This window comes from Aquisalibacillus elongatus, assembly GCF_003843875.1.
In the GTDB taxonomy this organism is placed as follows: domain Bacteria; phylum Bacillota; class Bacilli; order Bacillales; family Alkalibacillaceae; genus Aquisalibacillus; species Aquisalibacillus elongatus.
Genome location: NZ_RKRF01000015.1, coordinates 1 through 57,033, shown reverse-complemented (window position 1 = coordinate 57,033; position 57,033 = coordinate 1). Strand labels below are relative to the sequence as shown.

Here is a 57,033-nt window from a genome sequence, read left to right as displayed (position 1 = left end):
TTTGGTGATCCGTTGCCTCATCTTCATTCAAATAGAATTCCATGTACTTACCGACCCTCATGTCACGCACACCTTGAAAATTTTTCGCTTGTAATGCCTGCTCAATTGCCTTTCCTTGTGGGTCTAGCACCCCTTCTTTTAACGTGACGTACACTTTGACCTTAATCATGAGCCCCAACTCCCTTTAAGCGATTTAATATCGTGCGATACGCCTCATCCACCTGACCTAAATCCTGCCTAAAAACATCTTTATCTAGCTTTTCATTAGTGTGTCGATCCCACAGCCGGCAAGTATCTGGCGAAATCTCATCTGCTAACAACAAATTGCCGTTGCTATCTTCACCGAACTCTAGCTTGAAATCTATTATTTTTATGTCACAACGACCGAACTCTTCTAACAAAATATCATTCACTTTAAGCGCTAGATCTTTCAACTGTTGTATCTCTTCTTCTGTCACTAGATTTAACAGTTTAATATGATCTTCATTAATCAGCGGGTCGCCAAGGTCATCATCTTTGTAGTAAAACTCAACGATTGGAAACATTAATGCCTTGCCTTCCTCAAACCCTAACCGCTTAGATAAGCTTCCAGCTGCCACATTACGAACGACAACTTCAATCGGTATAATGTCAGTATGTTTTACGAGTTGCTCTGTCTCACCAAGTTGCTTTACCCAATGGTTGCAAACGCCCGCTTCATTCAAGCGTTCAAATAATAAAGAAGTAATTTGATTATTTAAAGTCCCTTTGCCGTGTTGATCTGATTTTTTCTCTCCGTTAAAGGCGGTTAAATCATCTTTATACTCGACAATCAACTCATCTGGGGTGTTTGATTCATACAAACGTTTCGCTTTTCCTTCGTAACGTAATGGACCTTTTTGCAACTTCAGAAGCCTCCTTAATTTAAACCGACCTTCTCAAAAATAGCGTCGACATTTTTCAAATGATAAGTAGGGTCAAAACAATCATCTAATTCGCTTTCTGATAGCTGTTCTTGAATCTCTGGGTGTTGTCTGACTAATTCAGGGAACGACGTTTGTTCCTCCCATGCTTGCATCGCTAGTGGCTGCACGAGATCGTATGCTTTCTCACGCGATAGTCCTTTATCAATTAAAGACAATAAAACGCGTTGCGAGAAAATCAAGCCGAATGTCCGGTCCATATTGCGTTTCATATTGTCTTCATAAACCGTCAGTTTCTCGATAATCGTTGAAAAACGATTGAGCATATAATTTACCGCAATGGTCGCATCTGGTAAAATGACGCGTTCAGCTGAAGAATGCGAAATATCACGTTCGTGCCATAGCGGAACATTTTCGTATGCCGTCGTCATGTAACCTCGTACGACACGCGCCATCCCAGCCATATTTTCTGATCCAATCGGGTTTCGTTTGTGCGGCATAGCGGAAGAACCTTTTTGGCCTTTAGCGAAAAACTCTTCTACTTCACGCGTTTCACTCTTTTGCAGTCCACGAACTTCAACCGCCATTTTTTCAATTGACGTTGCGATCAAGGCTAATGTCGATACATAATGCGCATGTCGATCACGTTGTAAGGTTTGAGTTGAGATCGGTGCCGGTTTTAAGCCAAGGTTTTCACAGACATATTGCTCGATGAACGGATCGATATTCGCATACGTCCCGACTGCTCCCGACATTTTTCCATACCCAATCGTCTCTGCTGCTGCATCAAAACGTTCTAAGTTTCGATTCATTTCTTCATAAAATAAGGCCATTTTGAGCCCAAACGTGGTCGGCTCAGCGTGAACACCATGCGTACGCCCCATCATGACCGTATATTTATGTTCTTTCGCCTTCTCTTTTAAAACATCAATGAAACGCAATAAGTCTTTGCGAATTAGATCATTTGCCTGTTTAATTAAATAGCCAAGTGCCGTATCGACCACATCGGTTGACGTGAGCCCGTAATGCACCCACTTCTTCTCATCACCAAGCGTCTCAGACACGGCGCGTGTGAATGCTACGACATCGTGACGCGTTTCAGCTTCAATTTCTTTAATTCGATTCACATCAAACGATGCGTTTTTACGAATGGCTTGAGCATCTTCCTTTGGGATCACCCCTAACTCAGCCCACGCTTCACAAGCTAGTATCTCAACTTCTAACCAGGCCTGATATTTATTTTCTTCTGTCCAAATTTGACCCATTTCTTCTCGTGTATAACGTTCAATCATTATGACTGCCTCCATATCTCTAAATCTCTAGTTTGTTGTAATAAGCCTTTTGTATGGTATCCTAGGAAATTGACATGACCCATTTTACGTTTTGGTTTCACTTCTGATTTGCCATATAAGTGTAGTTTAGCATTTGAAACATCTGGAATACGCAACACTACTTCCTGCAAATGTTCACCTAATACATTCATCATGACGACCGATGTGTTTAGCTTCGGCTTTCCTAATGGTGTACCAATTAACGCCCTTATATGTTGTTCAAATTGATTAGTTTCACAAGCATCAATCGTATAATGGCCGGAATTATGTGGTCTAGGTGCTACTTCATTAATGTAAATGTCTCCTTCTTGCGTCAAAAACATTTCGACCCCAAGCGTCCCTACCATATCCATCGACTCTGCCAATTGTTCAGCCGCTTTTTTCGCCTTATCTTGAATGGTAGGTACCACTCTTGCTGGAACAATTGATTGTAATAATATATGGTTAACATGTATATTCTCCGCAACTGGAAAGGATCTCACCTCACCAAGGGTGTTCCTATTAACGATGACGGATAGTTCTTTTTCAAACGGTAAAAATTGTTCTAAAATACAAGGACCTTTTTCTAAAACTTCAATCGCTTGAGCTAAATCTAATTCTTCGTATAATATTTGCTGACCTTTACCGTCATAGCCGCCGCGTCTAGTTTTTAACACGCAAGGATACCCTATCGATTGCGTTGCGCGTTTTAACTCATCGATGTTTTCAACAAGCTCATATGTAACCACTTTAGCTCCGCTTTCTTCAATCGCCTTTTTCTCAAAAGCACGGTCTTGAGAAATTCGGATTAACTCACTTCCTTGTGGTACATAACCATGCTCAACTAAATACTCACACACACCGACATCAATGCTTTCAAATTCATAAGTGACGACGTCGGATTCTTGTAATAACTTTTTGGCTGCTTCTAAATCATTGTAAGCTGCAGTAATCTCAACATCAGCCACTTGCCCTGTTGGTGAGTTTGGCGTTGGGTCTAAAACAGCTATTCGATACCCCATCTGTTTCGCAGAAATCGCCATCATGCGCCCTAATTGGCCACCGCCTATAATTCCAATTGTTTGACCTGGATCAATACGTTTTACCATGTTTGTAACTCCTCATTTGATTGATGGACCTTTTCTTCCATTTGATGCTGTTTATCGAGTAAACGTAGGTGAAGATCTTCATCAAATACCGCTAATTGTCTGGCTGCTAAGAGACCTGCATTGGTAGCACCTGAACTCCCAATCGCAACAGTTGCTACCGGGACGCCGCCTGGCATTTGAACGATGGATAACAACGAGTCTAGACCTTTTAACGCTTTGGATTGTACTGGAACACCAATCACAGGCAGTGATGTTTTCGATGCTACCATCCCTGGTAGATGGGCAGCCCCACCAGCTCCCGCAATGATGACCTTTAACCCTCTTTCTTTTGCGTTTTCAGCGTAATGAAACATTTTATCCGGGGTTCTGTGTGCAGAGACTACTTCTTTTTCATACGGAATGTCTAGCTCATCTAGTACATGACATGCATGCTTCATTGTCTCCCAATCTGATGTACTTCCCATAATGATACCTATTTGTGGTTTCATCCAATCCCTCCTCAAAACAAAACAGACTGCTTCCCCATGAGGAAAGCAGTCTGGACATACGTATCCCTAATAAACGTCATAAGTTCAGAATACTTCCCTCATAGTCCAGTTGTTTACGGCAACCGGGTAGAGACTTTTGGGCCATATTCCCAATATTATATGAGGGTTTATTATTTGACTGTTCGTTTTTACAATTACATTATAACACCTTAAAATGATTCATCAACCACTTTTTAATAAATTCCGAAATTAAATTAAAATATCAACCTGAATGTTCGGATTTTACTCATAATCGACTTGTTTCAAATACAAACCATAACCAGGTGCTGTTAAACCAAGCACTCGACGATCTAAGGTGCCAAAGGCTTCCTGTATACAGGCTTTATCCTTTTTCCCTAATCCAATATGAATTAATGTCCCGACAATGATCCGAACCATATGCGTTAGGAAACCATCTCCTGTGACATCAAAATAAATTCGATTGTCCTGCTTCTGCACTTCAATTCGTTCAATCGTCCGGATTTTATCCCCTTTGACATTCGTTTTAGACGCAGCAAATGCTGTAAAATCATGTGTACCCTTAATTAGTTCAGCCGCTTCTTTCATTCTTTCCACATCAACGGAATGTGGGATATGCCACTCATAATTCCGTCTAAATGGATCATGCTCTTTTTGATTCAACACGATATAACGATACGTTTTTCGCGTTGAGTCTTTTCTTGCATGAAACTGAGCGGTAACCTTTTGTGCAGATTTTACACGAATATCTTTCGGTAGTAAAGTCGTTAAAGCATGTTTCCAAGTAGGTTCATCTAATTGTAGCGCTGTATCGAAATGAATGACTTGATCCAATGCATGTACGCCAGAATCTGTTCGACCGGATGAATGAATGCGTACATCCGATTGGTGCATTTTTTTAAGTGCTTTTTCAATTTCGAGTTGTACCGTGCGCTGATTCACCTGGACCTGAAAACCCGCGAAATATGTCCCATCATATTCAATTCGAAGCATGATTCTTTCCATGTAAATCCCCTCATGTTCCTGTCATAAAAAAGACAGCAAAAACTGTTATAACAAATAAACCAATTATATAATCTAGCCCTGTAAATTTTAATTCACGAAATTTCGTTCTGTTATATGCCCCTTGGTAACCTCTTGCATCCATCGCAACCGCTAAATCTTCAGCACGTCTAAAAGCATTTATAAATAGCGGAATAAATAGAGGCAGAACAGCCTTGGCGCGATCCTTCAATGTTCCCGTTTTAAAATCTAACCCCCGTGAAGCTTGGGCCTTTGTAATTTTGTCCATTTCCTGCATCAAGGTTGGTATAAAACGTAGTGAGATTGACATCATCATTGCAAGTTCATGTACAGGTAACTTTAACTTTTTAAACGGACCCAATAAAGTCTCAACAGCATCCGTAATCGCAATTGGTGTTGTCGTTAACGTTAACACCGTTGTCATTAAAATTAATAAAAAGAAACGCAATGATATTTCTATTGCTTTTATAATCGCTCCATCGTATAAACCGAATCCTAGAACAGATATAAACATATCACCTTGTCTGGTGAAAATTAGGTGCAAAATAAACGTGAACACCATAATCCACCATACAGGTTTCAAGCCTTTAGCAATAAACTTAAACGGAATTTGGATTAAATAAGTACTCAGAAATGCTAAAGCTAGCAAAATCCCGTATCCTAACGCAGAGTCAGCGGCAAAGATAACAATCACATAACTAAAGACAATGATTAATTTTGTTCTCGGGTCTAGTTGGTGTATCCATGATATTTTAGGAACGTATTGACCAATGATGAATGAATTCACGACTTCTCACCTACTTTGATGATCTCATCGGCTAATTCTATTGCACTTTGGTCGTTATAGTTAATGCTTACACCTATTTGGTCTTTGAGTTCATCTAGAAATTTAAGCACACTCGGCTTGTTTAAACTCGTTTGAGCTAGAAGTTCTTTGTTCCTAAATAACGCTTTAGGTGCCGCTGGACCCATTAACTTACCCTCATGAAATACAATAACGTTGTCTGCGTAAGTTAACACTTCTGTCATATCATGTGTGATCCAAACAACCGTCATTTGTTTTTCTACTTGCAAGGACTTAAATAAGTTCATAATTTGTTGCTTTCCAGCTGGATCAAGACCTGCTGTAGGTTCATCTAATATTAAGACCTTGGGCTCTAACACTAACACACTCGCGATGGCCACTCGACGTTTTTGGCCGCCACTGAGTTCAAATGGCGATTTTTCTAGCACTTCATTTGGAAGCCCTACCATATTGAAGATTTCATTTAATCGACTGTCTGATACTTCTAGACCAAAATTACGAGGCCCAAATAACAACTCTTGCCTCACGTTTTCCTCAAATAATTGATGCTCTGGATATTGAAACACCATTCCAACCTGTTGGCGCAACTTTTTAATTGACTTTAAGCCGTCTTGAGTTATCGTGAAGTCTCCAACCTCAACACTGCCCTCGGTTGGATAATAGAGTCCATTCACATGTTGGATAAACGTCGATTTACCTGAACCTGTTTGTCCAATAACTGCCGTCATCGTGCCTGAAGAGATAGAGGTGCTAACGTTATGTAAGGCATGATGTTCAAAGGGTGTTCCTTTTTGATATGTAAAACTTACTTGGTTGAATGATATGTCCATATTTGATTCACCAATTCTTCTTCATTTTTCGGCAAGTATTTGATTGGGTAGCCTCTCTCTTTTAAGGCAACCGTTAACTCTAATAAAAACGGCAACTCTAACCCGAATTCTTTGATTCTTTCACTTTGACTAAGCGAACCGTTAAACCCTATTTCTCCATCATTTAATATTATCACTCGATCTGCCCAAGCCGCTTCTTGCACATCATGTGTGATCATCACTGTTGTTATATGTTGTTGCTTGCGAATTTGTTGTATCGTCTCAAGTAACTGTAGTTTACCTGTTGGATCTAACATTGTCGTCGCTTCATCTAACACAATCACATTCGGTCTCATCGCTAAAATGCCAGCGATAGCTAAGCGCTGTTTCTGCCCACCAGACAAATGAAATGGCTCGGTCAGATGCATATCCGGTAACCCCAACAAACGCAGGGATTCATCAGCTCTTTCCTTCATCTGTTCACGTGGTAGACCGATATTTTCTAACCCAAATACGACATCATCTATAACCGATGTTCCGACAAACTGATTCTCTGGATTTTGAAAAACCATCCCAACGTGTCGTCGAATATCCCAAACAGACTCTTCGTTCAATTCAAGGCCATTAATTCGAATATCCCCATAAGTTGGTGTAAGTAAGCCATTCATATGTTTCGCTAAAGTAGACTTTCCTGATCCATTCCGTCCCAAGATCGCCACCCATTCACCTTCATGAATTGAGAAATTGATATGTTTTAAGGCATAATCTGACTGGTTCGGATAATGATATGAAACATCGTTAAATTCAATCACGAATTTTGTCCCCTTTTGTATTTCCACGGAAATAGAATCAAGGTTTATTTTATCATATATAGCTACCGATTGTTAAACCACCAATAATTAAAGTTGACAATTAGTTGAGAGAAAGTTTTTAAGGTTTTCTATCGGATTTACGTCTCCAACTACCGGAATGTGCTCATTAACTACCGGATTCAGAGGCTCTACTAGCGGATTAGAAAATTAAATCATAAAAAAAGGGAACAGTCCCATCGCGTGGAATCTGAACCCCCTTCCTTTGAATGAATCATTCAATTAGTCAACTAATTCAATAATCACCGTTTTTGCTCCGTCACCTTTACGTTCACCAAGCTTTAAGATGCGAGTGTAACCGCCTTGGCGTTCTTCGAAACGAGGAGCAATATCAGAGAATAATTTTTGTAAAGCATTCTGTGAACCTTCTTCATCAACTTCCACATCGCGTAAGTAAGAAGCTGCTTGACGGCGAGCATGAAGGTCACCGCGCTTACCTAACGTAATCAGCTTTTCTACAACTGGGCGAAGCGTTTTAGCTTTAGCTTCAGTTGTTTCAAGACGTTCATGAACGATTAAGTCTGTTGCAAGATTACGTAGAAGCGCCTGACGTTGTTCAGTTGTACGGCCTAACTTCGTTTTTGCCATTCTCAAAACCTCCTTTGTCGGAAAATCTAGCGTTGCAGATGATTAGTCGTCTTTACGCAGTCCTAGGTTTAAGTCATTCAATTTATGCTTAACCTCATCTAGTGATTTACGTCCAAGGTTACGAACTTTCATCATGTCTTCTTCGGATTTTTGTGTTAGTTCATGTACCGTATTAATGCCGGCACGTTTTAGACAGTTGTAAGAGCGAACAGATAGATCTAACTCTTCAATTGTCATTTCTAACACTTTTTCCTTTTGGTCTTCTTCTTTTTCAACCATAATCTCCGCTTGTTGTGCTTCATCCGTCAGACTAACAAACACATTTAAGTGTTCTGTGAAAATCTTCGCACCTAAAGAAATAGCATCTTCAGGACGAATGCTTCCATCAGTCGTGACGTCGAGAGTCAATTTATCAAAATTTGTAACTTGCCCGATGCGTGTGTTTTCAACTTGATACGTTACACGTTGAACTGGTGTGAAGATTGAATCTATAGGGATAACACCTATTGGCTGTTCATCATGTTTGTTGGCTTCAGCTGGGCGGTAACCGCGTCCGCGCTCAGCAAAAATCTTCATGTTTAATTTACCGTTTCCTGAAATCGTTGCAATTTTCAAGTCGGGGTTTAATATTTCAACATCGCTATCGTGTTGAATGTCACGAGCAAATACTTCCCCTTCTCCTTGAGCATTTAATTCTAATGTCTTTTGATCATCAGAGTAAATTTTTAATGCAAGCTGCTTTAAGTTCATGACTACAGTAGTTACGTCTTCAACGACATAATCCAATGTAGAGAACTCGTGTAAAGCACCTTCAATTTGTACTGATGTGACTGCTGCTCCTGGAAGCGAGGATAGTAAGATACGACGCAAGGAGTTACCTACTGTTGTACCATAACCGCGCTCTAACGGTTCGATGACAAACTTTCCGAACGTAGTATCTTCATTAATTTCAATTGTTTCCACTTTCGGTTTTTCAATTTCAATCATTCACAAAACCCTCCTTCAAAACGTCGAAACTCGACGATACGAGCCGTATCCCCGAAAATTCCTCAAGCAGGAAACCCATGTGTATCATGGGAGGAACCTGCACTACCGTGTAAACCTTATTATACTATCATATCCCATTATAGACAGGGTGACAAATTATATACCTAATTAAACACGACGACGTTTTGGTGGGCGGCAACCATTGTGTGGTACAGGTGTCACATCAATAATTGACGTGATTTCTAGACCTGCAGCCTGTAACGAACGAATCGCTGCTTCACGGCCAGCTCCTGGACCTTTAACAGCTACTTCGATGGATTGCATGCCGCTCTCTTGTGCTGTTTTCGCCGCAACTTCTGATGCCATCTGTGCTGCGAAAGGTGTTGACTTACGAGAACCTCTGAAGCCTAAAGCTCCAGCACTGCTCCAAGCTAGTGCATTACCATTAGTGTCTGTGATCGTTACGATTGTGTTGTTAAAAGTAGAGCGAATGTGCGCAACGCCAGACTCTATATTCTTTTTCACACGACGCTTTCTGCGCGCCTGTTGTTGTTTACCCTTACGAGCCATGATTTAGCTTACCTCCTTTAAATCTTTATTTTCTCTTGTTCGCAACTGTACGACGTGGGCCTTTACGTGTACGAGAGTTGTTCTTTGTCTTCTGTCCACGTGTTGGTAGGCCACGACGGTGACGAATACCTCTGTAACTACCGATTTCGATTAAACGCTTAATGTTTAAAGATGTTTCACGACGAAGGTCACCCTCAACCGTGTATTTATCTATCTCTTTACGGATGCTTGATAGTTCATCTTCTGTAAGATCACGTACACGTGTCTCAACAGATACACCAGCATCTTCAACAATTTGTTTTGCTCTTGATTTTCCGATACCGTAAATATACGTTAACGCAATAGAAATACGTTTTTCACGTGGAATATCAATACCTGCAATACGTGCCATCTGTTAAACGCACCTCCTTTAATTATCCTTGTTTTTGCTTGTGTTTAGGGTTTTCGCAAATTACCATTACTCGGCCATTACGACGAATTACCTTACATTTTTCACACATCTTTTTGACTGAAGGTCTTACTTTCATTGTTCTTACCTCCTTTTAGATCGGAGTTGTATTACTTATAACGATACGTGATTCGACCTCTTGATAGGTCATACGGTGACATCTCAACGGTCACTTTATCACCAGGTAGAATACGGATGAAATGCATACGTATTTTACCAGAAACATGAGCTAAAATCTCATGTCCGTTTTCTAATTTTACTTTAAACATTGCGTTCGGTAATGTTTCGAGGACTGTGCCTTCCATTTCAATTACATCATCTTTCGCCATAGAGAGAATCTCCCTTCTTCCAATCTGCTAACTGCTCGTTAACAAACTTTGATATTGCGAAGCGAAGTTTACCATTGGTTACGCGACCAGTTTCTAAAATGCTATTTTCAACTTCCGGAGAAATATAGTCTAATAAATCGACATGATGAATGTTTTTGCGTTTTGGTCGATCAAATTTACGTTTATCGCCATCAGCCAATAAAACAAATGATTCATCAACCACATCGACGATCACCGCATATTGATCGGCCTCGCGCCCACGATTGATTCTTACTAATTGACCTATCCTGGGACTACTCGACTCACTATCCAATCATCATCACCTTCACTTAAACTTTCGTTAAAATTTCGTAACCATCATCAGTTACAGCGATTGTATGCTCAAAGTGTGCACAGTTGCTTCCGTCTTCAGTCACAACTGTCCAGTTATCACTTAATGTCCGAACATAACGTTCCCCTAAATTAACCATAGGTTCAATGGCTAATACCATACCTTTTTTCATTCTTGGACCTTTGTTTGCTGGTCCAAAATTGGAGATATGAGGATCTTCATGAAGGTCTTGCCCTATTCCATGTCCTCCGTACTCTCTTACGATTGTATAGCCAAATGGTTCTACATATTGTTGTATAGCGTGAGAAATATCAGACAAACGGTTTCCAGGTATAACCTGATTTAATCCTTCAAAAAGCGATTGCTCTGTTACATCAAGAAGTTTCTGTGTATCTTCGTCGATGTCTCCAACCGGATAAGTCCAGGCTGAATCTCCATGATAGCCTTGATAATTAGCACCAATATCGATGCTTATAATATCTCCATCATTTAACGCTCGATCACTTGGAATTCCATGTACTAATTCCTCGTTAACTGAAACACAAATGCTACCGCTAAAGCCATTATAGCCTTTAAACGAAGGTGTAGCATCCATGCTACGGATAAATTGATCAGCAACTTGGTCAAGCTCTTTCGTGGTTACACCTGGTTTAATGTGCTTTTGAAGCTCTTGATGTGTGAGTGCAACAATTTTACCTGCCTGTCGCATTAATTCAATTTCTCTTGGCGTTTTATTAATTATCATTAAACAAGGCCTCCGATTTTATCATCGATCTCTTGGAAAACAACATCGATATCTTGATCGCCATCCACCTCAACTAAGTAACCTTTATCATCATAGAAGTCTAGTAGAGGCTTCATCTGTTCAGAGTTAACGCTCAAACGGTTTTTGACTGTTTCAGGCTGATCATCTTCGCGTTGGATTAACTGTGCCCCATCATTGTCACAGACCCCATCTTGTTTTGGAGGATTGAATTCAACGTGGTAGGTCGCACCGCACTCAGGGCAAATACGACGTCCTGTTAAACGATCCACTAACTTTTCTTCGGGTACGTTGACATGAAGGACATAATCCAATTTTGTATTTAAATCTCCTAATAAGGACTCTAATGCTTCTGCTTGTGCTACCGTACGAGGGAAGCCATCTAATAAGAAGCCTTTTTCACAATCAGGTTTGCTTAGGCGTTCCTTTACAATCCCAATTGTGACCTCATCCGGTACAAGTGCGCCGTCATCCATATAGGACTTTGCTTTTTTTCCAAGTTCTGTTCCTTCTTTAATCGCAGAACGGAACATATCTCCAGTTGAGATATGAGGGATTTCATACTTTTCTACGATTTTCTCTGCTTGGGTTCCCTTACCAGCACCTGGTAAGCCCATTAAAATCAGATTCATAACTTTCCCCTCGCTCTCATCATAACATCTAGGGTGTTATTTAATGAAACCTCTGTAATGACGTTTCACTAATTGACTTTCAAGCTGCTTCATCGTATTTAACGCAACACCTACTACGATTAGTAAGCTGGTACCACCGATTTGAACGGCCGTTGGTAGGCTTGCGATACTTCCTAAAATAATTGGGAAGATCGAAACAACAGCTAAGAATAATGCCCCAACAAACGTTAGGCGATAAATGACACGAGTTAAATAAGTTTCTGTATTTTTACCTGGACGAATTCCAGGGACATATCCGCCTTGCTTCTGCAGATTTTCAGCCATTTGTTCAGGGTTAACTTGAACAAATGTATAGAAGTAAGTGAATGCAATAATTAACGCTACGTATAATGTCATACCAACTGGTTGGGTATAATCAAAAATATACGCAATCGTTGATGCCACTTGACCTTCAAAGAAATTAGAGATTGTCTGAGGTGCAATAATAAATGAAATTGCAAAGATAATTGGAATAACCCCTGCTGCATTTACCTTAAGTGGTAAATGAGTGGATTGACCTCCAACTGGTGAACGGTTAACCGTTCGTTTAGCATACTGAATCGGAATTTTACGTAATGCCTGTTGGATGAAGATAACACCAACAATAACTGCAATTACGACTAAGCCGATGATGCCTATTATAGCTAGATTGATGAATAACTGATCACCAGCACCATCAATATACGTAGAATACAATTGGTTTACCGCAGTTGGAATTCCAGCTACGATACCAGCGAAGATTAGAATGGAGATACCATTTCCAACTCCGTATTCTGTAATTTGTTCACCAAGCCACATTAAGAATGTCGTACCACCTGTTAAAACAATAGCAATGACTAAGAACTTAAACCAGCTTGGATCCTGAATTAAAGCACCATCTGTCATAAAGTTAAAACCGATGGACATACCAATTGCTTGGATGAATGCTAAGACCACTGTTCCGTAACGTGTGAATTGAGCTAACTTACGACGCCCTACTTCCCCTTGTTTTCTCCACTCAGTAAATTTAGGCACAACATCCATTTGCAATAATTGCATGATAATGGCTGCTGTAATGTATGGGAAAATTCCCATAGCGAAGACGGAATATTGACTTAATGCGCCTCCGCCAAAAGTATCAATGAAGCCAAACGCGTTCATTTCGTTCATGACTTCAATGGCCTGACCGTCCGTAAATGGAACGGGAATAAAAGAACCAATTCGAAAAACTACAAGAATTGCAAGGGTAAATAGAATTTTGCGTCTAATGTCAGCAACACGGAACATGTTTGCAAAAGTACTAAACATTAGATCACCTCAGTTTGACCGCCCGCCGCTTCAATTGCTTCTTTAGCAGAAGCAGAGAACTTTTGAGCTTTTACTGTTAATTTCTTTTCTAGATTACCGTTACCTAGCACTTTAACACCAGCTTTCACTTTGCTGATCGCACCAGATTCTAGTAAAAGTTCTGGGGTTACTTCTGTACCATCTTCAAAACGGTTTAAAGTTTCTAGATTAACAATAGTATACTCTTTACGGTTGATGTTTGTAAATCCACGTTTCGGTAAACGTTGGAATAATGGCATTTGACCACCCTCGAATCCTGGACGGTTATTACCGCCAGAACGAGCTTTTTGACCTTTATGACCGCGGCCTGAAGTTTTCCCGTTACCAGATGCCATTCCACGTCCTACGCGGTTACGATCTTTACCAGACCCTTTTAGTTCGTGAAGTTTCATGTTGAGCACCTCCTCTTTAACGATCTATTTAAATTACGCGTCTTTTACTGAAACGAGGTGTGACACTTTGTCAACCATTCCTCGGATAGCAGGTGTATCTTCAACGATCACCGATTGACGAATTTTTTTAAGTCCTAATGCGTTAACTGTATCTCGTTGATCTTGGCTTCTGCCAATCACACTACGAGTGAGGGTAACCTCTAATTTATTAGCCATGTGTTTTCCCTCCTTATCCTAACAATTCCTCAACAGACTTACCGCGAAGTTTTGCAACTTGCTCTGCTGTTTTTAGATTAGCTAATCCTGAAATTGTCGCACGAACCATGTTAATTGGAGTATTTGAGCCTAGTGATTTTGATAGAATGTCACCAACACCAGCTAGTTCTAATACTGCACGAACTGGTCCACCTGCGATGATTCCTGTACCTTCTGAAGCTGGTTTTAATAAGATGTTTCCAGCTCCGAATTCACCATGAATTTGGTGTGGGATTGTTGTACCTACGATTGGTACACGGACTAGGTTTTTCTTACCGTCCTCAACTGCTTTACGAATCGCTTCCGGTACCTCTTGTGCTTTACCAGTACCAAAGCCAACGTGTCCGTTTCTGTCACCTACTACGACTAAAGCTGTAAAACGGAAACGACGGCCACCTTTTACAACCTTAGCTACGCGGTTAACTGTAACTACGCGTTCTTCAATGTCTAATTTACTCGCATCAATTTGTGTACGCATTCTTTTCCCTCCTTTATCAGTCAATTAAAATTCTAAGCCAGTTTCACGTGCAGCTTCAGCTAAAGCCTTCACTCGACCGTGATAGAGGTAACCTCCGCGGTCAAAAATTACTGAACTGTAGCCTTGATCTACTGCTCGCTTAGCTAATAATTCGCCTACTTGTGTAGCAGCCTCAACGTTACCAGTGTTTTCACCTTTGAATTCAGAGTCAACTGTAGATGCGCTAGCTACTGTTTGGCCATTTATATCATCGATTAACTGAGCGTAAATGTGTTTGTTCGAACGATAAACATTTAAGCGTGGGCGTTCAGCTGTACCTTTTAGAGTACGACGAACGCGTCTATGACGCTTTTTACGAACGGCATTTTTATCTGCTTTCGTAATCATTCAGGTCACTCCTTTCTGTCTTTTAACGGATATTATTTAGCAGTCTTACCTTCTTTACGACGTACATGCTCGCCTTCGTAACGAATACCTTTACCTTTGTAAGGTTCAGGTGTACGAATCGCGCGAATGTTCGCAGCAACTGCTCCTACTTTTTCTTTGTCAATTCCTTTAACAACGATCTTAGTGTTAGAAGGAGTTTCAATATCGATACCTTCAACTGGTTCGATTTCAACTGGGTGAGAGTAACCAGCGTTAACAACTAATTTGTTACCCTGCATTTGCGCACGGTAACCAACACCTTGAATTTCAAGGGACTTTTCAAAGCCTTTTGTAACACCTTCAACCATGTTAGCGATTAGGCTTCTAGTTGTACCGTGTAATTCGCGGTATTCTTTATTATCATTTGGGCGCTCAACTGAAAGCACTTGATCTTCAACGTTAATCTTCATGTCTTCATGAAGCGTACGAGTTAATTCGCCCTTTGGACCTTTAACTGTCAAAGTATTTCCGTCAAAGTTTAATTCAACATCATTTGGAATTTCTAACGTTTTTAATCCTACACGTGACATACCTTACACCTCCTGACTTTCGAGTATTACCAAACGTAAGCTACAACTTCGCCGCCTACTGCTTGTTGACGTGCTTCTTTATCCGTTAAAACACCTTTAGAAGTGGATACAACAGCGATTCCTAAGCCGTTTAGAACTTTAGGGACCTCTTCTGCTTTTGCATACACACGACGTCCAGGTTTACTAATACGTTTAATGCCTGAGATAACACGCTCGTTATCTGCACCATATTTTAAGAATAGACGTAAAACGCCTTGTTTATTGTCTTCGATAAATTCATAATCGCGGATATAACCTTCACGTTTAAGAATATCAACGATATCTCTTTTTAGTTTAGAAGCTGGAACTTCTAACTGATCATGACGAACCATGTTCGCATTGCGAATTCTTGTTAGCATATCTGCAATTGGATCTGACATCATTTGTACTTTACCTCCTTCCCAATTAACGGGTTTACCAGCTTGCTTTTTTAACGCCTGGAATTTGTCCTTCGTACGCTAGTTCACGGAAACAAATTCGGCATAATTTAAACTTGCGAATTACGGAATGCGGACGACCGCAACGTTCACAACGTGTATATTCACGCACTTTAAACTTTTGTTTGCGTTTTTGTTTTGCGATCATTGACTTTTTAGCCACAATTTTCCCTCCTTAATCAGTAAGTTACTGTCTGAAAGGCATACCAAACTGACCTAATAGTTCACGAGCCTCTTCATCAGTATCTGCAGTCGTTACAACTACGATATCCATACCACGTACTTTACTTACTTTATCGTAATTAATTTCCGGGAAAATCAATTGTTCTTTGATACCTAAAGTATAGTTACCACGACCATCAAAAGCTTTAGGTGAAATACCACGGAAGTCACGTACACGAGGTAGTGAAACAGCGATTAATTTCTGTAAGAAATCGTACATGCGCTCACCACGAAGTGTAACTTTCGCACCGATTGGCATTCCTTCACGTAAACGGAAACCAGCGATTGATTTCTTAGCTTTTGTGACGGTTGGTTTTTGACCGGAAATTAACGTTAATTCTTCAACAGCATTTTCTAGCGCCTTCGCGTTTTGAACAGCGTCACCAACACCCATGTTGATAACGATCTTTTCAACTTCTGGCGCTTGCATTACTGAACTGTAGTTAAACTTTTCAACTAAACTTGGAACAACTTCTTCATTGTACTTTTTCTTTAGTTCGTTCATCTTGTAGACCTCCTTTCAACGCAACACTATTTATCTAAAGGTTCACCTGATTTTTTAGCGATACGGACTTTCTTTCCGTCACGCTCTTCGTAACCGACACGAGTAGGTTCACCTGTTTTCGGATCGATAGGCAATACATTAGAAACATGAATTGGCGCTTCTTGGTTCAAGATTCCACCCTGTGGATTTTCTTGTGAAGGCTTTGCGTGTTTTTTCATATAGTTAACACCTTCAACCAAAACGCGTTCACTTTTCGGATCAGTCTCTAAGATCGTGCCTTCTTTACCTTTATCTTTACCAGTGACTACTTTAACTTTATCGCCTTTCTTTACATGCATGAATCGTGCACCTCCTTGCAAGGCATTGTTTTGTTTATACTTTAAAACGCCTGACATCATCGAAGGTTTAAAGTATAAGTGCGAGTTGAACCTCTAAGATTCCCTTCGAGGTTAACACTTAAGGGCGTTTATTATAAAACTTCTGGAGCTAGAGATACGATCTTCATAAATTGTCTTTCACGTAATTCACGCGCTACTGGACCAAAGATACGTGTTCCTCTCGGGCTTTTATCATCTCGAACGATTACTGCTGCGTTTTCATCGAAACGAATATATGAACCGTCTTTACGGCGTGCGCCACTTTTAGAACGTACAATAACAGCTTTAACAATTTCGCCTTTTTTGACAACGCCGCCTGGTGTTGCTTGTTTAACTGAAGCAACAACAACGTCACCAATGTTTGCTGTTTTACGTCCTGAACCGCCTAAGACTTTGATTGTTGAAACTTCACGAGCACCTGAGTTATCAGCAATTTTTAGACGAGATTCTTGTTGGATCATAGGATTTGTTACCTCCCTTCGGATTCATTCCGAGCGATTATATAATGACAGCTTCTTCTACAACTTCTACTAGACGGAAACGTTTCGTAGCTGATAATGGACGAGTTTCCATAATGCTAACGAGATCGCCTTTCTTAGCTTGGTTGTTTTCATCATGAGTTTTAAATTTCTTTGAATACTTAACACGCTTACCATAAAGCGGGTGGAATTTGTAAGTTTCTACTAGAACGGTAATGGTTTTATCCATCTTGTCAGAAATCACACGTCCTGTATAAACCTTACGATTATTACGTTCACTCATTCGAGGTTGACCTCCTCTCATTTATCGATTATTGATGCCGACTTCTCTTTCACGAATAACTGTTTTCATGCGAGCAATTGATTTTCTAACTTCACGGATACGTACCGTGTTTTCAAGTTGACCAGTTGCTAGCTGAAAGCGTAAGTTAAACAACTCTTCTTTTAAAGACTTGATTTTTTGTTCGATTTCGGCAGTGGTTAGTTCTCTGATTTCATTAGCTTTCATTGCTATCACCACCAATTTCTTCGCGTTTTACGAACTTCGTTTTCACTGGAAGTTTGTGAGAAGCTAAACGTAATGCTTCACGAGCCACCTCTTCGTTAACTCCAGCTACTTCGAATAAGATTTTTCCTTGCTTAGTAACTGCTACCCAGCCTTCTGGAGAACCTTTACCGGAACCCATACGAACTTCTAGAGGCTTTGCAGTTTTAGGTTTATCTGGAAAGATTTTAATCCAAACTTTACCGCCACGTTTCATGTAACGAGTCATTGCAATACGAGCTGCCTCGATTTGGCGGCTTGTAATCCATGCGCCTTCAAGTGCTTGAAGACCGAACTCACCATGAGATACTTGCGTTCCACCTTTGGCACGACCTTTTAGGCTACCACGGTGCTGTCTACGAAATTTTACACGTTTAGGCATTAACATACTGCGAATCCCCCTTCCTTATTGGTTATCATTTTTGGTTGGAAGGACTTCACCACGATAGATCCACACTTTAATTCCTAGCTTACCGTACGTTGTATCAGCTTCAGCTGTACCGTAATCGATATCTGCACGTAGTGTGTGAAGTGGTACTGTTCCTTCGTTATATTGTTCCGCACGAGCAATATCTGCACCGCCTAGACGTCCAGATACTTGCGTTTTAACACCTTTTGCGCCTGAGCGCATTGCACGTTGAATCGCTTGTTTCTGCACACGACGGAAAGAAACACGATTCTCTAATTGACGAGCGATATTATCTGCAACTAGTGTTGCGTCTAATTCAGGCTTTTTCACTTCAACGATGTTGATGTGAACTCGTTTGCCAGTTAATTGACTTAATCTAGTACGTAGAGCTTCTACTTCTGATCCACCTTTACCAATGACCATTCCTGGCTTAGCTGTGTGGATTGAAATATTTATACGGTTTGCAGCACGTTCAATTTCGATTGAAGAGACTGCAGAATCCTTTAAGCGTTCTTCAATATAGTTACGAACTTCAATATCTTCGTGTAGAAGGTCAGCGTATTCTTTCTCAGCATACCATTTAGATTCCCAGTCACGAATGACGCCAATACGAAGACCTTTAGGATTGATTTTTTGACCCACTGATTATCCCTCCTTCTTTTCTGATACCACAACTGTAATGTGGCTAGTACGTTTGTTGATCGCTGTTGCACGACCTTGTGCACGTGGGCGGAAACGTTTAAGTGTTACGCCTTCATTCACAAATGCTTCTGAAATATATAAGTTTTCTGCGTCTAGTTCATAATTGTGCTCAGCATTCGCAACTGCTGACTTTAAAACCTTTTCAACCAGCGGTGATGCTGCACGGTTTGTATGAGCAAGAATTGCGTATGCCTCGCCAACTTCTTTTCCTCGAATTAAATCAACGACTAAACGAGCTTTACGAGGAGCAATACGAACTGTTTTAGCTACTGCTTTAGCTTGTTGCATCATGCTAACCTCCTCTCAATTAGCGATTTGTTTTCTTATCGTCACCGGAATGACCTTTAAACGTACGAGTTGGCGCAAACTCACCTAGTTTGTGTCCAACCATGTCTTCCGTAATATAAACGGGAACGTGTTTGCGGCCGTCGTAAACTGCTATAGTATTTCCTACAAAGTTAGGGAAAATAGTAGAACGACGTGACCATGTTTTAATGACGGACTTTTTATTTCCTTCGTTATTTTGTTCGACTTTCTTCATCAAATGATCATCCACGAAAGGTCCCTTTTTTAAACTACGACCCATGAATAAACCTCCTTCCGTCTTTAAGCCGTTCGACTGAGCGACTGTGGTTTTTCAGACTTATTTTTTCTTCTTCTTACGACGACGAACGATATATTTGTCTGATTGTTTATTACGCTTACGAGTTTTAAGTCCAAGCGTAGGTTTACCCCATGGTGACATAGGAGATGGCATACCGATTGGTGCACGACCTTCACCACCACCGTGTGGGTGATCGCTTGGGTTCATAACAGAACCACGTACTGTTGGACGGATACCTTTCCAACGAGAGCGTCCTGCTTTACCTACTCTTACTAGTTCGTGTTCGATGTTACCAACTTGGCCGATTGTTGCACGGCAAGTTCCTAAAATCATACGAGTTTCGCCTGAAGATAGACGTACTAAAACGTACTTTTCTTCTTTACCTAAGATTTGTGCTTGAGAACCTGCTGAACGTACTAACTGACCTCCACGGCCTGGTTTAAGCTCAATGTTGTGGACAGTAGTACCAACTGGCATTTTGTTCAACGGTAACGCGTTACCAGTTTTAATGTCAGCACCTTCACCTGAAATAATCTCTTGACCTACTTTTAGGCCTTTAGGTGCTAGGATATAACGCTTTTCACCGTCTGAATAGTTGATTAACGCGATGTTTGCTGAGCGGTTTGGATCGTATTCGATCGTAGCAACGCGACCAGGTATTCCATCTTTATCACGTTTAAAGTCAATAACACGGTATTGGCGTTTGTGTCCTCCACCTTGATGACGAACAGTTAATTTCCCTTGGTTATTACGACCAGCACGTTTTTTAACTGGTTCAAGTAGGGATTTTTCTGGCGTTGTAGTCGTAATTTCATCATAAGTTAATGTTGACATGTTACGACGGCCATTACTGGTTGGTTTATACTTTTTGATCGCCATCTTTTTTCCCTCCTTTTAAATTATATTTTTTATCCGACTTACACACCTTCAAAGAAATCTAGTTCTTTACTGTCAGGTGTTAACGTAACGATAGCTTTTTTACGATCTGGGCGGCGTCCTTCGTAACGTCCCATTCTTCTTGTTTTGCCTTGAAGATTGATCGTATTTACTTTATCTACTTTAACTCCAAAAATAGTTTCAACGGCATGCTTAATTTCCGTTTTGTTCGCTTTTTTCGCGACTTCAAACGTATATTTATTCTCAGCCATTAAATCTGCAGAGTTTTCTGTAATGACCGGGCGCTTAATGATATCTCTTGGTTCTGTCATTATGCAAGCACCTCCCCTGCTTTTTCAGCTGCTTCCTTCGTGATAAACAGCTTGTCATACTTCAGTAATTCTAATACGTTAATTTGTTCTACAGTTTGAACATGCACGCCTTGTAGATTGTTAGCAGAACGTTCGATTACTTCGTCTTTTTCTGCTGTAACAATTAAAGCTTTTTCGTTCACATCAAAACTGTTTAGTAATTGAACAACTTCTTTCGTTTTAGGAGCTTCAATGCTTAAGTCTTCTAGTACTACGATTTCTTCGTTTTGTACTTTAGAAGATAAAGCTGAGCGAAGCGCTAAACGACGTACCTTCTTAGGTAACTTGTAGCTGTAGCTACGAGGTGTTGGACCAAATACTGTTCCACCACCTACCCATTGAGGTGAACGGATTGACCCTTGACGAGCACGACCCGTACCTTTTTGGCGCCATGGTTTACGGCCACCACCTGCTACCTCAGAGCGATTTTTCGCTTTGTGAGTACCTTGGCGTAGTGACGCTTGCTGCATAACAACAGCATCTTTTAATACTGTTTCGTTTGGTTCAATACCAAAAACTCCATCAGTAAGCTCTACATCGCCTACCTGAGAGCCACCTTGATTGTATAGTGCTACTTTAGGCATGACATATCCTCCCTTCGTTTAATATTTAGTTAGCCTTAACCGCACTTGTAATTTCAACAAATGATTTCTTCGCACCAGGTACATTACCTTTAACGAGAATCACGTTGTTTTCTGTATCTACTTTTACAACTTCTAGGTTCTGAATCGTAACTGTCTTACCACCCATTTGACCTGGTAGTTTCATACCTTTGAATACGCGCATTGGATCAATTACACCAATCGCACCAGGTTCACGTTTTGAGTGAGAACCGTGAGTTTTTGGACCACTTGATTGATTATGACGTTTGATATTACCTTGGAAACCTTTACCTTTTGAAGTTCCTGTAACATCAATTGCTTCTCCAGCTTCAAATACATCCACGCTTAATTCTTGACCTAATTCATAATTGTCAAGATTAACGTCACGGATTTCGCGAATGAAGCGCTTAGGGTTAGTTTCAGCCTTTTCTGCGTGGCCTTTTTCCGGTTTCTTCGCATTCGATTCTTTTTTGTCCGCAAAACCTAGTTGGATAGCTTCGTAGCCATCGTTTTCAGCTGTTTTCTTTTGAAGAACGACATTGCCTTCAGCTTGAATAACTGTAACAGGTACCAATTCGCCGTTTTCAGAGAACAGTTGAGTCATACCGATTTTACGTCCTAAGATTCCTTTCGCCATCCGTTACACCTCCTAAAAATGATTTATAGTTTAATTTCAATATCAACACCAGATGGTAGGTCTAATCTCATTAGTGAGTCAACCGTTTGTGGTGTTGGGCTCAGAATGTCAATCAAACGCTTGTGTGTGCGCATTTCGAATTGTTCACGAGCATCTTTGTACTTGTGAACCGCACGTAAGATTGTGTAAACAGAGCGCTCAGTTGGCAATGGGATCGGACCAGAAACTTCTGCTCCAGAACGTTTTGCCGTTTCTACGATTTTCTCCGCTGATTGATCAAGCACACGGTGATCGTAAGCTTTTAAGCGGATACGGATTTTTTCTTTTGCCATTACTTTCCCTCCTTTTCGTCTATCTTACAACAGACATACTCCATGAAAATTTCCTCCACACTCGCCATGGCAAAGGGGCCGGGTGTGTCAGCAACCTTTCACTTCATCGCCTTTGTTATGACTGCAACATTAAACATTATACCGAATTTAACTGTGTTTCGCAAGGAAATTCGCAATGTTTCTTCGCAATCACCTTAGTTATTATACTAAGGTTTAGAGCACCTTTCAACCAATAGGATAAAATTCAGAAAAATTGTTGTAATAGATTAGGTATAAGGTACAATTTTCACTGAATTTCGTGGTTACAAGTTTTAATTTAACATGCGTGTGATATAATAAATTGTAATCATTTGTAGAGTAAAGAGAGGGGTACTAACGTTGACAGATTTTGCAATGTCGGACAAAGATTCTACTATTGAAAATACCATTCAATCTAACGGATCTACATTTAAAAGAATATTAATTAAAACACATGTAATCATGAAAGAAGATGATATTGTTGAAGTCGTGGATCGTTATACAAGAGACTTATTAGAACCAAACGATATTGTCTTCATTAGTGAGAAAGCCACAGCCGCTGCTCAAGGACGAGCTATCCCATTAGAAGAGATTAAACCTGGTTTACTAGCAAAGTTCTTATCAAATTTTGTTATAAAAACTAAACATGGAATTGGTCCTGGTATGCCTGAGACTATGCAAATGTATATTCAAGAGGCTGGTTGGTTCCGAATTTTATTTGCTGCTTTAATAGGTGGTTTTTGTAAGGTCGTATTGAAGAAAAAAGGGGTTTTCTATACGATTGCAGGCAGAAAAGCTAAATCTATAGATGGTCCAACACCCGATACCATTCCTCCATACAATAAATACGTTGTCTTATCTCCGGAGGATCCTGATAAGATAGCAAAGGATGTATCTAAGAAAATTGGAGCAAAAGTAGCTATTGTAGATATTAACGATTTAGAACAAGAAGTTTTAGGATATTCAGACCCTTCTATGGAAGCCCTTGATATGCCAGATATACTAAGAGATAATCCAATTGGACAAGGAAGTCAACGAACTCCTTTAGGCATTATTAGAAAAGAAGAAACTGAGTAATATAATTTAAAGAATCCGTACTATGTTTAAACATAGTGCGGATTTTAATTTGTCCTTAAAGCTTATCAAAAAAAGGATTGCCGAATTCGGCAATCCTTTTTATTTGAACCTTAACGGTTATTATTCAATAATCTCAGAAACAACGCCAGCGCCTACAGTACGGCCACCTTCACGGATTGAGAATTTAGTACCTTCTTCAATCGCAACTGTTGTGATTAGTTGAACGTCCATTTCAACGTTGTCACCAGGCATAACCATTTCTACACCGTCTGGTAACTGAATAACACCAGTTACGTCAGTTGTACGGAAGTAGAACTGTGGACGATAGTTAGTGAAGAATGGAGTATGACGTCCACCTTCGTCTTTAGATAGTACATAAACCTCAGCTTTGAAATGAGTGTGAGGTGTGATTGAACCAGGCTTAGCTAATACCTGACCACGCTTGATCTCTTCACGAGAAACACCACGTAGTAGTGCACCAATGTTGTCACCAGCTTCAGCATAGTCAAGAAGCTTACGGAACATTTCAACACCAGTAACTGTTGTTTTGCTTGAATTTTCAGCAAGACCGATGATGTCAACTTCGTCACCAACTGATACTTGACCACGCTCAACACGGCCAGTAGCAACTGTACCACGGCCAGTGATTGAGAATACGTCTTCAACTGGCATCATGAATGGTTTGTCAGTGTCACGGTCTGGAGTTGGAATGTAATCGTCAACTGCATCCATTAGTTCATAGATTGCGTTAACATATTGCTCTTCACCTTCAAGAGCCATTAGAGCAGAACCTTTTACAACTGGTACGTCATCACCAGGGAAATCATACTCGCTTAATAGATCGCGAACTTCCATTTCTACTAGTTCTAGTAATTCTTCGTCGTCTACCATGTCGCACTTGTTTAAGAATACAACAATTGCTGGTACACCAACCTGACGAGAAAGTAGGATGTGTTCACGAGTCTGAGGCATTGGGCCGTCAGCTGCAGATACAACTAGGATTGCACCGTCCATTTGTGCTGCACCAGTGATCATGTTTTTAACATAGTCAGCGTGACCTGGGCAGTCAACGTGTGCATAGTGACGAGTTTCAGTTTCGTACTCAACGTGAGCTGTAGAAATTGTGATTCCACGCTCTTTCTCTTCAGGAGCACCGTCGATTTGGTCATAAGCCATCGCAGTACCTTTACCTGATTTTTGATGAAGTACAGTCGTGATTGCTGCAGTTAAAGTAGTTTTACCGTGGTCAACGTGTCCAATAGTACCAATGTTGACGTGGGATTTGGAACGGTCAAATTTTTCTTTTGACATTTATATTTCCTCCTTAGATATAAAATTTATGTTTTATTTGTTCAGTCACCTACTAATATAGCATTAGAAGGTGACTGTTTACAATAATTGTTGCTAGTGGATTAATTAAGCTCCACCATGTTTCTTAACAATCTCATCTGAAATACTCTTTGGTACTTCTTCATAATGACTGAAGTGCATTGTGTACGTACCACGACCTTGCGTGTTTGAACGTAATGCAGTTGCATAACCAAACATTTCTGCAAGTGGAACAAATGCACTTACAACAGATGCATTACCACGTGATCCCATTCCTTCTACACGGCCACGACGTGATGTAACATCACCCATGATATCGCCCATGTATTCTTCAGGAACTACGATTTCTACTTTCATCATTGGTTCAAGTAGAACTGGTTTACACTTGTTTTTAGCTTCTTTAAGAGCCATTGATGCGGCAACTTTAAAGGCTGTTTCGTTAGAGTCAACATCGTGGTAAGAACCATCGTATAATGTTGCTTTAACATCGACTAATGGATAGCCGGCAACAACACCGTTTTCCATTGCCTCTCCAATACCTTGTTCAACTGAAGGGATGTATTCCTTAGGAACAACACCACCAACGATTTTGTTTACGAATTCATAGCCAGCACCTTCTTCGTTTGGTTCAAATTTAACCCAAACGTGACCGTATTGTCCACGACCACCAGACTGACGTACGAATTTACCTTCAACTTCCGCACTTCCACGGAAAGTCTCACGATAAGCAACTTGTGGAGCACCTACGTTTGCATCAACTTTAAACTCACGCTTTAGACGGTCAACGATAACGTCTAGGTGTAACTCACCCATACCGTGGATGATCGTTTGACCAGTCTCTTCGTTCGTTTCAGTTCTGAATGTTGGGTCCTCTTCTGCAAGTTTACCTAACGCAATGGCCATTTTATCTTGGTCAGATTTAGATCTTGGCTCGATTGCTACAGCAATTACTGGATCAGGGAAATCCATTGATTCAAGAATAACTAAGCTTTTCTCATCACAAAGTGTATCCCCTGTTGCTGTACTTTTTAAGCCAACACCGCCAGCAATGTCACCAGCATAAACCATGTCAACTTCTTCACGGTGATTAGCGTGCATTTGAAGAATACGACCTACACGTTCACGCTTATCTTTTGTTGAATTCTTGACATAAGAACCACTGCTTAGTGTACCTGAGTACACACGGAAGAATGTTAACTTACCAACATAAGGGTCCGTCATAACTTTAAATGCTAATGCAGAGAATGGCTCGTTGTCGTCAGACTTACGAACAATCTCTTCTTCTGTACCAGGAACAATACCTTCAATTGGAGGTACGTCTAATGGTGATGGAAGATAGTCTACAACAGCATCTAATAGTAACTGAACACCTTTGTTCTTAAATGCTGAACCACACATAACAGGATAGAATTCAACGTCACATGTAGCTTTACGAATCGCAGCTTTAAGTTCATCTAGTTCGAAGTCTTCACCTTCAAGATACTTCATCATTAGATCTTCATCTAGTTCAGCAATAGCTTCTACTAGACGGCCACGGTATTCTTCAGCTTGATCTTTGTAATCATCAGGAATCTCAGTAGCTTTTGCACGAGTTCCTAAATCATCTTCATAGAAGTAAGCCTTCATTTCAACTAAATCAATGATACCTTCGAATTGGTCTTCAGCACCAATTGGTAGTTGAATAGGGTGCGCGTTAGCACCTAGGCGATCTTCTAAAGTACCTACGGAGTATATGAAGTCTGCTCCTACTTTATCCATTTTGTTTATGAAAACAATACGTGGAACCCCGTAAGTAGTTGCTTGTCGCCAAACAGTTTCAGTTTGTGGTTCAACACCTGACTGTGCGTCTAGCAACGCAACAGAACCATCAAGTACACGTAAAGAACGTTCAACTTCAACTGTGAAGTCTACGTGTCCTGGTGTATCGATGATGTTAATACGATGGTCATCCCATTGAGCTGTTGTTGCAGCAGAAGTGATCGTGATACCACGTTCTTGCTCCTGCTCCATCCAGTCCATTTGAGATGCACCTTCGTGAGTTTCTCCCAGCTTATGAATTCTTCCTGTATAGAACAGGATACGCTCAGTAGCTGTTGTTTTACCGGCATCGATGTGAGCCATGATCCCGATATTACGATACTTGTCTAAGGAGAACTCTCTAGGCATATTCATTTCTCCTTCCTATATTAGAGCTAAATTGTATGATTAATATAATATTACCAACGATAGTGAGCAAACGCTTTGTTCGCTTCTGCCATCTTGTGCATTTCTTCACGGCGTTTAACCGCTGCACCAGTATTATTTGCTGCATCTAGAATTTCATTAGCTAAACGTTCTTCCATCGTTTTTTCTCCGCGTAATCTTGCGTAGTTAACGATGAAACGTAAACCTAATGCCTGACGACGCTCAGGACGTACCTCAACTGGTACTTGGTAGTTTGAACCACCAACACGTCTAGCACGTACTTCAAGTACAGGCATAACGTTTTTCATAGCTTCTTCAAAAACATCCATTGGTTCTTGCCCGCTACGTTCTTTAACTAAATCGAACGCATTATATAGAATTCTTTGTGCAACACCTTTTTTACCGTCAACCATGATTTGATTGATTAAACGCGTTACAAGCTTAGAATTATGAATCGGGTCAGGTAAAACATCTCTCTTAGGAACTGCTCCTTTACGTGGCATAAATAGTTCCTCCTTTCTACGTGGTTTTATCTATTTAGCGTTTATTTCTTTGGCTTTTTAGCACCATATTTAGAACGGCTTTGTTTACGACCTTCAACACCAGCTGTATCTAGTGCACCACGAACAATGTGATAACGCACACCTGGTAAGTCCTTAACACGTCCACCGCGAATTAGTACAACACTGTGTTCTTGTAGGTTGTGACCAATTCCAGGGATATAAGCCGTAACTTCGATCGCATTAGATAAACGCACACGAGCGTATTTACGAAGTGCTGAGTTCGGCTTCTTAGGTGTCATGGTTGCGACACGTGTGCAAACACCACGCTTTTGCGGAGAAGGATTATCAGTATACTTCTTTTTATAAGAGTTAAATCCTTTATTTAAAGCTGGTGAGTCAGACTTTCTGCCTCTTGTTTTACGACCTTTACGTACTAATTGGTTTATAGTAGGCATGTTGTTTCCTCCCTTCTTAATCACTGTTTCTAATTCCACACATCCAGGTGGTTCATTAATGGGCAAAAAATAAACTCAACACACATAGTGTATAAGTTTATTTATTTATTGCCACTGCAGCTGCTCCGACGTCGATCCCGCTTGCTTCGCCTAATTTTTTCATAGATTCTACAAACGTTATCGGTACATCATAGTCATTTGCTGCTTTTAAAACTTTATCTGTTATACGTCGCTCGGCATTTTCTGCCACAACGACTTCAAGCGCATCTCCATGTTTAATGGATTTTATCACTTGTTTAGCTCCAATAATTATACTTTGATTAGCCTGTGCTACTTTTTCATAAGACATTAGCTATCCTCCAAAGTAACAGGGTTAAATGAAGCACCTTGAATATATTATCATTGACCCCATACGTTGTCAATAAAAATTATAAACAAGATTCAAGGTGCTTCCACCTATTATGCTTCTGTTGTAACTTCTTCTACTTCTTCTGCTTCAATAACTTCTTTATCAGCTTCTAGATTACGATATTTAGCTAAGCCAGTACCAGCTGGAACTAACTTACCAATAATAACATTCTCTTTCAGTCCTAGTAGTTCATCATACTTACCTTTAATCGCCGCATCCGTTAACACTCGTGTTGTTTCTTGGAATGAAGCTGCAGATAAGAATGAGTCTGTTTCAAGGGAAGCTTTTGTAATACCAAGGATAATTGGTTTTGCAATAGCTGGCTGCTTGCCTTCTTGTAAGACTTGACGGTTCGCTTCTCTAAACTGGTTAACATCAAGTAGTGATCCTGGAATTACATCAGTATCTCCAGATTCAATAACACGTACTTTGTTTAACATTTGACGAACCATTACTTCAACGTGTTTGTCACTAATTTCAACACCTTGCATGCGGTATACTTTTTGTACTTCTTTTAGTAAGTACTCTTCTACCCCTTGAAGTCCTTGTGATTTTAGAAGTTCTTTCGGGTCAACAGAACCTTCAGTTAGTGATTGACCTGCAATGACTTCATCGCCTTCTTTAACTTTCAATCTAGCATTGTAAGGTGTTGTGTAATTACGACTTTCAACCGCACCTTGAACGACAATTTCTTTCTTATCTTTAACATCTTTAATCTCAAACACTGTACCCTCGATTTCACTGATTACAGCCTGACCTTTAGGGTTACGTGCCTCAAAGATCTCTTGGATACGTGGTAAACCTTGTGTGATGTCATCTCCGGCAACACCACCTGTGTGGAACGTACGCATTGTAAGCTGAGTACCAGGCTCACCAATTGATTGCGCTGCGATAATACCAACAGCTTCGCCTGATTCGACACGATCACCTGTTGCCATGTTACGGCCATAACATTTAACACAAGCACCGTGATGAGTGTTACATGTAAAGACAGAGCGTATAACAACTGATTCAACACCAGCATCTACGATTTCTTTGGCGATATCCTCTGTGAGTAATTCATTACGTTCAGCTAAGATTTTGCCTGATTCTGGGTGTTGAACTTTTCTAAACACCGTACGACCAACTAAGCGGTCATACAATGGCACAATTGTTTCGTTACCTTCTGTTAAAGCTGAAACAGTCATACCGCGATCAGTTCCGCAATCGTGTTCACGAATGATGACATCTTGTGCGACGTCAACTAAACGACGAGTTAAGTAACCTGAATCGGCTGTCTTAAGCGCCGTATCCGCTAGACCTTTACGAGCACCGTGTGTCGAGATGAAGTACTCTAATACGGTTAAGCCTTCACGGAAGCTTGATTTAATCGGTAGTTCAATAATTTGACCAGATGGGTTCGCCATTAGACCACGCATACCTGCTAACTGTGTAAAGTTAGATGCGTTACCACGGGCACCCGAATCACTCATCATAAAGATTGGATTTAAGGAGTCTAATGAAACCATTAGTTTTTCTTGAATTTGATCTTTAGCTTCCGTCCATGTTGCAATGACGCGATCGTATCTTTCTTCGTCTGTGATTAGACCACGACGGAATTGCTTCATGACTTTATCAATTTTACCTTGCGCTTCATCAAGGTATTGTTGTTTTTCAGATAAGACAACGATGTCTGATACACCTATTGTAATACCAGCTTTTGTTGAGTACTTAAAGCCTAAATCCTTCATCTTATCAAGCATCTTGGATGTTTCGGAAATCTTATAGTGTTTAAAGACTGCAGCGATAATATCGCCTAAGATTCCTTTCTTAAATGGCTTAATAAGTTCACGATTTTGTAGTTCTTCTTTTATGTCTGTTGCTGGCTCAACAAAATACTCATCAGGTGTACGGACCTCTAAGTTACTTGATGTCGGCTCATTCATGTAAGGGAATGAGTTCGGTAGCATGTTGTTGAAAATTAGCTTACCAATCGTTGTAACGAGAACTTTTTGATTTTGTTCCTCAGTAAAGTGAGGATTATTTAATGACCTAGCGTCAATTCCTACACGGCTGTGTAAATGTACATAACCGTTGTCATAAGCTAATATTGCTTCTTCGTAGGTAGAGAACAAACGGCCTTCACCAAGTGCATTTTCTCGTTCTAGAGTTAGGTAATAGTTACCTAATACCATGTCTTGTGATGGTGTTACAACTGGCTTACCATCCTTAGGGTTAAGAATGTTTTGAGCGGCAAGCATTAACACACGTGCTTCTGCTTGAGCTTCTGGTGATAATGGAACGTGTACCGCCATTTGGTCACCATCAAAGTCCGCGTTATATGCTGTACATACTAATGGGTGTAAGCGAATCGCACGACCTTCGACTAACACAGGTTCGAACGCCTGAATACCTAAACGGTGTAACGTTGGCGCACGGTTTAATAGTACCGGGTGCTCCTTAATGACATCTTCAAGAACATCCCAAATTTCTGGGCGTAAACGTTCAATGCTACGTTTAGCTGATTTAATGTTATGAGCTAAACCGCGCTCAACTAATTCGCGCATGACGAACGGTTTGAACAGTTCGATCGCCATCTCTTTCGGAAGTCCACACTGATACATTTTTAAATTCGGTCCAACAACGATAACGGAACGACCTGAATAGTCAACACGTTTACCTAGTAGGTTTTGGCGGAAACGACCTTGCTTACCTTTCAACATATGAGAAAGGGATTTTAATGGACGGTTTCCTGGGCCAGTAACTGGACGGCCACGGCGACCGTTATCAATCAACGCATCGACTGATTCTTGAAGCATACGTTTTTCGTTTTGAACAATAATCGTAGGTGCGCCTAAGTCTAACAAACGTTTTAAACGGTTGTTACGATTGATAACTCGGCGATATAAATCGTTTAAGTCAGACGTTGCAAAACGCCCACCATCTAATTGAACCATCGGGCGAAGTTCTGGTGGAATAATCGGTAATACATCCATAATCATCCAGTCTGGATTGTTTCCAGAGTTACGGAATGATTCCAGTACTTCTAATCGCTTAATCGCACGTGTGCGGCGTTGGCCTTGTGCGGTTTTAAGCTCTTCTTTTAGCTCAAATACTTCACGATCTAAATCAACATCTTGAAGTAATTTGCGGATTGCTTCAGCACCCATATCGGCTTTGAATGTGTTTCCGTATTTTTCATAATAAGCACGGAACTCTTTCTCTGTTAGAAGTTGCTTCTTCTCTAACGGTGTATCGCCCGGGTCTGTCACAATGTATGAAGCGAAATAAATCACTTCTTCTAGTGCTCTAGGGGATAAATCTAGAACTAATCCCATACGACTTGGGATCCCTTTGAAATACCAAATGTGAGAGACAGGGGCAGCAAGTTCAATGTGCCCCATGCGCTCACGACGTACTTTTGCTTTTGTTACTTCAACACCACAACGGTCACAAACGACACCTTTATAACGGACACGTTTGTACTTACCGCAGTGACATTCCCAATCCTTAGTAGGACCAAAAATACGTTCACAGAATAAACCATCTTTTTCAGGCTTTAACGTACGATAGTTAATCGTCTCTGGCTTCTTAACTTCTCCAAATGACCATGAACGGATTTTATCCGGTGAAGCTAAACCAATTTTCATAAACTCAAATCTGTTTACATCGATCAAGGAGCCTACCTCCCTTATATTTTCAACGAATTGTATTATGCGCTATATTCGTTTATTCACTAACGCTTTGATCTTCTGATTGTTCCATGGAGACATTTAATTCTCCTGACTGGTCTTCTTCTTCGAGATCTCTCATATCAATCTCATCGCGTTCCTGAGTTAACATTTTGACATCCATACCAAGACTTTGAAGCTCTTTAATCAAGACTCGGAACGATTCAGGAACTCCTGGTTCAGGTAAGTTTTCACCTTTTACGATGGCTTCATAAGTCTTCACTCGACCTACAACGTCATCTGATTTAACCGTCAAGATCTCTTGTAGTGTATATGCAGCACCATAAGCTTCAAGAGCCCAAACTTCCATCTCACCAAAACGCTGGCCACCGAATTGTGCTTTACCGCCAAGCGGTTGTTGCGTTACGAGTGAGTATGGTCCAGTTGAACGAGCGTGTAACTTGTCGTCTACCATGTGCTCTAGCTTAATCATATACATAACACCAACAGATACACGGTTGTCAAAGGCATCACCTGAGCGGCCATCATAAAGAACAGATTTTCCATCACGTGCTAAGCCAGCTTCAAGGACCGTCTCCCAAACGTCTTCTTCTCTGGCACCGTCGAAAACTGGAGACGCAACGCGAATTCCCATTTCTCTAGCCGCCATACCTAAGTGTAATTCTAATACCTGCCCGATGTTCATACGAGACGGTACACCTAGTGGATTTAACATGACATCTACAGGTGTTCCATCTGGTAAGTATGGCATATCTTCTTCCGGTAAAATACGTGAGATAACACCTTTGTTACCGTGACGACCTGCCATTTTATCCCCTTCAGAGATTTTACGTTTCTGTACGATGTAAACACGTACTAATTTATTAACACCCGGAGATAGCTCATCACCATCTTCACGGTTGAAGGTTTTTACATCAAGGACGATTCCGCCACCACCGTGTGGCACACGTAGTGAGGTATCTCTTACTTCACGTGCTTTTTCACCAAAAATAGCGTGTAATAAGCGCTCTTCAGCTGATAATTCAGTCATACCTTTCGGCGTAACCTTACCTACTAATAAGTCGCCATCTGTTACTTCAGCACCAACACGAATAATTCCCTCTTCATCTAAGTTCTTAAGTGCATCTTCGCTCACGTTTGGAATATCACGTGTGATTTCTTCTGGCCCTAACTTCGTGTCACGAGCCTCAGTTTCGAAATCTTCAATGTGAATAGATGTGAATACATCTTCTTTCACCATGCGCTCACTCATAATAACGGCGTCCTCATAGTTATAACCATCCCATGTCATAAACGCTACAAGCGCGTTACGGCCAAGGGCTAATTCACCTTTGTCCATTGACGGGCCATCAGCTAAAATTTCACCTTTTTGAACACGGTCACCTTTGGACACGATCGGTGTTTGGTTATAGCAAGTTCCTTGGTTTGAACGAACAAATTTAGCTAAACGGTATTTGTCTAAGTCACCTTTAACCTCTTTGCCGTCCACTTCTTCAATACGACGAATGTGAACTTCTTTCGCTTCAACCTTCTCAACGATTCCGCCTTGTTTTGCAACTACAGCTGCACCTGAATCTTTACCTGAAACATACTCCATTCCTGTTCCCACAAACGGCGATTCCGGCTCTAATAAAGGTACTGCTTGACGCTGCATGTTCGCACCCATTAAGGCACGGTTAGAGTCATCGTTTTCTAAGAACGGAATACAAGCTGTCGCAGCTGATACAACCTGCTTCGGTGAAACGTCCATATAATCGATTTGCTCACGTGGAACTGCGGTGTTTTCACCACGGAAACGTGCGATAACTTCTTCGTCTGCAAAAGTACTGTCTTCGGTTAGACGAGCGTTTGCCTGAGCAACAACATAGTTATCTTCTTCATCTGCCGTTAAGTAATCAACTTTCTCAGTAACTTTTCCTGTTTCGTGATCTACACGGCGATATGGCGTTTCAATAAATCCAAACTCATTAACTTTTGCAAAGCTAGATAACGAGTTAATTAACCCGATGTTCGGACCTTCTGGTGTTTCAATCGGACACATACGACCATAGTGTGAGTAGTGTACGTCACGCACTTCAAAGCCTGCACGTTCACGTGTCAAACCACCAGGTCCTAATGCAGATAAACGACGTTTGTGCGTTAACTCTGCTAACGGATTCGTTTGATACATGAACTGTGATAATTGCGAGCTACCAAAGAATTCTTTAATAGAAGCAATCACAGGACGAATATTAATTAACTGTTGTGGCGTAATAGACTCCGTATCTTGAATGGACATTCTTTCGCGAACAACACGTTCCATACGAGAAAGACCAATACGGAATTGGTTTTGTAGTAATTCACCAACAGAACGAAGGCGACGGTTACCTAAATGATCGATATCATCTGTGTTACCTACAGTGTGTAATAGGTTAAAGAAATAACTGATAGACGAAATGATATCTGCCGGTGTAATGTTCTTAACTTGATCACTGACATTACCATTACTAATAACGTTTAACGTTTTTTCGCCCTCAGGGTCTGTAGGGTCAACAATTTTAATTGATTGTACCTTAATTGGATCTTCTAATACACCATCTTGTGGCTCTAAGATCTTCTCACCGACAGAATCTTCCTCGGCTTCAAAATAAGGAATGATTTTATCTAATAAGCGGCGGTTTAATTTGTCGCCTTTTCGAGCTATAACTTCACCAGTCTCTTCATCAGCAATCGTTTCAGCTAACGTCTGGTTAAGTAGTCGATTTTTAAAATGGAGTTTTTTGTTCATTTTATAGCGACCAACGCGCGCTAAGTCATAACGTTTCGGATCAAAGAAACGTGAATATAACAAGCTTCTAGCGTTATCCGCTGTTGGGGGTTCTCCCGGGCGTAATCTTTCATATATTTCAATTAAAGCTTTTTCGCTGTCTTCTGTGTTGTCTTTCTCAAGCGTATTACGTAAGTACTCATTATCACCGATTAAATCAACGATTTCATCGTCAGAGCTAAAACCTAAAGCTCTTAATAATACAGTGAGTGGTAGTTTACGCGTACGGTCAATACGTACGTGCACAACATCTTTAGCATCAGTTTCAAATTCTAACCAAGCACCACGGTTCGGAATAACCGTTGCGGTATGACCTTTTTTACCATTTTTATCTACTTTGTTATTAAAGTAAACGCTTGGTGATCTGACTAACTGAGATACAATGACACGTTCAGCACCATTAATTACAAAGGTACCTGTATCGGTCATTAATGGGAAGTCTCCCATAAATACTTCCTGTTCTTTAACTTCGCCCGTTTCTTTATTCAACAAGCGAACTTTGACACGTAAGGGCGCGTTGTAAGTGACGTCACGCTCTTTCGCTTCATCTACAGGATATTTTGGCTCACCCAGGCTATAGTCTACAAATTCTAGAGATAAATTCCCGGTGAAATCCTCGATTGGTGAAATGTCTTCAAACATTTCTTTCAAACCATCTCTTAAAAACCATTCATAAGATTTGGTTTGAATTTCGATTAGATTAGGAAGATCGTGCACTTCACTAATCCTTGCATAACTTCTACGTTGGCGGTGTCGACCATATTGAACTAGTTGACCTGTCAACTGCTTCACCCCTCAAACAACCAGATTTAATAGAGAGAAACAAGGATCGCTTGTTTCGGCATCAGTGGTTTCCCACTAACAATTAAACAAAAAATGGTTCGACAAAAAAGCATGCCGAACTTGCTTGAACAACTCCTATTTTAAAAGAAACTCAAGCATTTTTTATATTTACATCCGTGTCATTTTCACGAATGTTTGATATAATCTTAATAAATCAACATAAAAGATTGAGTTTGTCAGAGTTAATACCCCACTTCGGAATCAATTACATAATACATTTATCGGTATTAGTCGTAATAATTATACGTGTTTTAAACTTTTTCGAAAAAAGTTCTTGACAAACAAACGTATATATTGGCATTTTTTAATATTATCATACCGGTATATCCGAGTCAAACTTTTTACCACGCAGGATAAAATACCCCTTATCGCGTTTTACGACATCAACTTGTCCAAAAACATTTTTGATTTTTCCCTTTAAAGATGGAGCCCCTTGCTTCTTTTGTACAACAACCCATAATTCGCCACCTTCTAGCAATAATTCATAGCTATCTTCCACCATTTGGTGAACCACTGTTTTACCTGCACGAAAAGGCGGGTTTGTTATAACAGTAGCAAACCGTTGATTAGATACACTCTCAATTCCATCGCTTTGCAATACACGAGCGTTCTCTACAGCGTTAACCTCACAATTCTTCTTAGACAGTTCAACAGCGCGTTCATTGATATCAACCATTAAAATCTCACGATCCCGATATTGTTTAGCGAGCCCAATTCCAATAGGGCCATATCCGCAACCTAGGTCTAACAAATCGCCTTCTACTTCAGGAAGTTCAAAAGCATGGAGCAAGACGTTTGTGCCATAATCTAATTGTTTTTTTGAAAACACGCCTTCATCTGTATGAAATGTAAAGGTTGAAGAAAGTATTGATGTTTGAAATTGTGAAGGGTTACTTTTGCTTGTAGGGTTCTTGGAATAATAGTGTTCAGTCAATGTACGAGCACCTCTTTATAGGTAAAATCATGACATGTTATGAGACTTTACAGGGGAAATAATTTAAACAAACATAAGCTCGCTGATCATTCAGCGAGCTTTTTGTTTGTGCATTATTTTAATTCGATTTTAGCGCCAACTTCTTCAAGCTTCTCTTTCATTTCGTCAGCTTCTTCTTTAGCAACTGCTTCTTTGATAGTTGCAGGAGCGCCATCAACTAATTCTTTTGCGTCTTTTAAGCCAAGGCCTGTAAGTTCGCGAACAGCCTTAACAACTTTAATCTTAGAATCGCCTGCGTCTTCTAGTACAACATCAAATTCAGTTTGCTCTTCAGCAGCTTCGCCACCTGCAGCAGCACCCGCAGCCGCAACTGGTGCAGCAGCTGTTACGCCGAATTCTTCCTCAATAGCTTTTACTAAATCATTTAATTCTAATACTGACATTTCTTTAATAGCATCAATAATTTGCTCTTTAGTCATGATAAGATCCTCCTTAATATTTTTTAATTTATCCGACTATGACGCTTTACGCGCTCTCTTCTTCTTTTTGTTCTGCAACTGCTTTTGTAACATAAGCGAAGTCGCGAACTGGAGCTTGTAATACGCTGAGTAGCATAGAAACAAGTCCTTCGTATGAAGGTAGCTCTGAAAGTTCTTTAACTTGATCAAGTGTAGCAATTTCGCCTTCAATCACGCCACCTTTAATTTCTAAAGCTTCATGATCTTTTGCGAATTCACCGATGATTTTTGCTGGAGCTACTGCGTCTTCTTCACAGAAAGCAAGAGCAGTTGGACCAACTAGTAATTCGTTTAATCCTTCGAAACCTGCTTTTTCTGTTGCGAAGCGTGTCATTGTGTTTTTATAAACTCTGAAGTCCACGCCCGCATCACGTAGTTGTTGACGTAGTTCAGTTACTTCATCAACATTTAGACCACGATAATCAACAAGAACTGTTGTTTTACTATTTTCTAGTTTTTGTGCAATTTCGTCGACCTGTTGCTTTTTCAGTTCAAGTACATTGCTCATCGTTCCACCTCCTAGTCGTTGGTTAATCCCAATCATACCGTACGGTGTTCATAAAAAATGCCCCCATGTAGACATGGAGGCACTAATATCGCAATCGTACACAATTGTACGAAACATTCGAAATCTGGCACCTCGGCAGGAAAGATTTAAGCAGCGAACTGCTCCTACTGTCTACGGTATAATAAAAGTCATTTAATTTTCAACAAACGCAATTATATAAAATAGATTGACCTTTGTCAATACTTTTTATTATTTGCCCATATAAGGTGAAACATCGACCTTAACACCAGGGCCCATTGTAGAAGAAACAGAAGAGTTTCTCATATATTTACCTTTTGATGATTGAGGCTTCGCTTTCACTAACGTGTCTGCAAGAGCATCGAAGTTTTCTACTAACTTCTGATCATCAAAAGAGATTTTACCAATTGGCACATGGATGTTACCCGCTTTATCTACACGGTATTCAACCTTACCTGCTTTAATTTCTTGAACAGCTTTTTCAATTTCAAAAGTAACTGTTCCAGTTTTAGGGTTCGGCATTAAACCTTTAGGTCCTAATACACGGCCAAGTTTACCAACTTGCGCCATCATGTCAGGAGTTGCGACAACGACATCAAAGTCGAACCAACCTTGGTTGATTTTGTTGATGTACTCTTCATCTCCTACATAATCTGCACCAGCTGCTTCAGCTTCTTTCGCTTTATCTCCTTTAGCGAAAACTAAAACACGCTGAGTTTTACCAGTTCCGTGTGGTAGAACCATTGCGCCACGGATTTGTTGGTCTGCTTTCTTAGGGTCAACTCCTAAACGGAAAGCAGCTTCAACTGTTTCATCAAAATTAGCTGTTGAAGCTTTTTTAACTACCTCAATGGCTTCGTTAATTTCATAAGCTTTATTGCGATCAACAAGCTTTAACGCTTCTTGATACTTTTTACGTTTCTTCGGCATTTCAAATCCTCCTCATTGTGGTTTTAACGGTTTGACCTCCCACTAAAGAAAACTCGTTTGATACGAGCCTTTAGGCGAAGACAGAGGCGTAGTTGTTTGGGTTGCTTTGCTAATCCGAAATACGTGACTTCGCTACCGGCGGACGCTTTCCACGGGCACGGCCTCAACTTCCCAAAGCTCACTATCGTTTCGCTTTGCGTGATTTTCGGCTCGTGCTGTTCCCGTTGGAGTCGCCGCCTTGCGCTCGTCACTTCTCGCAAAAGCAAGACAAGACCATTTATTACTAAAACTTTGCTTCATTCACTACGACGAGCTCGCCTCTATGCTTTTGATTTATAGGTTTTCCGAAATATAAATCAAATATAAATCAAATATTAAAATGGCGTAACAAAGGTTGCGAATTACTTCGCAACCCTCCGCCTTCAATCCAGTTAAACTGGATTAGTCTTCAATATCAAGTCCCATACTGCGTGCAGTACCTTCGACCATACGCATCGCTGAATCAACATCAGTAGCGTTTAAATCAGGCATTTTTGTTTCAGCAATTTCGCGAACTTGTTCGCGTTTAACAGAACCTACTTTATTAACGTGAGGCTCACCAGAACCTGATTCAATACCAGCTGCTTTTTTAAGTAACACAGCAGCAGGTGGAGTTTTCGTTACGAATGTAAATGAACGGTCTTCATAAACCGAAATTTCAACGGGAATAATCGTACCTGCTTGTTCTTGTGTTTGCGCATTAAATTCCTTACAGAATCCCATGATGTTGATACCAGCTTGACCTAATGCAGGACCAACTGGTGGCGCCGGGTTAGCTTTACCAGCAGGAATCTGAAGTTTTATAACGTTAATTACTTTTTTAGCCACGAGACACACCTCCTTAAAGTCCGTGATGTGGTAAATGGGGATCTTCCCCTCCCACTCAATATTTCTATAAATGTATCTTATTCAGACCATAAGAAACATAGAAATTTTAGCATATATCTACTTGAGTTGGCAAGGGATATCCTATAATTTTTCGATTTGGGTAAAATCTAGTTCGACTGGCGTTTCACGCCCGAACATATTCACGTGAACTTTGACCTTTTGTTTATCCATATCGATGTTTTCAACCGTTCCTGTAAAATTAGCAAACGGACCATCTGTCACGCTAACTGTTTCTTTTAAGTCAAAGTCAAAGTCTTGAACTTCATCTTTAACGCCCATTTGTTTCAAGATTCGTTCAGCTTCTTCTGGGAATAAAGGTGTTGGTTTTGCCCCTTGTCCTGTTGAGCCAACGAACCCGGTAACGCCGGGTGTATTACGAACAACAAACCATGAATCGTCTGTCATAATCATTTCAGCCAATACATAACCCGGGAAAACCTTTTTCATGGATGTTTTACGTTTGCCATTTTTAATTTCTGTTTCCTCTTCTTCAGGCACGATGACACGGAAAATTTTATCTTCCATCCCCATCGTTTCAATCCGTTTTTCTAAATTCAGTTTGACCCTGTTTTCATAACCAGAGTAAGTGTGTACAACATACCAATTCTTTTCCATTGTATTAGGTTTAAAAACCTTCCCTCCTAATCTTACTAATCGTTGTACTTTGTTTTTGTTTAGGCAACAAAGCTCAACGATCATAAACATAATATAAAGCAGGTGTTTTCACGTTTTTTGGGTAAATTAAAAAACCCGGCTAATGCGGGTTTTTCTCTTCTATCATTATATCACATTTCACATTTTATATAATTCCAAAATAAATTACAACCACTCTAAAATTTGTGTTATCCCTAAGTCAACAACTGTGAAGAAAACAGATATGGCTAACACAGTCAAAATAACAATAATCGTATATTTTGTTAATTCGTTTCCTTTAGGCCAACTGACCTTTTGCATTTCACGATTAACATCTTTCAAGAATTTAAACACTGCATGTCCCCCTTAACACCTAAGCATAGCATCTATTTTGTTTCACGATGTAATGTGTGCTGGGCACATCGTTTGCAATACTTTTTGGTCTCGATTCGTTCAGAACTGTGTTGTTTCTTTTCGGTTGCATAGTTACGTCCATTACAAACCGTACATGCTAGCACAACTTTTTTACGCATGACAATCCTCTTTCTCTTTTATCACTTTCAATAATGTACCACGTTCTAAAAAGCGTGTCAATGGTATTTAGTAGGTGAGTTCACTGACTGAAAGGTGACGCTCTAACTTACGCTTCACTCGTTGTAAGGCATTGTCAATTGATTTCACATGGCGGTTTAGTTGAAGTGAAATTTCTTGGTAGGATTGCCCGTCCAAATAAAGGTGGAGAACTTCTCGTTCCAACTCACTGAGCAACTCCTCCATTTTCCCTTCCATATCAACGTATTTTTCTCGGTCTACCATTAGCTTTTCAGGATCTGACGTATCATGTTCTGCAATCACATCTAACAGAGTACGGTCAGACTCTTCATCGTAAATAGGCTTGTCTAACGATACATAGGAGTTTAGAGGTATGTGCTTTTGTCGAGTCGCCGTTTTGATTGCCGTGATAATTTGTCTCGTCACGCACAGTTCAGCAAATGCTTTAAAGGACGACAACTTGTCCGATTGAAAATCACGAATAGCCTTATACAAGCCAATCATACCTTCTTGTACGATATCCTCTCGATCCGCTCCAATGAGAAAATATGTACGAGCCTTAGCCCGCACAAAGCTCCTGTACTTATTAATTAAATAATCCAGAGCTTGTACCTCTCCTTCATGCACGTACTTGACGACTTCTTCGTCCTCCAGCTCTGACCAACTTCTCTGTCTATTCTGATCTTCGTTGTGACTCATGTCAGATCCCCCCAACAGCCGACGCTGAAATATACCGTTATTATACAGGAATTGTGAATTTTCAGTCAACTGCTATGGAATTATTTGTCGCCTCGTCGCCATTTTTCAAACTGTTTTAAAACATCATCACTTAAGGGGATCCTTGATTTTGGTTGATAAACTTGGTGTTCTTCAACGTCTTGCTTAATTTCTGAATGAATATCACGAACTTCAAGCAACAACTCTCTTGCGGATTTACGTAAAGCACCTTTCGAGAAAATCGTCCATTGTTCCGTAAAATCCGATGTTGCTACATAAACTTTCGTCCGTACATTCATGACTTCTTTAACCAGCTTTTCGATTCGTTCATCAGCGGTTTCATTTTCTTTAGTAAAAATAATTTCCAAACGGTGTTCTGTTTTCCTATTTTCTGTACCTTTAACATCGTAGGCATCAAATACAATAATGACTTGATAGCCTGTATAAGCTTGATATTCAGCCATCATTTCAATTAACTTGGCGCGCGCTTCTTCAAGTTGGTAATCTTTTAAGTCACGTAACTCAGGCCAATCGCCAATCATGTTGTAACCATCTACTACTAAAACAATCATCGCGATCACCCAACGGGAAACCGGTTACGATAAACTTCATACATAAGAAGACTTGCAGACACAGAGGCATTTAATGATGTAACCTTCCCTCGCATTGGCAGACGAATGAGCCAATCACAGTTTTTCAACACTAAGCGACTAATGCCTTTTCCTTCACTTCCAACTACTAACGCAAGCGGCATATCATAGTCAATTTCACGGTAATCATGCTCTCCTTTTGCATCTGTACCAACAACCCAAATCCCTTCTTGTTTAAGACGCTCGATGGTCTGATTCATGTTCGTTACTCTAGCGACTGGTATATATTCGATGGCACCCGTTGATGCTTTAGCAACCGTTTGGGTTAGTTGAACGGAACGGCGTTTTGGAATAATGATGCCATGAGCACCAACAGCATCGGCCGTACGCATAATAGAGCCTAAGTTTCTTGGGTCTTCTAATTCATCTAACAGTAAAAAGAAAGGAGCTTCTTGCTTCTCATTTGCTTTAGCCAATAGGTCATCTATTTCCGCGTATTCATAAGCCGCGACTGAGGCTGCTACTCCTTGGTGGTGGTTACCTACTTGATCTAATTTTTGTTTTGGGACCTTTTGAACTAATACGTCATGTTGTTTCGCAAGTTTCATAATTGGAGATTGCGCGCGCGACTCCATAGATTCAAGAATGAGAATTTTATTAATTGGACGCCCAGACTTAAGGGCTTCACTCACAGGGTTCTTTCCCATAATCCATTCTTCTTGCATTACGACCCTCTCCTTTCTTCTAAATCTTGTATAGCATAAGTGACTAGTTCATCTAACCTGTCATATTGATCACTAAAATACAAATAGCCAAGTAATGCTTCAAAAGCGGTACTTAGTCGATAAGTTTGTCCATCAGTACTTTTCGGGATGTTGCTCTTCGCATTTCGCCCTCGTCTTACCACGGCTTGTTCTTCATCGGTCAATAACTCAGCTTCTTGTAACCGCATTAAAGCATAGGCTTGGGCATCAGCTGAGACAAAGGATACGGCTTGGTCGTGTAACTTCTGTGGCTTTACTTCACCTTGCCGTATCACATATTCTCTGACATACTGTTCATAAACCGCATCTCCCATATAAGCGAGTGCCAGGCTTTTCATTTGTTTGACATCTTTTGTTGAACTCATACCCTTTTCCATCTCGTTCCTTGAGGCGTATCTTCTAAAATAATACCTCGCTCTTTCAACTCATCTCTAATCTCATCCGCTCGACTAAAGTTGCGGTCTTTTCTCGCTTGATTACGTTCCTCAATTAACTGATCAATTTCATTATCTTCATCAATTTCAACAGCCTCTATCGAGAACCCTAACACTGTAGTTAATTCTTCAAACGTATCAGCAAATAAGTCAATAACGTCAGTTGATGTCTGCTTTTGTTGTGTATAAATATTGGCTTCTTTCGCTAGTTCAAATAAAACGGAAATCGCATTAGCGGTATTAAAATCATCACTCATTTCATTAATGAAGCGTTGTTTTAAATCTTTAACCTTCTCTTTCCATTCTTCATTATCATCAGCTAAGTTTAAGCTTGCCGTTTTTCGGTGCTGCAGGTTTTGATAAGCCGTTTTTAATCGCTCGTAACTATTTTTAGCTTCAGATAATAATTCATCACTAAAGTTAATCGGATTTCGGTAGTGGACGCTTAACATGAAGAAACGAACCACATTCGGATCATGCTTTTCAACTAGATCATGAACTAGGATGAAGTTACCGAGAGACTTAGACATTTTTTCATTTTCGATTTGGATGTAGCCATTGTGTAGCCAGTAATTCGCAAATGTCGTATCATTATGGCTTTCAGATTGAGCAATTTCATTTTCATGGTGTGGAAACGATAAATCCTGGCCACCTGCATGTATGTCGATCGTCTCGCCTAAATACTTTTTCGCCATAGCTGAGCATTCAATGTGCCAACCTGGACGACCTTTACCCCAAGGACTATCCCAAGCGATTTCACCAGGTTTCGCTTCTTTCCATAAAGCGAAATCAATCGGATCTTCTTTCTTTTCACCTACTTGAATACGAGCACCCGACCTTAACTCATCAATCGACTGGTGTGACAGTTTACCATACTCACCGAATGAGCGGGTCTTAAAATAAACATCACCATCCGCTTCGTATGCATATCCTTTGTCTATCAATTGCTCAATAAATTCGATAATGTCATCCATCGTTTCTGTCACTCTTGGATGATGCACTGCTTCTTTAACATTTAATTTTGCAACATCTTCTTTGTATGCTTGTATGAAACGCTCTGCTATATTCGGCACTTCATCATTCAATTCATTAGCGGCCTTAATAAGCTTATCATCCACATCAGTAAAGTTTAGAACGTAGATCACATCATAGCCACGGTACTCTAGAAAACGACGAACGGTATCAAACACAATGGCTGGTCTCGCATTTCCGACATGAATGTAGTTGTAAACAGTCGGACCACAAACATACATCTTGACCTTTCCGTCTTCAATCGTTTCGAAATCTTCTTTTTGCCTTGTTAGTGTATTATAAAGCTTGATCGTCATCTCGGTTTTCCACTCCTCTCAAACGGCTAAGTTCTTTTTGTAAATCTTCAATCCTTGATTCTAATAAATCACATTTTTCCGCTACTGGATCAGGTAGTTTATGGTGTTCTAAGTCTTTATGTTCTTTTTTCACTTTGACACCATTTTGGACGACCACTTGACCAGGGATACCTACCACTGTAGAATTATCAGGCACATCTTTTAAAACAACGGATCCTGCGCCGATTTTTCCCCACTCACCAATGGTAATGGAGCCTAATACCTTAGCTCCTGCAGCTACTAATACATTATCCTTTAATGTCGGGTGGCGTTTTCCACCTTCTTTTCCAGTACCACCTAAGGTTACCCCTTGATAAATCGTACAGTTATCACCAATTTCGCACGTCTCGCCGATTACAACACCCATTCCATGATCGATGAAAAACCGTCGACCGATTTTGGCTGCTGGATGAATTTCAATCCCCGTTAAGAAACGACTGAATTGAGATATAACCCGGGCAAGAAAATAAAGTTTTCGTTTATAAAAACCGTGAGCTACACGGTGAGCCCAAACGGCATGAACGCCGGAATAAGTTAGCATGACTTCAAATCGATTTCTTGCAGCTGGATCCTGACCAAAAACGACATCTAAGTCTTCTTTTAGCAGTTTAAAAAACTTAATCATGTTTACCCCTCCTCTGACTTCGTATTTAGGGTCAAACGCGAGAATAATATAAAAAAACGCCTCCGCCTACCTAGGTAGACAGAGACGCTTGAACGCGGTCCCACTCTGCTTAGAGGATCATCCTCTCACTTCAAGCTGTTAACGAGCGCTACCCGCTTCACCGTACTTCTCGTTCGGGCGAAGACTCTGAGGTGCATTTCAAAACCCTGCCTAAAAGCTACTCTCAGCTGCGTAGCTCTCTCTGTGATTAGACTAAGGTTTCTACTTCTCCTCATCAACGTTTTAGTATATATATTTTATTATATACGAATTTAGCTATTTGTTACGAATGATTTAACTCGCCAACAATTTTATTTAAACGATTAATAACTGTGCGCTGCCCTAATAAGTGAATGGCGTTCGGTAGTTCCGGCCCATGTTGTTGCCCTGTTACAGCTACACGAATTGGCATGAAGAGCTTTTTACCCTTAATGCCAGTTGTTTTTTGTGTTGATTTAATTGCAGCTTTAATATTCTCTGGTGTGAACTCTTCCATCTGACTGATTTCAATTTGGAAATGGCTTAGCATGTTCGGAACATGATCTTGTTTTAACACTTCCATTTCACCTTCGCCATATTCGATTTCCTCTTTAAAGAACAACTCTGTTAGCTCGACAATTTCTGCTCCGTAATTCAACTGTTCTTTATATAAAGAAATCAATTCTTCAACCCATTTGCGATCTTCACCTGAAACATTCTCATCTACTTTACCAGCTTCAACTAAATGCGGAATGGTTAAGTCAATCACACGCTCCAGTGAGCTTGACTTAATATATTGGTTATTCATCCACTTAAGTTTGCCTGTATCAAAGACAGCTGGTGATGTTGAAAGACGCTCTGGGTCAAATATCTCAATGAATTCATCTTTAGAAAATAGTTCTTCTTCTCCTTTTGGAGACCAGCCTAATAGTGCAATAAAGTTAAATAGTGCTTCCGGTAAATAGCCAAGTTCTTCATATTGTTCAATAAACTGAATAATTGCCTCATCACGCTTACTTAACTTCTTACGTTGTTCATTAACGATTAACGTCATATGTGCAAACGTCGGTACTTCCCAATCAAATGCACGATAGATCATCATTTGTTTTGGTGTATTTGAAATATGGTCTTCACCACGAAGAACGTGTGTAATTTTCATTAAGTGATCGTCGACAGCAACGGCAAAGTTATAAGTCGGCGTACCATCTTTTTTCATAATGACCCAGTCACCAAAATCACTGGATTCAAACGTGATGTCACCTTTTACAATATCCTGAAACTGATACGTGTCTTTGTCTGGCACACGAACGCGAACAGACGGCTTACGACCTTCTGCTTCAAACGCCTTTATTTGATCCTCTGTTAATTCACGGTGAGCACCTGAATACATTGGAACCTGGCCTTTAGCACGCTGCTCTTCACGCTCAGCTTCTAATTCTTCTTCCGTCATATAACATTTATAAGCTAAACCACGATCTAATAACTCATTCGCGTATTTCTGGTAAATATCTAAACGATCCATTTGGCGATATGGACCATAGTCTCCTCCGACATCAACACTTTCATCCCAATCGATGCCTAACCACTTAAGGTATTTAAGCTGGCTTAAGTCGCCACCTTCAACATTACGTTTTTGATCTGTATCTTCAATACGAATAATAAACTCACCATCCGTACTTCTGGCAAATAAATAGTTAAATAATGCTGTCCTAGCATTTCCGATATGCAAATGACCTGTCGGACTCGGTGCATAACGAACACGTACTTTTTGATCTGTCATGAAAAAAGCTCCTTTCCGTTCTTAACAATTATATTGTACACCTATTATGACTTACGTTGTATTAAAATTGTTGCCTGTGCTGCGATGCCTTCTTTACGACCTGTGAAACCTAGTTTTTCAGTTGTTGTCGCTTTTACATTAACTAATGAAACGTCCGCATCTAGCAATTTAGCAACTTGATATCTGATTTCATCAATGTATGGCGCCATTTTAGGGGCTTGTGCAATAACAGTACAATCCACATTACCTAATTCATAGCCTTGATCTTGCACCATTTTCCATACATCTGTTAACAATTCCTTTGAATCAAAATCTTTATACGTTGGGTCCGTGTCTGGAAAATGCTTACCTATATCACCTTCGCCAATGGCTCCTAATGCTGCATCAGCAATGGTATGTAATAAAACGTCCGCATCTGAGTGGCCTTTAAGCCCTTTTTCATAAGGAATTTCAATGCCTCCGATGATACAAGGACGCCCTTCAACTAATTGATGCACATCAAAACCTTGTCCAATTCGGAACAATGATTGCGCCTCCTTATCTTCTGACCTATTTATTTGTAGCATATTTTGAGCTTTTTGTATATCCTCAGGATTTGTAATTTTGAAATTTTGGTGATTGCCATAAACTACTTTTGGTTGCAGGTTTAAATATTCTAACAGTGCAACGTCATCAGTTGCATACAGCTGTTTTTCAAAAGCATTTTCGTGTGCCTTTTTTAGCCATTCATATGTAAAAGCCTGTGGTGTTTGTGCAGCTACAAGCTTACTTCGGTCTAGTGTCGTCACGCGACCATTATTGATTTGTTTGACTGTGTCTGTTACCGGAACACCTAAGAAGGCCGCTCCATTTATTTTAGTGGCTTCATACAATTGATGGAGCTCTGTTTCTGTAACAAACGGTCTTGCTCCATCATGAACAAACGTCACCATTTCATCATCTAGACTTAAAAAGCCTTGTCTAACACTGTCTTGTCGTTCTTGACCACCTTCCACAAATTTTTTAACCTTTGTGAATTTCCCCCTCAATAAATCTTGCATAAGATCTAATTCATTGGGGTGAACGACGACATATATTGACTGACACCATGTATCTTGTTCAAACACTTGTAATGTATGTTCAATGATCGTTCGATTATCTATTTGAATTAATTGTTTGTTTTTACCGGCTTTCATTCGCTTGCCTTGACCAGCTGCAAGGACGATCACTTGATATTCAGACATTAGAACCTCCTGGAACTGAGCGTAAGTCTTTACAAAACAAAAGGTTGACACTGCCATTCATTGTTTACGATCAAATGGTTAGCATCAACCTTTATTTTACTCATAATTATTGAGCTTTCTCAAGTGCTTTTGGCTTAGCAAAAATCATTCTGCCAGCAGACGTTTGTAAAACACTTGTGACAATGACATCAATCGTATCTCCAATAAAACCTTTACCGTCTTCAACGACAATCATCGTACCGTCATCTAAATATGCCACACCTTGTTTTTCCTCTTTGCCGGCTTTAATGACTTGAACATCCATTTCTTCACCAGGTAGCACAATCGGTTTAACCGCATTTGCTAAATCGTTAATATTTAATACGGTGACATTCTGAAACTCAGAAACTTTGTTTAAATTATAATCGTTAGTTACAAGAACACCGTCTAATAGTTTCGTCAGCTTAACTAACTTACTATCGACCTCTGAAATATCATCAAAGTCACCTTCATAGATTTGCACATCGATTTGTGATTCTTTTTGAAGTCGATTTAAAATATCAAGTCCTCGACGACCACGGTTACGCTTTAAGACATCTGAAGAATCCGCAATATGCTGTAACTCTTCTAATACGAAGTGCGGAATAACAATCGTTCCTTCTAAAAACTTCGTATCACAAATATCAGCGATTCGACCATCGATTATGACACTCGTATCTAATATTTTCGGTTTTATAGAAGAGGATTTAACGTCCTCAAGCTCATCTTTCGGCTTTGATTCTTTTTTCGGCACATTAATTAAACCGAGAAATTCATTACGACGCTTAAACCCAACTTGGAACCCTAAATAACCTAAAATAACTGTAATAAACACCGGTAACACATCAGATACAATTGGAATCCCCATATCTTGAAGATAGGTATTTACTAAAAATGCAATGATTAAACCAACAATAAGTCCTAAACTTCCAAACAATAAATCTGCTACTGGCGCTTTCACTAGTTTCTCTTCTATGATTTTTAGAAAATCAACGATATAATCCACTAGCCAAAATGACATAATAAAAAATATAATAGCACCTAATATCAATCCTACATACGGATATAAAGCCTTTTCACCAACATCCCAAACGCTTAAAAGATCTGGAAAATATAAAAAACCTAAAGTTCCACCAGCGATTATAAACAATAATTGCAAAATTTTATTCAACAATTGTTCTCACCTCCTAAACCTAGCTTTACCAACTTTCAAAAAATCCATAACTAACGGCTTTGCTTTTACTAAATTTTAACACGCACAGAACATGTCGTCAAAATAAAATAATATATTAGTTTAACACCAAAATTACTTTATGTCAATTGTGTTACAAATAATAATTGTTATAAATATTCATATTTTGTACACATATTACTCTAATCCAGCCTTAAGCGCGTCGTGTACTGAATCTACGCCAATGAGTTCGATCCCGTCTGGTGCTTTAAACCCCGATAAATTTTTATTCGGTAAGATAATTCGCTTAAACCCAAGTTTACTAGCTTCTTGAACCCGTTGTTCAATTCTAGCGACACGTCTTACTTCACCTGTTAGACCTACTTCACCGATAAATACATCGTCTGGTTTTGTCGCCTGATCTCGGAAACTTGAGGCAATACTTATTGCTACCGCTAAATCAATGGCAGGTTCATCTAATTTTACACCACCAGCAACTTTAACGTAGGCATCTTGATTTTGAAGCAGAAGCCCAGCTCTTTTTTCCAATACGGCCATGAGTAATGGTACCCGGTTGTGGTCTAGTCCCGTTGCCATTCGTCTTGAATTACCAAATTGCGTAGGTGAAATTAACGCCTGTATTTCTACTAACATCGGTCTTGTGCCTTCCATAGACGCCACAACCGTTGATCCTGCAACACCTTGTGAGCGTTCCTCTAAAAAGATTTCAGAAGGATTACTGACCTCAACTAACCCTTCTTCTTTCATCTCAAAAATCCCCATTTCGTGCGTGCTTCCAAAACGGTTTTTTACACCTCGAACAATTCTAAACGTATGATGTTGTTCACCCTCAAAGTACAAGACTGAATCGACCATATGTTCAAGTAATCTAGGCCCGGCAATGGAACCTTCCTTCGTCACATGACCAACAATAAAAATTGGTATTCCTTTTGTTTTCGCTAACTTCATTAGTGTGCCGGTGCACTCCCGGACTTGTGAGACAGAGCCTGGTGCAGACGTGACACCTTCATGATAGATTGTTTGAATCGAGTCAATGACAACAAATGAAGGCTCCATTTCTTCAACAGCATCTATAATGTCATCTATATTCGTTTCAGCCATAATATATAGCTTGTCTTCACTAATATTTAAACGATCGGCTCGTAATTTTGTTTGTTTTTCTGATTCTTCTCCCGAGACGTATAACACTTCTAGGCTTTTCGCTGCTAGTTGTGATGATACTTGTAAGAGTAAGGTTGATTTACCAATACCCGGGTCACCACCGATTAAAACAAGAGACCCTGGGACAATCCCGCCACCTAATACGCGGTTAAATTCATCCATATAGGTCGTAATACGTTTTTCTTCTTGAGATGTGATGTTATTAATGGCGCTTGGTTTGCTCTTCCGTTTTGATGTCACCGAGCTGGCTGCTTGGTTCTGCCCTTTTGAGGCAGGTCTAATTTTCTCTTCAACCATCGTATTCCATTGCTGACAACCTGGACATTTCCCCAACCATTTAGGTGATTCAGTCCCGCACTCCTGACAAAAGAAAACGACTTTTGTTTTTGCCATAAGGTTACCTCTCCTTGTCTAAATCTTAGTCTCTCTGCATAAACAAAGCAGCCGGCGAATGATCACCGGCTGCTTGCATCTTACTCAGAAGTTTCTAATTCTTTTACTGAAGCCACATAAAATTCGCCGTCGTCATTTACATCTATTTCTACCGTTTGACCTGCTTTAACATTACCTTTTAATAACTCTTCTGACAAGAAGTCTTCTACGTTTTTCTGAATGGAACGTCTTAAAGGACGAGCACCGTACTCTAAGTCCATTCCTTCATCTGTAATTTGATCGATGGCTTTCTCAGATAACGTAAAGGAAATCTCAGAGTCAGATAAACGGTCTTGTAATTGTTTTATCATTAGTCGAACAATTTCTTTAATGTGTTTCTGTTCAAGTGAATGGAACACAATGGTTTCATCAAGTCGGTTTAAGAACTCTGGACGGAAGGCTTTCTTAAGCTCTTCCATAATCTTAGATTTCATTTCTTTATAATCTTTTTGATTATCATCCATAGTAAAACCAACGTATTTCTGACGACGTAACTCATGTGCCCCAACGTTCGATGTCATAATGAGTACTGTATTACGGAAATCAACGACTCGACCTTTAGAGTCTGTTAAGCGTCCGTCTTCTAATACTTGTAGTAAAATATTAAAGACATCCGGATGCGCCTTTTCAATTTCATCTAATAAGATGACGGAATAAGGTTTAGTTCGAACTTTTTCTGTTAATTGGCCACCTTCGTCATAACCAACATATCCTGGAGGTGAACCAACTAAGCGTGACGTCGAGTGTTTTTCCATGTACTCAGACATATCAATTCGAATCATCGCATCTTCATCACCGAACATTGACGTGGCTAACGCACGTGCAAGTTCTGTTTTACCAACACCTGTTGGACCTAAGAAGATAAATGAACCAATTGGACGCTTCGGATCTTTAAGTCCTGCACGCGCACGGCGAATAGCTTTTGAGACTGCTTTAACTGCTTCATCCTGACCAATCACACGGTCGTGTAGCGTTTCTTCAAGATTTAATAGACGATCTGTTTCATCTTTAGCTAATTTAGAAACTGGAACTCCAGTCCATGTTGATACTACGTGTGTAATATCATCAATGGTGACTTCGGAGTTTTCTTGACCTTGCTTTTCTTTCCATTGGTTTTTCGTTTGATCTAATTCATCTTTCAATTTCTGTTCTTTATCACGTAAAGAAGCTGCTTTTTCAAACTCTTGGCTTTGTACGGCTGCATCTTTTTCTTTTTTCACTTCTTCAAGCTTTTGCTCTAACTCTTTTAAATTAGGTGGTGCCGTGTAATTACGTAAACGCACACGAGATCCCGCTTCATCAATTAAATCTATGGCCTTATCTGGTAAGAAACGGTCCGTGATATAACGATCAGATAACCTAACGGCGGCATCGATTGCTTCATCTGAGATTGTTACACGATGGTGCGCTTCATAACTATCGCGTAATCCTTCTAAAATGCTTTTAGATTCTTCTTTTGTAGGTTCATCCACTTGAATGGGTTGGAAACGACGCTCAAGAGCGGCGTCTTTTTCAATGTATTTACGATATTCATCTAGTGTGGTTGCACCAATACATTGCAAGTCACCACGTGCTAAAGCTGGTTTTAAAATATTCGATGCATCAATAGCACCTTCTGCACCACCAGCACCAATAAGTGTATGAAGCTCATCGATAAATAAGATAATGTTTCGAGCTTGGCGAATTTCTTCCATCACTTTCTTCAAACGATCTTCAAATTCACCTCGGTATTTCGTACCCGCAACAACGGTACCCATATCGAGTGTCATAACACGTTTATCGCGTAAAATTTCAGGCACTTCATTGTTAACAATTTGTTGTGCTAAACCTTCTGCGATAGCAGTCTTACCTACACCGGGCTCACCGATTAGAACCGGGTTATTTTTACGGCGACGGCTTAAGACTTGAATGACACGTTCAATTTCTTTACTACGTCCAATCACTGGGTCAATGCCACCATCACGTGCCACTGATGTTAGATCACGTGCTAATGAGTCTAACGTCGGCGTATTCGCATTACTGGGTTGCTTTTGACCGCCACGTTGATTTGAAGTCGATTCATTACTGCCGAGTAACTGAAGCACTTGCTGACGTGCTTTATTTAAGCTTATTCCTAAGTTATTAAAGACACGTGCAGCAACACCTTCTCCTTCGCGAATTAACCCAAGTAAAATGTGTTCTGTGCCAACATAAGAATGGCTTAACTTACGTGCTTCATCCATAGAAAGCTCTATCACTTTCTTAGCGCGTGGAGTGTAATGTATCTGTTGTGATGTATTTTGACCACGACCGATTAGTTGCTCAACTTCCTGTTGAATTTGGTCTGCTGTTACATTTAAGGATTGTAAGGCTTTCGCTGCAATACCTTCTCCTTCTTTCACTAAACCAAGTAAAATATGCTCTGTTCCTATATTGTTATGCCCTAAGCGAATTGCTTCTTCTTGCGAAAGGGCTAATACTTTTTGAGCTCGTTCTGTAAACCTTCCAAACATCATAGCGTTTGACCTCCTTTTAATTTTCTAATTGCAATCTTTCCCTAATTAAATTTGCTCGAAAAACATCACGTTCATTAGGGCCTAATGTTTTCTTTGCATATTGTTGTAAAAATGCTGGCTGTGTTAAGACCATAAGTTCATTTAAAATCGTTTTTGAAACGTTTTTAATTAAACCTAAATCAATGCCTAGTCTTACATCTGATAAACATTTGGCTGCTTCTTTGGATTGTATAATTCGACAGTTAGATAAAATACCGTAGGATCTAAAAATCCTATCTTCTAACTGTATTCCCAATTGCTCCATAATCCAATCACGCGCACGTCGTTCATTTTCAATAACTTGTTGTACAACACTTTTTAAGTCTTCTACAATATCTTCTTCAGATTTGCCTAACGTAATTTGATTCGAGATCTGATATAGCTGACCTAAAGCCTCACTACCTTCACCATAAATGCCTCTTACAACTAACCCGAGCTTATTGATCTCAGGTATGAGATTATTCATTTGGTTTGTCATCGATAGCGCGGGTAAATGCATCATGACGGATGCCCTTAACCCAGTACCGACATTTGTCGGACAGCTAGTCAAATAACCTCTATTCTCATCAAACGCATAATGAATTTTATCTTCAAACCAATTATCCAATTCTTGAGCTTTCTCTAATGCTTTGGTTAGTTCAAATCCTGGATAATATAGTTGAATTCTTAAATGATCTTCCTCATTGACCATCACAGATGCTTGCTCATTTTTTGAAATTAAAGCAGCTCCCGTTTGGTCTTTATCACTCAATTCCGGACTGATTAAATGTTTTTCAACTAAAACGCGTTTTTCAATCGGTTTTAAATTGTTCATTTTAACTAGTTGAAATTGTTTAAAGTCTTCATAGGATTGTTGATCAAATTCTTGTTCCATGTACTCTAATACTTTAGTTAAGGCGTCTTCTTGACCGCTTGTCGGAAACGGAACCTGCTCAAAATTCCGAGCCAACCTAATCCGACTACTCAAGACAATATCATTGTCGACACCCTCAGTGTTTAACCAAGGACTGATTGCATCATTAATAAAGTTCTGTAATGACATTATGCATCACCGCCCTTGTTTTCATTTAAATCTTCCTTCAACTGACGAATCTCATCACGGACTTGTGCAGCCTCTTCAAATGCTTCGTCATGGATTAACTGTTGAAGATTATTCTGTAATTGTTCTAATTCGCGTTGTTTATGAAGGTTTCCTCCGATACGTTTCGGAATCTTTCCGACATGTTTCGTATTTCCACTATGAACACGCCTAAAAATAGGGTTTAAATAAGATTCAAAAGCAAGATAACAATGACTGCATCCAAACTTACCACGGTTTCTAAATTCCTGGTAAGTAGTTCCGCAACGATCACACGTTAATCGATGCGTTGTTTGAACAGACTGTTTTTGATTAACGTTCTGATCAAACGGAAACATACTCGTTAATAACTGATGAATGGATAAATTATCGTTAGAAAAATTCATGTAGCCTTCTTGTTCAGCACACTGTTCACAAAGGTGGATTTCAGTTTTTTGGCCATTGATCACTTGTGTATAATGAACAGTTGCTTCGCGTTCTTGACAACGTTGGCAATTCATTATTCCACCCCTCCATTAATCATAAATTTTAATGGTCATTAAGAACTCTCTGAAAATCTTAGCCCTTAATTCATCTCGCATGGGTAAAGGTAAAGATAAAATATCCCTATGCATAATTTTAGACATTAACTTTGCTTCTCTGCCTGTTATGATACCCTCTTCCCATAAGCGTTCAATATAATCTATGCTTGATTGTTGAGTTAATTGTTTCCCACTCAGCATAAGGATTTCATCGACTAATTCCTTCTTTGACTTCGGTCGGATACGCATAATTCGAATATATCCGCCTCCGCCTCGTTTGCTTTCTACAAAGTATCCTTTTTCAACAGTAAACCTTGTATTAATAACATAGTTAATTTGCGAAGGTACACATTCGAAACGATCGGCGATTTCACTTCGTTTGATTTCTACAACATCACTATTACTCGATTGAATAACCTCCTTGAGGTAAGATTCAATAATATCAGATATATTTCTCAATCGCCCATCCCTCCCTCTGCATTCGAAATGTCAAAAGGTCAAAGAAATAATTTTGACTTTGACTATCTTTGACTATACTTTTATTATACTCACAATTTAGTTTGTTGCAAATCATTTTGCTTAAAACTCTTTTTGTTTCCTTTACTATATGGTTTAACCTTATTTACCAATAACTACACGTATAAAAAAACTTTCATGGGGCTCCCCATGAAAGTTTTAACGTTCATAAATATAGGTGACATGTTCAATTTTGCTAACTTCATCTAAAATATCATTGCGATCAAATTCTTGATTTTTCTCAAGCTCAATATAAATGTTCCTCTGATCTAAACTTTCACTTTCAATCTCGAGTCGTTTAATCACTAACGAGTAATGGTCAAAGATATTGAAAATTGTCGCTATATGCACTTCTTTACTCGCAATTAAATGAATGAAGTTTTCAGATTTACCTTTTGTAAATAATCGTTCCCATGAGTTTAAGAAGATTAGACTTAATAACACAACAGTCGTAACCAAAATTGCTAAGGAATACATCCCTGCCCCAATAACTAAGCCAATTCCAGCAACAGTCCAAATAGAGGCTGCCGTAGTTAAACCTCGAATAGTGACACCGTGTACCATAATCGTTCCTGCACCTAGAAAACCTATCCCACTTATAACGTATGAGGGAATTCTGGCAGGATCAAATCGAATATTATCATAATTATCAATTAAGTGATCAAAACCGTAAATGGATAAAAGCATCATCAGACAAGAACCTACACCTACTAATATATGAGTTCTAAAACCTGCAGAGTGTTTTTTAAGTTCACGCTCAAAACCAATTAACCCACATAAAATGGTCGCTAATAATATTCGAATAAGCATAACATCAAAATCGTCACCTAAAAATTCACTTACTTGATCCATACCTATCCCCCTCCCTTTTTAAATCATATAATGACCTTATATTATAAATGATTGATTTTAAAGATTAATGTTATTAATTATACCAATGCTTCTATGTTACTTAAATAATGGATTATTCTAATTGATAGTAAGAGTGATTTGTGGCTGCTTAAATTAATGTGTTGAGTGCTAAAAAATGAAACTCTCATTAGAATAGGCTACAAAAAAACCAAGAAGATTAGTCTTCTTGGTTGTAATTTGCCCGGCAGCGTCCTACTCTCACAGGGGAAACACCCCAATTACCATCGGCGCTAGAGAGCTTAACTGCTGTGTTCGGCATGGGAACAGGTGTGA

At 39.9% G+C, this 57,033-nt stretch carries 71 protein-coding genes, 1 rRNA gene, 1 pseudogene, 1 riboswitch and 2 other annotated features (1 of these 76 only partly in view); of the genes and pseudogenes, 1 reads left to right on the top strand and 72 read right to left on the bottom strand.

Features of this window, described 5'->3' with window-relative positions; translation table 11 throughout:
* From purS to rpsJ, 40 genes are all read right to left on the bottom strand, one after another.
* Positions 1-169, bottom strand: the 5' portion of a protein-coding gene (purS, locus tag EDC24_RS14940; protein WP_124223976.1) for a phosphoribosylformylglycinamidine synthase subunit PurS. 83 nt of this gene lie to the left of the window's left edge; only the first 169 of its 252 coding nucleotides appear in the window; the start codon lies at positions 167-169; its stop codon lies off the left edge, out of view.
* Positions 162-884: a phosphoribosylaminoimidazolesuccinocarboxamide synthase gene (purC, locus tag EDC24_RS14935; protein WP_124223974.1), complete on the bottom strand. Its 723-nt coding sequence runs from the start codon at positions 882-884 to the stop codon at positions 162-164. The genes purS and purC overlap by 8 nt, the downstream gene beginning before the upstream one ends.
* Before the next feature lie 14 nt (positions 885-898).
* A complete protein-coding gene (gene purB / locus EDC24_RS14930; RefSeq protein WP_124223972.1) occupies positions 899-2,194 on the bottom strand; it encodes an adenylosuccinate lyase in 1,296 nt (431 codons plus the stop codon).
* Positions 2,194-3,321 (bottom strand): 5-(carboxyamino)imidazole ribonucleotide synthase, encoded by a 1,128-nt coding sequence (gene purK / locus EDC24_RS14925; protein ID WP_124223969.1) that lies wholly within the window; start codon positions 3,319-3,321, stop codon positions 2,194-2,196. Before purK ends, purB begins: the two co-directional genes overlap by 1 nt.
* A complete protein-coding gene (purE, locus tag EDC24_RS14920) occupies positions 3,315-3,809 on the bottom strand; it encodes a 5-(carboxyamino)imidazole ribonucleotide mutase (RefSeq protein ID WP_124223967.1) in 495 nt (164 codons plus the stop codon). The genes purK and purE overlap by 7 nt, the downstream gene beginning before the upstream one ends.
* A gap of 81 nt (positions 3,810-3,890) precedes the next feature.
* Positions 3,891-3,992: riboswitch (purine riboswitch) on the bottom strand.
* Positions 3,993-4,091: 99 nt separating this feature from the next.
* On the bottom strand, positions 4,092-4,832 hold the full coding sequence (gene truA, locus EDC24_RS14915) for a tRNA pseudouridine(38-40) synthase TruA (RefSeq protein ID WP_124223965.1): 741 nt from the start codon (positions 4,830-4,832) through the stop codon (positions 4,092-4,094).
* Between the two features lie 10 nt (positions 4,833-4,842).
* A complete protein-coding gene (locus tag EDC24_RS14910) occupies positions 4,843-5,637 on the bottom strand; it encodes an energy-coupling factor transporter transmembrane component T family protein (protein ID WP_124223963.1) in 795 nt (264 codons plus the stop codon).
* The gene (locus EDC24_RS14905) at positions 5,634-6,485 is read right to left on the bottom strand and encodes an energy-coupling factor transporter ATPase (protein ID WP_124223961.1); all 852 of its coding nucleotides are present in this window, start codon (positions 6,483-6,485) and stop codon (positions 5,634-5,636) included. Before EDC24_RS14905 ends, EDC24_RS14910 begins: the two co-directional genes overlap by 4 nt.
* Positions 6,461-7,276 carry an energy-coupling factor transporter ATPase gene (locus EDC24_RS14900; RefSeq protein ID WP_124223959.1) on the bottom strand — a complete coding sequence of 272 codons (816 nt, stop codon included), beginning with the start codon at positions 7,274-7,276 and terminating at the stop codon, positions 6,461-6,463. Before EDC24_RS14900 ends, EDC24_RS14905 begins: the two co-directional genes overlap by 25 nt.
* A 279-nt stretch (positions 7,277-7,555) precedes the next feature.
* Complete coding sequence (gene rplQ, locus EDC24_RS14895) at positions 7,556-7,921, bottom strand: 50S ribosomal protein L17 (RefSeq protein WP_124223957.1); 366 nt, start codon at positions 7,919-7,921, stop codon at positions 7,556-7,558.
* Positions 7,922-7,963: 42 nt separating this feature from the next.
* On the bottom strand, positions 7,964-8,908 hold the full coding sequence (locus EDC24_RS14890; RefSeq protein WP_124223956.1) for a DNA-directed RNA polymerase subunit alpha: 945 nt from the start codon (positions 8,906-8,908) through the stop codon (positions 7,964-7,966).
* 168 nt (positions 8,909-9,076) lie between these two features.
* Positions 9,077-9,478, bottom strand: coding sequence for a 30S ribosomal protein S11 (rpsK, locus tag EDC24_RS14885; protein WP_124223954.1), 402 nt, complete (start codon positions 9,476-9,478; stop codon positions 9,077-9,079).
* A 25-nt stretch (positions 9,479-9,503) separates the two neighbouring features.
* Entirely contained in the window at positions 9,504-9,869 is a 366-nt protein-coding gene (gene rpsM / locus EDC24_RS14880; RefSeq protein ID WP_124223952.1) for a 30S ribosomal protein S13, read from the bottom strand.
* A 22-nt stretch (positions 9,870-9,891) separates the two neighbouring features.
* Positions 9,892-10,005 carry a 50S ribosomal protein L36 gene (gene rpmJ / locus EDC24_RS14875; RefSeq protein ID WP_124223950.1) on the bottom strand — a complete coding sequence of 38 codons (114 nt, stop codon included), beginning with the start codon at positions 10,003-10,005 and terminating at the stop codon, positions 9,892-9,894.
* Between the two features lie 31 nt (positions 10,006-10,036).
* Positions 10,037-10,255, bottom strand: coding sequence for a translation initiation factor IF-1 (infA, locus tag EDC24_RS14870; protein WP_124223948.1), 219 nt, complete (start codon positions 10,253-10,255; stop codon positions 10,037-10,039).
* The gene (locus tag EDC24_RS14865) at positions 10,242-10,568 is read right to left on the bottom strand and encodes a KOW domain-containing RNA-binding protein (RefSeq protein WP_124223946.1); all 327 of its coding nucleotides are present in this window, start codon (positions 10,566-10,568) and stop codon (positions 10,242-10,244) included. Before EDC24_RS14865 ends, infA begins: the two co-directional genes overlap by 14 nt.
* A 16-nt stretch (positions 10,569-10,584) precedes the next feature.
* Positions 10,585-11,331 carry a type I methionyl aminopeptidase gene (map, locus tag EDC24_RS14860; RefSeq protein WP_124223944.1) on the bottom strand — a complete coding sequence of 249 codons (747 nt, stop codon included), beginning with the start codon at positions 11,329-11,331 and terminating at the stop codon, positions 10,585-10,587.
* Positions 11,331-11,981 (bottom strand): adenylate kinase, encoded by a 651-nt coding sequence (locus EDC24_RS14855; RefSeq protein ID WP_124223942.1) that lies wholly within the window; start codon positions 11,979-11,981, stop codon positions 11,331-11,333. Before EDC24_RS14855 ends, map begins: the two co-directional genes overlap by 1 nt.
* A 36-nt stretch (positions 11,982-12,017) precedes the next feature.
* Positions 12,018-13,307: a preprotein translocase subunit SecY gene (gene secY, locus EDC24_RS14850; RefSeq protein WP_124223940.1), complete on the bottom strand. Its 1,290-nt coding sequence runs from the start codon at positions 13,305-13,307 to the stop codon at positions 12,018-12,020.
* Positions 13,307-13,738 (bottom strand): 50S ribosomal protein L15, encoded by a 432-nt coding sequence (rplO, locus tag EDC24_RS14845; protein WP_124223938.1) that lies wholly within the window; start codon positions 13,736-13,738, stop codon positions 13,307-13,309. The genes secY and rplO overlap by 1 nt, the downstream gene beginning before the upstream one ends.
* A 33-nt stretch (positions 13,739-13,771) precedes the next feature.
* On the bottom strand, positions 13,772-13,954 hold the full coding sequence (rpmD, locus tag EDC24_RS14840) for a 50S ribosomal protein L30 (RefSeq protein WP_124223936.1): 183 nt from the start codon (positions 13,952-13,954) through the stop codon (positions 13,772-13,774).
* Positions 13,955-13,967: 13 nt separating this feature from the next.
* The gene (gene rpsE / locus EDC24_RS14835) at positions 13,968-14,471 is read right to left on the bottom strand and encodes a 30S ribosomal protein S5 (protein WP_124223934.1); all 504 of its coding nucleotides are present in this window, start codon (positions 14,469-14,471) and stop codon (positions 13,968-13,970) included.
* Positions 14,472-14,495: 24 nt separating this feature from the next.
* Entirely contained in the window at positions 14,496-14,858 is a 363-nt protein-coding gene (gene rplR, locus EDC24_RS14830) for a 50S ribosomal protein L18 (protein ID WP_124223932.1), read from the bottom strand.
* 32 nt (positions 14,859-14,890) lie between these two features.
* Positions 14,891-15,427 carry a 50S ribosomal protein L6 gene (gene rplF / locus EDC24_RS14825; RefSeq protein WP_124223930.1) on the bottom strand — a complete coding sequence of 179 codons (537 nt, stop codon included), beginning with the start codon at positions 15,425-15,427 and terminating at the stop codon, positions 14,891-14,893.
* Between the two features lie 26 nt (positions 15,428-15,453).
* Complete coding sequence (rpsH, locus tag EDC24_RS14820) at positions 15,454-15,849, bottom strand: 30S ribosomal protein S8 (RefSeq protein WP_124223928.1); 396 nt, start codon at positions 15,847-15,849, stop codon at positions 15,454-15,456.
* 31 nt (positions 15,850-15,880) lie between these two features.
* Complete coding sequence (locus tag EDC24_RS14815; RefSeq protein ID WP_091773731.1) at positions 15,881-16,066, bottom strand: type Z 30S ribosomal protein S14; 186 nt, start codon at positions 16,064-16,066, stop codon at positions 15,881-15,883.
* A gap of 24 nt (positions 16,067-16,090) precedes the next feature.
* Positions 16,091-16,630, bottom strand: a complete 540-nt coding sequence (rplE, locus tag EDC24_RS14810; RefSeq protein WP_124223926.1) for a 50S ribosomal protein L5 — start codon at positions 16,628-16,630, stop codon at positions 16,091-16,093.
* A 26-nt stretch (positions 16,631-16,656) separates the two neighbouring features.
* Positions 16,657-16,968: a 50S ribosomal protein L24 gene (rplX, locus tag EDC24_RS14805; RefSeq protein WP_124223924.1), complete on the bottom strand. Its 312-nt coding sequence runs from the start codon at positions 16,966-16,968 to the stop codon at positions 16,657-16,659.
* A gap of 131 nt (positions 16,969-17,099) precedes the next feature.
* On the bottom strand, positions 17,100-17,468 hold the full coding sequence (rplN, locus tag EDC24_RS14800) for a 50S ribosomal protein L14 (protein WP_124223922.1): 369 nt from the start codon (positions 17,466-17,468) through the stop codon (positions 17,100-17,102).
* A 37-nt stretch (positions 17,469-17,505) separates the two neighbouring features.
* The gene (gene rpsQ, locus EDC24_RS14795; protein ID WP_124223920.1) at positions 17,506-17,769 is read right to left on the bottom strand and encodes a 30S ribosomal protein S17; all 264 of its coding nucleotides are present in this window, start codon (positions 17,767-17,769) and stop codon (positions 17,506-17,508) included.
* A 21-nt stretch (positions 17,770-17,790) separates the two neighbouring features.
* Positions 17,791-17,994 carry a 50S ribosomal protein L29 gene (rpmC, locus tag EDC24_RS14790; protein WP_091773726.1) on the bottom strand — a complete coding sequence of 68 codons (204 nt, stop codon included), beginning with the start codon at positions 17,992-17,994 and terminating at the stop codon, positions 17,791-17,793.
* Complete coding sequence (gene rplP / locus EDC24_RS14785) at positions 17,984-18,418, bottom strand: 50S ribosomal protein L16 (RefSeq protein WP_124223918.1); 435 nt, start codon at positions 18,416-18,418, stop codon at positions 17,984-17,986. Before rplP ends, rpmC begins: the two co-directional genes overlap by 11 nt.
* Positions 18,419-18,436: 18 nt before the next feature.
* Entirely contained in the window at positions 18,437-19,081 is a 645-nt protein-coding gene (rpsC, locus tag EDC24_RS14780; protein ID WP_124223916.1) for a 30S ribosomal protein S3, read from the bottom strand.
* Positions 19,082-19,084: 3 nt separating this feature from the next.
* Complete coding sequence (gene rplV / locus EDC24_RS14775) at positions 19,085-19,429, bottom strand: 50S ribosomal protein L22 (RefSeq protein WP_124223915.1); 345 nt, start codon at positions 19,427-19,429, stop codon at positions 19,085-19,087.
* 19 nt (positions 19,430-19,448) lie between these two features.
* Positions 19,449-19,727, bottom strand: coding sequence for a 30S ribosomal protein S19 (gene rpsS, locus EDC24_RS14770; RefSeq protein ID WP_124223913.1), 279 nt, complete (start codon positions 19,725-19,727; stop codon positions 19,449-19,451).
* A gap of 57 nt (positions 19,728-19,784) precedes the next feature.
* Positions 19,785-20,624, bottom strand: coding sequence for a 50S ribosomal protein L2 (gene rplB / locus EDC24_RS14765; protein ID WP_124223911.1), 840 nt, complete (start codon positions 20,622-20,624; stop codon positions 19,785-19,787).
* Between the two features lie 38 nt (positions 20,625-20,662).
* Positions 20,663-20,953, bottom strand: coding sequence for a 50S ribosomal protein L23 (rplW, locus tag EDC24_RS14760; RefSeq protein WP_124223909.1), 291 nt, complete (start codon positions 20,951-20,953; stop codon positions 20,663-20,665).
* Complete coding sequence (gene rplD / locus EDC24_RS14755) at positions 20,953-21,576, bottom strand: 50S ribosomal protein L4 (protein ID WP_124223908.1); 624 nt, start codon at positions 21,574-21,576, stop codon at positions 20,953-20,955. The genes rplW and rplD overlap by 1 nt, the downstream gene beginning before the upstream one ends.
* A gap of 25 nt (positions 21,577-21,601) precedes the next feature.
* Positions 21,602-22,231, bottom strand: coding sequence for a 50S ribosomal protein L3 (gene rplC / locus EDC24_RS14750; RefSeq protein WP_124223906.1), 630 nt, complete (start codon positions 22,229-22,231; stop codon positions 21,602-21,604).
* A gap of 23 nt (positions 22,232-22,254) precedes the next feature.
* Positions 22,255-22,563 (bottom strand): 30S ribosomal protein S10, encoded by a 309-nt coding sequence (gene rpsJ, locus EDC24_RS14745; RefSeq protein WP_054753888.1) that lies wholly within the window; start codon positions 22,561-22,563, stop codon positions 22,255-22,257.
* 378 nt (positions 22,564-22,941) lie between these two features.
* On the opposite strand from rpsJ, the gene EDC24_RS14740 reads away from it, so the two are divergent.
* Complete coding sequence (locus tag EDC24_RS14740; protein WP_211342385.1) at positions 22,942-23,658, top strand: coenzyme F420-0:L-glutamate ligase; 717 nt, start codon at positions 22,942-22,944, stop codon at positions 23,656-23,658.
* 120 nt (positions 23,659-23,778) lie between these two features.
* On the opposite strand, the gene tuf is transcribed toward EDC24_RS14740, so the two are convergent.
* The 32 genes and pseudogenes from tuf to rrf all read right to left on the bottom strand — a co-directional run.
* Positions 23,779-24,969 (bottom strand): elongation factor Tu, encoded by a 1,191-nt coding sequence (gene tuf / locus EDC24_RS14735; protein WP_124223904.1) that lies wholly within the window; start codon positions 24,967-24,969, stop codon positions 23,779-23,781.
* Between the two features lie 105 nt (positions 24,970-25,074).
* Positions 25,075-27,153 carry an elongation factor G gene (gene fusA, locus EDC24_RS14730; RefSeq protein WP_124223902.1) on the bottom strand — a complete coding sequence of 693 codons (2,079 nt, stop codon included), beginning with the start codon at positions 27,151-27,153 and terminating at the stop codon, positions 25,075-25,077.
* 50 nt (positions 27,154-27,203) lie between these two features.
* On the bottom strand, positions 27,204-27,674 hold the full coding sequence (rpsG, locus tag EDC24_RS14725) for a 30S ribosomal protein S7 (RefSeq protein WP_124223900.1): 471 nt from the start codon (positions 27,672-27,674) through the stop codon (positions 27,204-27,206).
* A 41-nt stretch (positions 27,675-27,715) separates the two neighbouring features.
* Positions 27,716-28,129: a 30S ribosomal protein S12 gene (rpsL, locus tag EDC24_RS14720; RefSeq protein WP_124223898.1), complete on the bottom strand. Its 414-nt coding sequence runs from the start codon at positions 28,127-28,129 to the stop codon at positions 27,716-27,718.
* Between the two features lie 97 nt (positions 28,130-28,226).
* Positions 28,227-28,478: a ribosomal L7Ae/L30e/S12e/Gadd45 family protein gene (locus EDC24_RS14715; protein ID WP_124223896.1), complete on the bottom strand. Its 252-nt coding sequence runs from the start codon at positions 28,476-28,478 to the stop codon at positions 28,227-28,229.
* Positions 28,479-28,588: 110 nt separating this feature from the next.
* Complete coding sequence (gene rpoC / locus EDC24_RS14710; protein WP_124223894.1) at positions 28,589-32,194, bottom strand: DNA-directed RNA polymerase subunit beta'; 3,606 nt, start codon at positions 32,192-32,194, stop codon at positions 28,589-28,591.
* Between the two features lie 52 nt (positions 32,195-32,246).
* Positions 32,247-35,798: a DNA-directed RNA polymerase subunit beta gene (gene rpoB, locus EDC24_RS14705; protein ID WP_124223892.1), complete on the bottom strand. Its 3,552-nt coding sequence runs from the start codon at positions 35,796-35,798 to the stop codon at positions 32,247-32,249.
* 373 nt (positions 35,799-36,171) lie between these two features.
* Positions 36,172-36,792 (bottom strand): class I SAM-dependent methyltransferase, encoded by a 621-nt coding sequence (locus EDC24_RS14700; protein ID WP_124223890.1) that lies wholly within the window; start codon positions 36,790-36,792, stop codon positions 36,172-36,174.
* A 113-nt stretch (positions 36,793-36,905) separates the two neighbouring features.
* The gene (rplL, locus tag EDC24_RS14695; protein WP_124223888.1) at positions 36,906-37,271 is read right to left on the bottom strand and encodes a 50S ribosomal protein L7/L12; all 366 of its coding nucleotides are present in this window, start codon (positions 37,269-37,271) and stop codon (positions 36,906-36,908) included.
* A gap of 46 nt (positions 37,272-37,317) precedes the next feature.
* Positions 37,318-37,818, bottom strand: a complete 501-nt coding sequence (gene rplJ, locus EDC24_RS14690; RefSeq protein ID WP_124223886.1) for a 50S ribosomal protein L10 — start codon at positions 37,816-37,818, stop codon at positions 37,318-37,320.
* Between the two features lie 44 nt (positions 37,819-37,862).
* Positions 37,863-38,013: a sequence feature (ribosomal protein L10 leader region), on the bottom strand.
* A 54-nt stretch (positions 38,014-38,067) separates the two neighbouring features.
* Positions 38,068-38,766 (bottom strand): 50S ribosomal protein L1, encoded by a 699-nt coding sequence (gene rplA / locus EDC24_RS14685; protein ID WP_124223884.1) that lies wholly within the window; start codon positions 38,764-38,766, stop codon positions 38,068-38,070.
* 441 nt (positions 38,767-39,207) lie between these two features.
* A complete protein-coding gene (gene rplK, locus EDC24_RS14680; protein ID WP_148087085.1) occupies positions 39,208-39,633 on the bottom strand; it encodes a 50S ribosomal protein L11 in 426 nt (141 codons plus the stop codon).
* A 141-nt stretch (positions 39,634-39,774) separates the two neighbouring features.
* Complete coding sequence (gene nusG, locus EDC24_RS14675; RefSeq protein ID WP_124223880.1) at positions 39,775-40,308, bottom strand: transcription termination/antitermination protein NusG; 534 nt, start codon at positions 40,306-40,308, stop codon at positions 39,775-39,777.
* Between the two features lie 204 nt (positions 40,309-40,512).
* Positions 40,513-40,680: a preprotein translocase subunit SecE gene (secE, locus tag EDC24_RS14670; RefSeq protein WP_124223878.1), complete on the bottom strand. Its 168-nt coding sequence runs from the start codon at positions 40,678-40,680 to the stop codon at positions 40,513-40,515.
* 32 nt (positions 40,681-40,712) lie between these two features.
* Positions 40,713-40,859 carry a 50S ribosomal protein L33 gene (gene rpmG / locus EDC24_RS14665; protein WP_124223877.1) on the bottom strand — a complete coding sequence of 49 codons (147 nt, stop codon included), beginning with the start codon at positions 40,857-40,859 and terminating at the stop codon, positions 40,713-40,715.
* Between the two features lie 67 nt (positions 40,860-40,926).
* Positions 40,927-41,577, bottom strand: coding sequence for an RNA polymerase sporulation sigma factor SigH (gene sigH / locus EDC24_RS14660; RefSeq protein ID WP_124223875.1), 651 nt, complete (start codon positions 41,575-41,577; stop codon positions 40,927-40,929).
* 80 nt (positions 41,578-41,657) lie between these two features.
* Entirely contained in the window at positions 41,658-42,167 is a 510-nt protein-coding gene (locus EDC24_RS14655; protein WP_124223874.1) for an NYN domain-containing protein, read from the bottom strand.
* 5 nt (positions 42,168-42,172) lie between these two features.
* A complete protein-coding gene (gene rlmB / locus EDC24_RS14650; protein ID WP_124223872.1) occupies positions 42,173-42,910 on the bottom strand; it encodes a 23S rRNA (guanosine(2251)-2'-O)-methyltransferase RlmB in 738 nt (245 codons plus the stop codon).
* Positions 42,910-43,314 carry a Mini-ribonuclease 3 gene (locus tag EDC24_RS14645; protein ID WP_124223870.1) on the bottom strand — a complete coding sequence of 135 codons (405 nt, stop codon included), beginning with the start codon at positions 43,312-43,314 and terminating at the stop codon, positions 42,910-42,912. The genes rlmB and EDC24_RS14645 overlap by 1 nt, the downstream gene beginning before the upstream one ends.
* Positions 43,311-44,711: a cysteine--tRNA ligase gene (gene cysS / locus EDC24_RS14640; protein ID WP_124223868.1), complete on the bottom strand. Its 1,401-nt coding sequence runs from the start codon at positions 44,709-44,711 to the stop codon at positions 43,311-43,313. The genes EDC24_RS14645 and cysS overlap by 4 nt, the downstream gene beginning before the upstream one ends.
* Positions 44,692-45,375 carry a serine O-acetyltransferase gene (cysE, locus tag EDC24_RS14635; RefSeq protein ID WP_124223866.1) on the bottom strand — a complete coding sequence of 228 codons (684 nt, stop codon included), beginning with the start codon at positions 45,373-45,375 and terminating at the stop codon, positions 44,692-44,694. The genes cysS and cysE overlap by 20 nt, the downstream gene beginning before the upstream one ends.
* Positions 45,376-45,452: 77 nt before the next feature.
* Positions 45,453-45,662 (bottom strand) — a binding site (T-box leader).
* A gap of 35 nt (positions 45,663-45,697) precedes the next feature.
* The gene (gene gltX, locus EDC24_RS14630) at positions 45,698-47,173 is read right to left on the bottom strand and encodes a glutamate--tRNA ligase (RefSeq protein WP_124223864.1); all 1,476 of its coding nucleotides are present in this window, start codon (positions 47,171-47,173) and stop codon (positions 45,698-45,700) included.
* 44 nt (positions 47,174-47,217) lie between these two features.
* Entirely contained in the window at positions 47,218-47,697 is a 480-nt protein-coding gene (ispF, locus tag EDC24_RS15350; RefSeq protein ID WP_245998219.1) for a 2-C-methyl-D-erythritol 2,4-cyclodiphosphate synthase, read from the bottom strand.
* A gap of 45 nt (positions 47,698-47,742) precedes the next feature.
* A pseudogene (gene ispD, locus EDC24_RS15345) lies at positions 47,743-48,396 on the bottom strand (2-C-methyl-D-erythritol 4-phosphate cytidylyltransferase); the annotation flags it as partial.
* 106 nt (positions 48,397-48,502) lie between these two features.
* Complete coding sequence (locus EDC24_RS14620) at positions 48,503-49,588, bottom strand: PIN/TRAM domain-containing protein (RefSeq protein ID WP_124223860.1); 1,086 nt, start codon at positions 49,586-49,588, stop codon at positions 48,503-48,505.
* A 195-nt stretch (positions 49,589-49,783) separates the two neighbouring features.
* Entirely contained in the window at positions 49,784-51,160 is a 1,377-nt protein-coding gene (gene radA / locus EDC24_RS14615) for a DNA repair protein RadA (protein ID WP_124223858.1), read from the bottom strand.
* 80 nt (positions 51,161-51,240) lie between these two features.
* Positions 51,241-53,694 carry an ATP-dependent protease ATP-binding subunit ClpC gene (gene clpC, locus EDC24_RS14610; protein ID WP_124223856.1) on the bottom strand — a complete coding sequence of 818 codons (2,454 nt, stop codon included), beginning with the start codon at positions 53,692-53,694 and terminating at the stop codon, positions 51,241-51,243.
* A gap of 16 nt (positions 53,695-53,710) precedes the next feature.
* A complete protein-coding gene (gene mcsB, locus EDC24_RS14605) occupies positions 53,711-54,775 on the bottom strand; it encodes a protein-arginine kinase McsB (RefSeq protein ID WP_124223854.1) in 1,065 nt (354 codons plus the stop codon).
* The gene (gene mcsA, locus EDC24_RS14600; protein ID WP_124223852.1) at positions 54,775-55,311 is read right to left on the bottom strand and encodes a protein-arginine kinase activator protein McsA; all 537 of its coding nucleotides are present in this window, start codon (positions 55,309-55,311) and stop codon (positions 54,775-54,777) included. Before mcsA ends, mcsB begins: the two co-directional genes overlap by 1 nt.
* Positions 55,312-55,326: 15 nt before the next feature.
* Positions 55,327-55,791, bottom strand: coding sequence for a CtsR family transcriptional regulator (locus tag EDC24_RS14595; RefSeq protein ID WP_124223850.1), 465 nt, complete (start codon positions 55,789-55,791; stop codon positions 55,327-55,329).
* Positions 55,792-56,007: 216 nt separating this feature from the next.
* Positions 56,008-56,700, bottom strand: coding sequence for an MgtC/SapB family protein (locus tag EDC24_RS14590; protein WP_124223848.1), 693 nt, complete (start codon positions 56,698-56,700; stop codon positions 56,008-56,010).
* Positions 56,701-56,939: 239 nt separating this feature from the next.
* Positions 56,940-57,033 (bottom strand): 5S ribosomal RNA (gene rrf / locus EDC24_RS14585); the annotation flags it as partial.

Bases quoted from the DNA above. Each gene is read 5' to 3' on its own strand.
- purB (WP_124223972.1), bottom strand. From the start codon at position 2,194: ATGATTGAACGTTATACACGAGAAGAAATGGGTCAAATTTGGACAGAA.
- purK (WP_124223969.1), bottom strand. From the start codon at position 3,321: ATGGTAAAACGTATTGATCCAGGTCAAACAATTGGAATTATAGGCGGT.
- purE (WP_124223967.1), bottom strand. From the start codon at position 3,809: ATGAAACCACAAATAGGTATCATTATGGGAAGTACATCAGATTGGGAG.
- truA (WP_124223965.1), bottom strand. From the start codon at position 4,832: ATGGAAAGAATCATGCTTCGAATTGAATATGATGGGACATATTTCGCG.
- EDC24_RS14905 (WP_124223961.1), bottom strand. From the start codon at position 6,485: ATGGACATATCATTCAACCAAGTAAGTTTTACATATCAAAAAGGAACA.
- rplQ (WP_124223957.1), bottom strand. From the start codon at position 7,921: ATGGCAAAAACGAAGTTAGGCCGTACAACTGAACAACGTCAGGCGCTT.
- EDC24_RS14890 (WP_124223956.1), bottom strand. From the start codon at position 8,908: ATGATTGAAATTGAAAAACCGAAAGTGGAAACAATTGAAATTAATGAA.
- rpsK (WP_124223954.1), bottom strand. From the start codon at position 9,478: ATGGCTCGTAAGGGTAAACAACAACAGGCGCGCAGAAAGCGTCGTGTG.
- rpsM (WP_124223952.1), bottom strand. From the start codon at position 9,869: ATGGCACGTATTGCAGGTATTGATATTCCACGTGAAAAACGTATTTCT.
- rpmJ (WP_124223950.1), bottom strand. From the start codon at position 10,005: ATGAAAGTAAGACCTTCAGTCAAAAAGATGTGTGAAAAATGTAAGGTA.
- infA (WP_124223948.1), bottom strand. From the start codon at position 10,255: ATGGCGAAAGATGATGTAATTGAAATGGAAGGCACAGTCCTCGAAACA.
- map (WP_124223944.1), bottom strand. From the start codon at position 11,331: ATGATAATTAATAAAACGCCAAGAGAAATTGAATTAATGCGACAGGCA.
- EDC24_RS14855 (WP_124223942.1), bottom strand. From the start codon at position 11,981: ATGAATCTGATTTTAATGGGCTTACCAGGTGCTGGTAAGGGAACCCAA.
- secY (WP_124223940.1), bottom strand. From the start codon at position 13,307: ATGTTTAGTACTTTTGCAAACATGTTCCGTGTTGCTGACATTAGACGC.
- rplO (WP_124223938.1), bottom strand. From the start codon at position 13,738: ATGAAACTTCACGAACTAAAAGGGTCTGGTAAAGATCGTAACCGCGTA.
- rpmD (WP_124223936.1), bottom strand. From the start codon at position 13,954: ATGGCTAATAAATTAGAGGTTACCCTCACTCGTAGTGTGATTGGCAGA.
- rpsE (WP_124223934.1), bottom strand. From the start codon at position 14,471: ATGCGTACACAAATTGATGCGAGTAAATTAGACATTGAAGAACGCGTA.
- rplR (WP_124223932.1), bottom strand. From the start codon at position 14,858: ATGATTACGAAAGCAGATAAAAATGCCGTTCGTAAAAAGCGTCATAGA.
- rplF (WP_124223930.1), bottom strand. From the start codon at position 15,427: ATGTCACGTGTAGGATTAAAAACGTTAGAAATTCCAAATGATGTTGAA.
- rpsH (WP_124223928.1), bottom strand. From the start codon at position 15,849: ATGATGTCAGATCCAATTGCAGATATGCTAACAAGAATTCGCAATGCG.
- rplE (WP_124223926.1), bottom strand. From the start codon at position 16,630: ATGAACGAACTAAAGAAAAAGTACAATGAAGAAGTTGTTCCAAGTTTA.
- rplX (WP_124223924.1), bottom strand. From the start codon at position 16,968: ATGCATGTAAAGAAAGGCGATAAAGTTAAAGTAGTCACTGGTAAAGAT.
- rplN (WP_124223922.1), bottom strand. From the start codon at position 17,468: ATGATCCAACAAGAATCTCGTCTAAAAATTGCTGATAACTCAGGTGCT.
- rpsQ (WP_124223920.1), bottom strand. From the start codon at position 17,769: ATGAGTGAACGTAATAATCGTAAGGTTTATACAGGACGTGTGATTTCT.
- rpmC (WP_091773726.1), bottom strand. From the start codon at position 17,994: ATGAAAGCTAATGAAATCAGAGAACTAACCACTGCCGAAATCGAACAA.
- rplP (WP_124223918.1), bottom strand. From the start codon at position 18,418: ATGTTAATGCCTAAACGTGTAAAATTTCGTAGACAGCACCGTGGTAGC.
- rplV (WP_124223915.1), bottom strand. From the start codon at position 19,429: ATGCAACAAGCTAAAGCAGTAGCTAAAACAGTTCGTATTGCTCCTCGT.
- rpsS (WP_124223913.1), bottom strand. From the start codon at position 19,727: ATGGGTCGTAGTTTAAAAAAGGGACCTTTCGTGGATGATCATTTGATG.
- rplB (WP_124223911.1), bottom strand. From the start codon at position 20,624: ATGGCGATCAAAAAGTATAAACCAACCAGTAATGGCCGTCGTAACATG.
- rplW (WP_124223909.1), bottom strand. From the start codon at position 20,953: ATGACAGAACCAAGAGATATCATTAAGCGCCCGGTCATTACAGAAAAC.
- rplD (WP_124223908.1), bottom strand. From the start codon at position 21,576: ATGCCTAAAGTAGCACTATACAATCAAGGTGGCTCTCAGGTAGGCGAT.
- rplC (WP_124223906.1), bottom strand. From the start codon at position 22,231: ATGGCGAAAGGAATCTTAGGACGTAAAATCGGTATGACTCAACTGTTC.
- rpsJ (WP_054753888.1), bottom strand. From the start codon at position 22,563: ATGGCAAAAGAAAAAATCCGTATCCGCTTAAAAGCTTACGATCACCGT.
- tuf (WP_124223904.1), bottom strand. From the start codon at position 24,969: ATGTCAAAAGAAAAATTTGACCGTTCCAAATCCCACGTCAACATTGGT.
- fusA (WP_124223902.1), bottom strand. From the start codon at position 27,153: ATGCCTAGAGAGTTCTCCTTAGACAAGTATCGTAATATCGGGATCATG.
- rpsG (WP_124223900.1), bottom strand. From the start codon at position 27,674: ATGCCACGTAAAGGAGCAGTTCCTAAGAGAGATGTTTTACCTGACCCG.
- rpsL (WP_124223898.1), bottom strand. From the start codon at position 28,129: ATGCCTACTATAAACCAATTAGTACGTAAAGGTCGTAAAACAAGAGGC.
- EDC24_RS14715 (WP_124223896.1), bottom strand. From the start codon at position 28,478: ATGTCTTATGAAAAAGTAGCACAGGCTAATCAAAGTATAATTATTGGA.
- rplL (WP_124223888.1), bottom strand. From the start codon at position 37,271: ATGACTAAAGAGCAAATTATTGATGCTATTAAAGAAATGTCAGTATTA.
- rplJ (WP_124223886.1), bottom strand. From the start codon at position 37,818: ATGAGCAATGTACTTGAACTGAAAAAGCAACAGGTCGACGAAATTGCA.
- rplA (WP_124223884.1), bottom strand. From the start codon at position 38,766: ATGCCGAAGAAACGTAAAAAGTATCAAGAAGCGTTAAAGCTTGTTGAT.
- nusG (WP_124223880.1), bottom strand. From the start codon at position 40,308: ATGGAAAAGAATTGGTATGTTGTACACACTTACTCTGGTTATGAAAAC.
- rpmG (WP_124223877.1), bottom strand. From the start codon at position 40,859: ATGCGTAAAAAAGTTGTGCTAGCATGTACGGTTTGTAATGGACGTAAC.
- sigH (WP_124223875.1), bottom strand. From the start codon at position 41,577: ATGAGTCACAACGAAGATCAGAATAGACAGAGAAGTTGGTCAGAGCTG.
- EDC24_RS14655 (WP_124223874.1), bottom strand. From the start codon at position 42,167: ATGATTGTTTTAGTAGTAGATGGTTACAACATGATTGGCGATTGGCCT.
- rlmB (WP_124223872.1), bottom strand. From the start codon at position 42,910: ATGCAAGAAGAATGGATTATGGGAAAGAACCCTGTGAGTGAAGCCCTT.
- EDC24_RS14645 (WP_124223870.1), bottom strand. From the start codon at position 43,314: ATGAGTTCAACAAAAGATGTCAAACAAATGAAAAGCCTGGCACTCGCT.
- cysS (WP_124223868.1), bottom strand. From the start codon at position 44,711: ATGACGATCAAGCTTTATAATACACTAACAAGGCAAAAAGAAGATTTC.
- cysE (WP_124223866.1), bottom strand. From the start codon at position 45,375: ATGATTAAGTTTTTTAAACTGCTAAAAGAAGACTTAGATGTCGTTTTT.
- gltX (WP_124223864.1), bottom strand. From the start codon at position 47,173: ATGACAGATCAAAAAGTACGTGTTCGTTATGCACCGAGTCCGACAGGT.
- radA (WP_124223858.1), bottom strand. From the start codon at position 51,160: ATGGCAAAAACAAAAGTCGTTTTCTTTTGTCAGGAGTGCGGGACTGAA.
- clpC (WP_124223856.1), bottom strand. From the start codon at position 53,694: ATGATGTTTGGAAGGTTTACAGAACGAGCTCAAAAAGTATTAGCCCTT.
- mcsB (WP_124223854.1), bottom strand. From the start codon at position 54,775: ATGTCATTACAGAACTTTATTAATGATGCAATCAGTCCTTGGTTAAAC.
- mcsA (WP_124223852.1), bottom strand. From the start codon at position 55,311: ATGAATTGCCAACGTTGTCAAGAACGCGAAGCAACTGTTCATTATACA.
- EDC24_RS14590 (WP_124223848.1), bottom strand. From the start codon at position 56,700: ATGGATCAAGTAAGTGAATTTTTAGGTGACGATTTTGATGTTATGCTT.